38 protein-coding genes (1 of these 38 only partly in view) are annotated in these 57,671 nt (G+C 40.8%); 19 read left to right on the top strand and 19 right to left on the bottom strand.

The features are described from left to right. Positions 1 to 31: 31 nt before the first annotated feature. Complete coding sequence (locus I6J03_RS08405) at positions 32 to 1,108, bottom strand: DUF1573 domain-containing protein (RefSeq protein WP_157600515.1); 1,077 nt, start codon at positions 1,106 to 1,108, stop codon at positions 32 to 34. Positions 1,109 to 1,647: 539 nt separating this feature from the next. Here I6J03_RS08405 and I6J03_RS08400 point away from each other — a divergent pair. The 4 genes from I6J03_RS08400 to I6J03_RS08385 all read left to right on the top strand — a co-directional run bounded on the left by I6J03_RS08400 (position 1,648) and on the right by I6J03_RS08385 (position 7,427). Next, positions 1,648 to 4,440: a TonB-dependent receptor gene (locus tag I6J03_RS08400; RefSeq protein WP_201694304.1), complete on the top strand. Its 2,793-nt coding sequence runs from the start codon at positions 1,648 to 1,650 to the stop codon at positions 4,438 to 4,440. Between the two features lie 109 nt (positions 4,441 to 4,549). Beyond that, entirely contained in the window at positions 4,550 to 5,131 is a 582-nt protein-coding gene (locus I6J03_RS08395; RefSeq protein ID WP_039990227.1) for an LOG family protein, read from the top strand. 39 nt (positions 5,132 to 5,170) lie between these two features. Further along, positions 5,171 to 5,995, top strand: a complete 825-nt coding sequence (locus I6J03_RS08390; RefSeq protein WP_003009304.1) for an SMP-30/gluconolactonase/LRE family protein — start codon at positions 5,171 to 5,173, stop codon at positions 5,993 to 5,995. A 130-nt stretch (positions 5,996 to 6,125) separates the two neighbouring features. Continuing rightward, positions 6,126 to 7,427 carry a UDP-N-acetylmuramoyl-tripeptide--D-alanyl-D-alanine ligase gene (locus tag I6J03_RS08385; RefSeq protein ID WP_002998296.1) on the top strand — a complete coding sequence of 434 codons (1,302 nt, stop codon included), beginning with the start codon at positions 6,126 to 6,128 and terminating at the stop codon, positions 7,425 to 7,427. Between the two features lie 38 nt (positions 7,428 to 7,465). Here the strand turns inward: I6J03_RS08385 and I6J03_RS08380 are convergent, their stop codons facing one another. The 6 genes from I6J03_RS08380 to xseA form a co-directional block, all read right to left on the bottom strand. Further along, positions 7,466 to 9,856, bottom strand: a complete 2,391-nt coding sequence (locus tag I6J03_RS08380) for a TonB dependent receptor (protein ID WP_201694301.1) — start codon at positions 9,854 to 9,856, stop codon at positions 7,466 to 7,468. A 158-nt stretch (positions 9,857 to 10,014) separates the two neighbouring features. Then, positions 10,015 to 10,458, bottom strand: coding sequence for an RrF2 family transcriptional regulator (locus tag I6J03_RS08375; RefSeq protein WP_115170267.1), 444 nt, complete (start codon positions 10,456 to 10,458; stop codon positions 10,015 to 10,017). A gap of 63 nt (positions 10,459 to 10,521) precedes the next feature. Further along, positions 10,522 to 12,168: an alkaline phosphatase PafA gene (gene pafA / locus I6J03_RS08370; RefSeq protein WP_003009297.1), complete on the bottom strand. Its 1,647-nt coding sequence runs from the start codon at positions 12,166 to 12,168 to the stop codon at positions 10,522 to 10,524. Positions 12,169 to 12,175: 7 nt separating this feature from the next. Continuing rightward, positions 12,176 to 14,980: an excinuclease ABC subunit UvrA gene (gene uvrA / locus I6J03_RS08365; RefSeq protein ID WP_003009295.1), complete on the bottom strand. Its 2,805-nt coding sequence runs from the start codon at positions 14,978 to 14,980 to the stop codon at positions 12,176 to 12,178. Positions 14,981 to 15,125: 145 nt separating this feature from the next. Next, positions 15,126 to 15,353 (bottom strand): exodeoxyribonuclease VII small subunit, encoded by a 228-nt coding sequence (xseB, locus tag I6J03_RS08360; protein WP_003009294.1) that lies wholly within the window; start codon positions 15,351 to 15,353, stop codon positions 15,126 to 15,128. Continuing rightward, positions 15,343 to 16,617, bottom strand: coding sequence for an exodeoxyribonuclease VII large subunit (gene xseA, locus I6J03_RS08355; protein WP_003009292.1), 1,275 nt, complete (start codon positions 16,615 to 16,617; stop codon positions 15,343 to 15,345). Before xseA ends, xseB begins: the two co-directional genes overlap by 11 nt. 188 nt (positions 16,618 to 16,805) lie before the next feature. Here xseA and I6J03_RS08350 point away from each other — a divergent pair, with 188 nt between their 5' ends. Next, the gene (locus I6J03_RS08350; RefSeq protein ID WP_003009288.1) at positions 16,806 to 18,566 is read left to right on the top strand and encodes a serine hydrolase domain-containing protein; all 1,761 of its coding nucleotides are present in this window, start codon (positions 16,806 to 16,808) and stop codon (positions 18,564 to 18,566) included. A gap of 57 nt (positions 18,567 to 18,623) precedes the next feature. After that, positions 18,624 to 19,793 (top strand): dipeptidase, encoded by a 1,170-nt coding sequence (locus tag I6J03_RS08345; protein ID WP_003009286.1) that lies wholly within the window; start codon positions 18,624 to 18,626, stop codon positions 19,791 to 19,793. Here the strand turns inward: I6J03_RS08345 and I6J03_RS08340 are convergent. From I6J03_RS08340 to I6J03_RS08310, 7 genes are all read right to left on the bottom strand, one after another. After that, complete coding sequence (locus I6J03_RS08340) at positions 19,790 to 21,658, bottom strand: sodium:solute symporter family protein (protein WP_003009284.1); 1,869 nt, start codon at positions 21,656 to 21,658, stop codon at positions 19,790 to 19,792. The genes I6J03_RS08345 and I6J03_RS08340 overlap by 4 nt on opposite strands. A 255-nt stretch (positions 21,659 to 21,913) precedes the next feature. Further along, positions 21,914 to 23,119 carry a glycoside hydrolase family 130 protein gene (locus I6J03_RS08335; RefSeq protein WP_003009281.1) on the bottom strand — a complete coding sequence of 402 codons (1,206 nt, stop codon included), beginning with the start codon at positions 23,117 to 23,119 and terminating at the stop codon, positions 21,914 to 21,916. A 14-nt stretch (positions 23,120 to 23,133) separates the two neighbouring features. Then, positions 23,134 to 24,951, bottom strand: a complete 1,818-nt coding sequence (locus I6J03_RS08330; RefSeq protein WP_003009279.1) for an aryl-sulfate sulfotransferase — start codon at positions 24,949 to 24,951, stop codon at positions 23,134 to 23,136. Between the two features lie 77 nt (positions 24,952 to 25,028). Continuing rightward, complete coding sequence (locus tag I6J03_RS08325; RefSeq protein WP_003009277.1) at positions 25,029 to 26,654, bottom strand: RagB/SusD family nutrient uptake outer membrane protein; 1,626 nt, start codon at positions 26,652 to 26,654, stop codon at positions 25,029 to 25,031. Between the two features lie 17 nt (positions 26,655 to 26,671). Next, entirely contained in the window at positions 26,672 to 29,689 is a 3,018-nt protein-coding gene (locus I6J03_RS08320) for a SusC/RagA family TonB-linked outer membrane protein (protein ID WP_003009274.1), read from the bottom strand. A 431-nt stretch (positions 29,690 to 30,120) separates the two neighbouring features. Beyond that, positions 30,121 to 30,990: an AraC family transcriptional regulator gene (locus I6J03_RS08315; RefSeq protein ID WP_003009271.1), complete on the bottom strand. Its 870-nt coding sequence runs from the start codon at positions 30,988 to 30,990 to the stop codon at positions 30,121 to 30,123. 205 nt (positions 30,991 to 31,195) lie between these two features. After that, the gene (locus I6J03_RS08310) at positions 31,196 to 33,358 is read right to left on the bottom strand and encodes a peptidase domain-containing ABC transporter (protein WP_003009269.1); all 2,163 of its coding nucleotides are present in this window, start codon (positions 33,356 to 33,358) and stop codon (positions 31,196 to 31,198) included. A gap of 207 nt (positions 33,359 to 33,565) precedes the next feature. On the opposite strand from I6J03_RS08310, the gene I6J03_RS08305 reads away from it, so the two are divergent. Continuing rightward, positions 33,566 to 34,228 carry a rhomboid family intramembrane serine protease gene (locus I6J03_RS08305; RefSeq protein ID WP_003009267.1) on the top strand — a complete coding sequence of 221 codons (663 nt, stop codon included), beginning with the start codon at positions 33,566 to 33,568 and terminating at the stop codon, positions 34,226 to 34,228. A gap of 6 nt (positions 34,229 to 34,234) precedes the next feature. On the opposite strand, the gene I6J03_RS08300 is transcribed toward I6J03_RS08305, so the two are convergent. Further along, positions 34,235 to 34,384: a hypothetical protein gene (locus tag I6J03_RS08300; RefSeq protein WP_003009266.1), complete on the bottom strand. Its 150-nt coding sequence runs from the start codon at positions 34,382 to 34,384 to the stop codon at positions 34,235 to 34,237. 172 nt (positions 34,385 to 34,556) lie between these two features. On the opposite strand from I6J03_RS08300, the gene I6J03_RS08295 reads away from it, so the two are divergent. Both I6J03_RS08295 and radA read left to right on the top strand, forming a co-directional pair. Further along, complete coding sequence (locus I6J03_RS08295; RefSeq protein ID WP_003009263.1) at positions 34,557 to 34,847, top strand: helix-turn-helix domain-containing protein; 291 nt, start codon at positions 34,557 to 34,559, stop codon at positions 34,845 to 34,847. Between the two features lie 255 nt (positions 34,848 to 35,102). After that, the gene (radA, locus tag I6J03_RS08290; RefSeq protein ID WP_003009262.1) at positions 35,103 to 36,488 is read left to right on the top strand and encodes a DNA repair protein RadA; all 1,386 of its coding nucleotides are present in this window, start codon (positions 35,103 to 35,105) and stop codon (positions 36,486 to 36,488) included. Between the two features lie 137 nt (positions 36,489 to 36,625). Here the strand turns inward: radA and I6J03_RS08285 are convergent, their stop codons facing one another. After that, a complete protein-coding gene (locus I6J03_RS08285) occupies positions 36,626 to 37,318 on the bottom strand; it encodes a TlpA family protein disulfide reductase (RefSeq protein ID WP_003009260.1) in 693 nt (230 codons plus the stop codon). A gap of 194 nt (positions 37,319 to 37,512) precedes the next feature. On the opposite strand from I6J03_RS08285, the gene I6J03_RS08280 reads away from it, so the two are divergent. The 3 genes from I6J03_RS08280 (at position 37,513) to nagB (ending at position 43,302) form a co-directional block, all read left to right on the top strand. Then, positions 37,513 to 40,002, top strand: coding sequence for a DUF5686 and carboxypeptidase regulatory-like domain-containing protein (locus I6J03_RS08280; RefSeq protein WP_003009258.1), 2,490 nt, complete (start codon positions 37,513 to 37,515; stop codon positions 40,000 to 40,002). A gap of 74 nt (positions 40,003 to 40,076) precedes the next feature. After that, positions 40,077 to 41,228 (top strand): methionine aminotransferase, encoded by a 1,152-nt coding sequence (locus tag I6J03_RS08275; RefSeq protein ID WP_003009255.1) that lies wholly within the window; start codon positions 40,077 to 40,079, stop codon positions 41,226 to 41,228. 151 nt (positions 41,229 to 41,379) lie between these two features. Beyond that, complete coding sequence (gene nagB / locus I6J03_RS08270) at positions 41,380 to 43,302, top strand: glucosamine-6-phosphate deaminase (RefSeq protein WP_201694299.1); 1,923 nt, start codon at positions 41,380 to 41,382, stop codon at positions 43,300 to 43,302. 56 nt (positions 43,303 to 43,358) lie between these two features. On the opposite strand, the gene I6J03_RS08265 is transcribed toward nagB, so the two are convergent. Next, positions 43,359 to 44,252, bottom strand: coding sequence for a helix-turn-helix domain-containing protein (locus I6J03_RS08265; RefSeq protein WP_003009250.1), 894 nt, complete (start codon positions 44,250 to 44,252; stop codon positions 43,359 to 43,361). Positions 44,253 to 44,402: 150 nt separating this feature from the next. On the opposite strand from I6J03_RS08265, the gene I6J03_RS08260 reads away from it, so the two are divergent. From I6J03_RS08260 to I6J03_RS08250, 3 genes are all read left to right on the top strand, one after another. Beyond that, positions 44,403 to 47,456 (top strand): SusC/RagA family TonB-linked outer membrane protein, encoded by a 3,054-nt coding sequence (locus tag I6J03_RS08260; RefSeq protein ID WP_003009248.1) that lies wholly within the window; start codon positions 44,403 to 44,405, stop codon positions 47,454 to 47,456. 10 nt (positions 47,457 to 47,466) lie between these two features. Then, the gene (locus I6J03_RS08255) at positions 47,467 to 48,978 is read left to right on the top strand and encodes a SusD/RagB family nutrient-binding outer membrane lipoprotein (protein WP_003009245.1); all 1,512 of its coding nucleotides are present in this window, start codon (positions 47,467 to 47,469) and stop codon (positions 48,976 to 48,978) included. Positions 48,979 to 49,099: 121 nt separating this feature from the next. Further along, complete coding sequence (locus tag I6J03_RS08250; RefSeq protein WP_003009243.1) at positions 49,100 to 50,497, top strand: PepSY-associated TM helix domain-containing protein; 1,398 nt, start codon at positions 49,100 to 49,102, stop codon at positions 50,495 to 50,497. A gap of 80 nt (positions 50,498 to 50,577) precedes the next feature. Here I6J03_RS08250 and I6J03_RS08245 read toward each other — a convergent pair whose 3' ends face one another. Continuing rightward, a complete protein-coding gene (locus I6J03_RS08245) occupies positions 50,578 to 52,482 on the bottom strand; it encodes a heavy metal translocating P-type ATPase (RefSeq protein ID WP_003009241.1) in 1,905 nt (634 codons plus the stop codon). A 188-nt stretch (positions 52,483 to 52,670) separates the two neighbouring features. Further along, positions 52,671 to 53,024 carry a phage holin family protein gene (locus tag I6J03_RS08240; RefSeq protein ID WP_039990224.1) on the bottom strand — a complete coding sequence of 118 codons (354 nt, stop codon included), beginning with the start codon at positions 53,022 to 53,024 and terminating at the stop codon, positions 52,671 to 52,673. A 220-nt stretch (positions 53,025 to 53,244) separates the two neighbouring features. Here I6J03_RS08240 and I6J03_RS08235 point away from each other — a divergent pair, with 220 nt between their 5' ends. The 4 genes from I6J03_RS08235 to typA all read left to right on the top strand — a co-directional run. Beyond that, positions 53,245 to 53,673, top strand: a complete 429-nt coding sequence (locus tag I6J03_RS08235; protein WP_003009235.1) for a DUF2147 domain-containing protein — start codon at positions 53,245 to 53,247, stop codon at positions 53,671 to 53,673. A 137-nt stretch (positions 53,674 to 53,810) separates the two neighbouring features. Next, on the top strand, positions 53,811 to 55,058 hold the full coding sequence (locus I6J03_RS08230; RefSeq protein WP_003009232.1) for an ABC transporter permease: 1,248 nt from the start codon (positions 53,811 to 53,813) through the stop codon (positions 55,056 to 55,058). Between the two features lie 129 nt (positions 55,059 to 55,187). Further along, a complete protein-coding gene (gene kbl, locus I6J03_RS08225; protein WP_002998224.1) occupies positions 55,188 to 56,378 on the top strand; it encodes a glycine C-acetyltransferase in 1,191 nt (396 codons plus the stop codon). A 79-nt stretch (positions 56,379 to 56,457) separates the two neighbouring features. Further along, positions 56,458 to 57,671, top strand: the 5' portion of a protein-coding gene (gene typA, locus I6J03_RS08220; protein ID WP_003009230.1) for a translational GTPase TypA. Its footprint extends 592 nt past the window's final position; 1,214 of the gene's 1,806 nt are visible here — the first part of the coding sequence; the start codon lies at positions 56,458 to 56,460; the stop codon falls past the right edge of the window.

Raw genomic sequence — 57,671 nt, 5'->3', positions numbered from 1 at the left:
ATTTTTAAAATTTAAGATTAGTTATACTTTGTTAATTTACCATTCCGGTAATTGTGAACTCTTTCGGGGCATCCATTGCATTCGAGAAAATAAATACTTTATGTTCGAACCTTCCCTTGTTATCCAGGTAATATTTGGTTTCGATATTGGTTTCTTCACCCGGAGCAAGGTCTGTCTTTTTGTTCCATATCACGCGAAGACAGTTGCAGGATGGGGCGATATCTGTTAGTTGGAGCGTACTTTTTCCCACATTTCGGATTTGGATAGATACAGTCCCGGATTCTCCGCTTCTACGGGTTCCAAAGTCGATAGAATCCTTCCGTAGTGAAATCCCCGGAGCCATATAGACACGGTCAGGGTCTTCACGGGCAGCGATCTCTTTCTTTAGTGAGCTGTACAAAAACTGATCGATATTGTCATTATAGCTGTAGGTCAGATCATTCACATAGTTTTTATTGCCGGACAATCTGTACAGGAGATATGTATTGAAGAAGTAAGGATAGTTTTTGCTGTTGGTTTTTAATGTATTTATTAGCTTTTCGTTTGGCTTTTTCTTTTGTTGCAAAGTCAAATAAGAAATGATGAGGTTGTCCAGAAAATCCAGCTTGAGAGATTGGCTGTCGTCTCCGGCTATCGTATATGTATTCAAAAATGGAGATTCCGCATCGAAGTAATAGGTGCTTCCGTTAAAAGCTTTCTGAAATCCCTCTTTGATGTTGGGGATATTAGCACCCTTAATATAGGCTGTTAGTTTGTTTTCAGGCGTAAAGATTAAAGTAGTTGGAAATGAATAATCTCGTGTCAATTGACTTATCCATTTGTTGCTGGGTTTGTTGACATCAACAGATCTGAAAATTACATTAGGAGGTAATCCGGATGTTCGAGTTGTGATGTTTTTTATACTGAAGCACAACTGGCATTTTGGAACGGTGAGTATTAGGACCAAAAAATTTTTAGCTTTTGTGTTTTCAAGAAGAAGTTGTTCTATTTCGTGGTTGTCGTCAAATTCATATTTTTTAACTTTATTTTCCTTGCCATTTAAACATGCTGTCGCAAACAATAGAATTGTAGAAATAAAAACAAATATGGTGACTCTTGCGCTAGCCATTGGTAAATAATTTTCTCCAAACATAAATGAATTAACGACAATATTGTTGTTTAGATTTATTTTTTTACATTTGTGTGATATTTATTAATGTTGTAAAGGTTTAGTTGTTTATCAATAAATACTGTGCATTTTGACTATATGTGTCGACGCAAGCTATGGCTGAGAACGTCTAAAATCTGGTCTAAACAGCGTAAATGTATTTTATATGCTGTTTTAATCGCTTGTTTAATGAGTATGGTTGTTAGTATTCTGTTTGCGATGCAGAATATTTTTATCTGAATGTGAAATGTTTGTTTTTGTTTTTTGATATAAAAATTTGTTACTTTATTGAAATATGTTTGTTTTTTGAGAATGTTGTTGTTGTGATTGTATTTTACAAATCGTTTTTTTCATTCATGGGAAATATCAATATGTAGCACAGACGGTTTAAAAAGTCAAAATTTAATGTGAATTCTCCAGTCGCAGAACCACTTAAAAAGCAAATTTTGGACATATACAAATCTTCTGAAATATTGGTCTTTACTATTTAACTGAGGATCATGAGAAAAGATCCTATTCTTAATCTCTGTTTTTTTGTTTTGTTGCTGTTTTGCAGTATGTATACTGTTGAGGGGCAGACCAAAACGACGGCACTGCCTTTGAGAAATGTCTCCGGTCTGCTGCGGGACTCTTTGGATAAACCAATCGAAGGTGCAACTGTCAGTCTGGTCTCCGGCAAAGACAGCTTAATGACTGCTACCAATAAGTTTGGTTATTATGGATTTAAAGAGGTGAAATCTGCGGAATTTCTTTTGAGTATCCGGGCAACAGGGCATAAACCTTATAACAGAAAATATTTTAACAGTGATATAAAGCCACAACTTAATATTCCTCCTATACGACTGGGTATCAAAGAAGCGCAGCTGGAGGAAGTGACCATTTCCGGACTTCGGGGGCCTTTGCTAAAAGGGGATACCACAGAGTTTTGGGCCAAAGATTATATTGTACGGGACTATGCGCGACTGGAAGATCTGCTGCGCAGGATGGAAGGGATCACTATAGATCCGGATGGCAGCGTATATTATAACGGACAACGGGTTGTAAAAGCTTTGTTCAATAATCAGACATATTTTAAAGGCTCTGTTCAGGAAATCATGAAAGAGTTACCGGCCGATATCGTAGAGCGTATTCAGATAATTGACCGGGACGAATCGGGATTGACTTCCAAAATATTGAAGTCCGAACAAAGTGTTAAAGTGTTGAATGTCGTCACAAAAGCAGATAAGTCGGCCGGAAAAATGTATGATATAAGTCTCGAAGGGGGGACGCAGGACCACTATAAAGGACAAGCCAGTCTCAGGACGATAGATGGTAAAGATCAGCGAAGCTATAAGATGGGCTATTCACAAAGACCGATGGGTCTCAAATCCGATCCTGTTCCCGGGTCCATTTCGGGGATGACAACAAACGTTGTAGTCCGGGAAAGCAGACAAACCGAATCTTATGGCCGGTCAGCAAATGCATTTGCAGGAATAAGTCAAAGTCTGGCAATAGGTAAATTCAATCTGACACCAACTTACGACTTTAAGCTGGATAATATCAAAAAGGGGACAGAAAGGCGTAGTGAAACCTATTATGAACAAGGTAATATTGCTGTGGAGAATCTGCAATCCCAAAAACAACTCGATCAGAATCATGAACTGATGACCATGTTCAATACGAATAGCGGACAGGGCGTGTTGAATATGAGTGGCACGCTCAATTTCAGTTATACTATCTTCGACAGAAACAGTTTGGAACAAGGACTGCGCTCAGGTCTTGTAAAAGGACTTGAGTTACTGGAGAAAAACGAGAAGGGAAATACGTTAAAGTATAATCTCAACGTAATGAATGAGTCCCGGATGACAAAGAAGCTAATCTTACGGACGGGGCTTTACAGTTCTTTAAATACAGAAAGAAAGGATGAAACCAGTAAGAATGATATCTACAATAATCCGTCAGATCTGACTAAAGCGGATAGCTCGGTATATCAAACACGTCCGCAAAACAATAGTACCTGGTCTACCAACCTGAACAATTCGCTGATCTGGGAGAAAAGTGATCTGATCAAATATCAGTTTAATCTGGGGTTGCAACATAAATATGCGTTACGGAATATTCGGTCCTACTTGATTGATGATCAGAGTTCAGAAGTTTATAATCCAGAGTTGAGTAATTATCAGTCCGAAACCAATGTTGGATTACCCATTGCCATCGAACCGGAGATATCCTTAAAAAATGGTATTTTTCTGTCTCCTTCACTGGGCGGGTCAGTACAGTTACTTTCTGGAAAAATAACACAAAATGGCCAGACAATTAAACGCAGTGATTTACTTTTGACACCACGTTTCAAAATAGGTTTCAGAAATAATAAAACGGGGAGTCTGAGTCTGGGCCTCAGTAAAATTATGACACAACCTTCCATTTATATGCTCAATCCTACCGCATATTATCTGACTGCATATGATGTACAGATCGGTAATCCAAAACTGGAAAATACTATACGAAATGCTGCGGATATCAGATATGAGGTCTTTCTGCGAAAAATGAGATTAAGCATTTCCTTTTTGGGTATGTATACCAAAAATGAAAAAATCATAACGTCAAATCGCACAGCCCGGATTATACCCGACAAGAATATACTGATCACAGAAAGCAGTTATGTGAATATGGCTGGCGGAAACCAGCTTCAGAGTCATCTGACAATAACCAAATTTTTAAATAAACTCAATTCTACGCTGAAGCTGACAGGAAATGTTATGCAAAGTGATAATCCGTATATGGCAAATGGTAAGGTAGAGGGACGCAGATCGCTTAGCCAGACATATCATGCCTCCATTTTATACAATCCGGTAAAATGGTTAGATATCGCTCCTGAGATTAAATATCAGGGCCTGCGGGACAAAAACAGTCTGATCAGTTCAAACGGCAGCACGTACAGCAACAGTTTCTTCGCTAATGCAAAACTTGGGTTTTACCTGCCTAAAGACTGGGCGGTCAACTTTGATCTTTCACAGGCGGTATATAATACAACCAATCTGATGACTAACAAATCACCTTTTGTAATCAATGCAAATATAGAGAAGCGGCTGTTCCCTAAGAAAAATGGAATATTGAGTTTTGTTATAATGGATGCCACCCGCGAAAATGCAGTTACAAACTATGTCAGCAGTAATATGGGGTATAGTAATATGGTAACTAATACCAATAGCAGGTATTTCTTACTGCAATTTTCATATCGTCCGGAGTTATTCGGTAAGAGTAGATATGATAAGGGAAAGGGCAGAAAGGGAGACGGTAGTTTTATAGAGTAAAGTGTGGCTGTATGACCCTGTATTTTGCAATCTGATACTGAAGCGCACTTACGGTTTTTTTATAGATACAACTTCTGAATGTTTTACGATTATCATTAACTTTAAAACGATGAAAAGTGTAGCTATATTTTGTGCGTCAAGTCCGGGATTTGATGAGGATTATATGAACAGTGCTTATTTCGCAGGGCAAAAACTTGCGGATGAAGGTTTGCGTATTGTGTATGGAGGCGGTCATGTAGGATTAATGGGAGCTGTTGCAAATGGTGCTTTGGCTCAGGGAGGCGAAGTGATCGGTGTGATTCCTGATTTTCTCAATAGCAAAGAGATCGGGCATAAAGGAGTGACGCAGCTGCATGTCGTGGAAAGTATGCACGAACGTAAGCAGATGATGAACGACCTTAGTGATGGCGTGATTACGCTGCCCGGAGGCTTTGGAACAATGGAGGAACTCTTCGAGATGATTACCTGGGGACAGTTGGGCCTGCATTCCAAACCTATAGGATTGTTAAATGTTAATGGATTTTATGATCATCTTATTCTTTTTGTAAATCATATGGTAGAATCAGGTCTCTTATCTGCCGAAAATCGGGATATGTTATTGGTTAGTGATACTATCGAAGATCTGTTGGAAAAGATGAAAAACTATCAGGCCCCTCTACGACCGAAATGGCTGACGAAGGACGGTAATTAATTTTTTTTCGTATCTTTAAGATTATAAGCTCTTTATATTATGAAAAACACAATTCTAAGTCTTTCCCTTTCCTTTCTGTGCGTTACAATGGCGGAGGCACAACATCAATTAAAAGAAATCTGGCGTACCCAGGAAGAAATGCCTGTTCCGGAATCCGTGCTTTTTGTACCGGACAAACAATTGTATGTGTCATTGATAGACGGAGGCGGATCAGAAAGAGACGGAAAAGGAGGTGTTGCCCTATTACATACGGATGGGACAGTAAAAGATAAAGATTGGGCAACCGGAATGAACGCACCCAAAGGATTAGGACTGCATAATAACAAACTTTATGTAGCGGATATTGATCATGTGGTGGTATTGGATGCTAAAAGCGGTAAATTATTAGAAAAAATTCCAGTCCCTGATGCTACTTTTCTAAATGATATCGCAATTGATGCTAAAGGAACGGTATATGTTTCTGACACACGTTTAGGAAAAGTATTCAAACTGACGAACCACAAACCTGAGGTTTTTCTGGAGGTAGTACAAAGTGCAAACGGGCTTTTGGTTGTCGGGGACAACCTTTTGGTACTCGCCGGGCCGGAATTGTGGAGTGTAAATACACAGACTAAAGAAAAGCAGATTATCGCAGAAGGATTTGAGCATGGCGGGGACGGGATAGAAGCTGTAGGTAACGGGGATTATATTGTTACCTGTTGGCCGGGAGTGGTATATTATGTGAAGGCAGACGGAAATTTTGAGAAATTACTGGACGTAGAAGGAGAGTTTAATACAGCTGATCTGGGCTATGACGCCAGAAAAAAAATCGTGTATATCCCTACTTTTAATGGCAATAGCGTGATTGCCTATCAATTAGACTAATATTTTCCAAATCAGACGGATTATACAATTTGATTTTATAAGGAAGAATTATGCTCTTATTTGTTAACCGTTGACAGACTCTTGCATATAGTTACAAGTTTATCTAAGTTTGTGAAACAAATTCTTGATCATGACTATTGAAGCGCTATACGATTTATATTTACAACATCCATACGTATCTACAGATACCCGTAATATTTTGCCGGGCAGTCTGTTTTTTGCGCTTAAAGGAGCTAATTTCAATGGAAACAGCTTTGCCGATCAGGCCTTACAAACCGGAGCGAGTTATGTGATTATTGATGAGGCTTCATATGCCAAAGATGGCCGTTATATTTTGGTAGATAATGTTTTGGAAAGTCTCCAGAAGCTTGCTAATCATCATCGTAAGACGTTGAGTATTCCGGTTATAGGTGTGACAGGAACAAATGGTAAGACGACCACCAAAGAACTGTTGCATGCTACATTATCGCAGAAATTCAAGACGTATGCGACAAAAGGCAATCTGAATAACCATATCGGTGTTCCGCTGACTTTATTATCTGTTGATTCGACTATACAAATTGCAGTAATAGAGATGGGAGCAAATCACCTCAAAGAAATAGCTTTCTTATGTGATATTGCAGAGCCGACACATGGTCTGATCTCCAATGTAGGAAAAGCGCATCTGGAAGGTTTTGGCTCGTTTGAGGGGGTAAAGAAAACAAAAGGCGAATTGTATGACTATTTGCAGAACCATAATGGTACGTTGTTTCTGCAGGCAGATAACCCACATCTGAATGAGATGGCTGCGACGCGTAAAATAAGCGAAGTAGTGACTTATGGATTTGCCGAAACAAATGATGTAATCGGCAAATTGCTAAAAGCGGACCCGCTTCTGCAGATCGAATGGAAGGAAAAAGATAAGCCCGACTCTTATACTGTCCACACACAATTAACGGGATCCTATAATACAGAAAATTTTTTAGCAGCAATAGCTGTAGGACTATACTTTGGTGTCAGTGCGGAGCAAATCAATACCGGAATTGAGCGTTACACTCCTAAAAATAACCGTTCGCAGGTTACAAAGACAGAGCATAATACCATTATAGCAGATTATTATAATGCAAATGCCAGCAGTATGGCTGCAGCTCTGGATAATATTGAAGTGATTGATGCTTCCCGCAAAGTGATCATATTGGGAGATATGTTTGAGATGGGGGATGAGTCTGATGCAGAACATGAAAAGGTGGTGCAACGGGCAAAATCTATTGGAGCAGATCGTTTAATTTTTGTCGGAAAGGCATTCAAAAAACAAGCGTATCTTGAAGCGGAGTTTTATGAAACCTCCGAAGAGGCAAAGCAGGCGTTGATTGACCGGCCGGTAATCAATAGTACAATACTGTTAAAAGCGTCCAGAGGAATGGCATTTGAACATTTGATGGATGTATTATAAAACAAAAACGGCCGGAAATATTTCCGGCCGTTTTTGTTTTATCCTGCCCGACGCATTTCATCATCGTTTGCATTGGATCTGTTTATTTCCCGCTTTTTACCTTTTTTGAAATTATAGCGGACAGTCATGCTGACCTGCTGGCTATTGGAATACTTGTACCGTGTACGGCGAATATCATTCACGTAGGCATCATACTGGAAAGCTGCGGATTTGAACAGGTCATTCCCGTTGAGTGAAATCTGCAGGGTGTCTTTGACAGCCTGATACGTGATGCCTGCATGCTGTACAAATCTGGCTTTGGTCTCCAGTACACTGGCATTGCTGGGCGAGCTGTAAGATGAATTTAAAGTCAGCACCAGTTTGTTGTCTGGCAATACCTGAATCTGTTGGTACAGACCGGCAGTTACGTTAAAGCCGCTCGTATCATCGATCAATGCCAGATCCGAACCTCTTTTATGTGCCTGAAAAGCTAACTCCGGGGACATTTTCCATCTTTTCCAAAGATTAAAATCAGTACTTGCATACAGACTGAGAATATCCTGATTTACAAAATTATCTACTCTGCTTTCACGCTTTCCGGTTGTAGTATCGATTTTCATATATTCAGCATAGACATTGCGTGTAGAATAATAGCTGGCATAAAATGTCCACTTTTGCTTGAGTACATACATAAAGGTCAGGTCATTGCTGAAATAAGGTTGCAGAGAAGGGTTTCCGTGTGAATATTCGTATGCATTGGTATACCATGCAAACGGATTGACCCATGAAAACTCTGGCCGCTGGATCTTTTTACCATAGGACAGGTTGAACGTATTGTTCTCATCCTTATTGAATGATGCGCTGAAGGAGGGAAAGAATTTTGTATAATTCCTTTTTGTGATCTGTCCGTTAGCAAGGCTGCTACCTTCTGTCCGGGTAGCTTCCATGCGAAGTCCTCCCTGAAACTCCCACTTGCCAATAGTTTTATTTCCCTGAAAGTATAGCGCCTGAATACGTTCTTTATACTTGAAGTTGTCAAACTTATCTTTACTGGCATCCCAGTTGTTATTTACAAACTCATAAAACGAAGTCTCATTCTGATTTTTGTTGAAGATAAGCTTCCCTCCGACATTCATATTTACAATATTGTTAGGTAGATCCAGAGCAAGATTGGCTGTCTGAACAGCCACATTTTGATTGTTTCCGGAAAAGAAGCGTTGCATTTGTGTAGCGTTTCCATCTTTTATAACCGAATTTGTAAAATCCTGCTCCCTGTCAAACAGCGTAGATACCTGCGCATAATCAAATGTCAGTTTTCTGTTGCTCTTGCCGAATGTATGTACGTAATTCACATTATAGGAAAAGTTGCTGTAATCCTGAGGATTCGTTCCTATAGTTCGTAGGGTCGAATCCAGTATCTTCTTGACATTATAGATAAAGGACTGATTATATTCTTCTCCTGTCGAAGGGCCTTTATAATAAGAAAATGAGGCATTGATGGCGTTACTGGAATCGGGTACAAACTCGATTCCGGCAGTAGCGGACAGACTTTTTTGATGGGTTATCTGTTCATTTTTGTCCTGCCATAGTCCCGAAGTATAGAAAATGTCATTGGTGCCGTAAGTCCAGTTTTTTCCTTTATCTACTCCCATAGATCCCCAGGTCTGCCACTTTCCGGTTAACATATTAAAATTACCTCCTAATGAAGTGTTTGCATATTTGGACTTCGTCTGGGTCACATAGGTGGAGGCATTAATTCCCTTTTCTTTTAACTCTTTTAATACAATATTGATAACTCCTCCTTTGGCATCAGCATCGTATTCCGCCCCTGGATTGTGCACAATTTCAAGTTTTTCGAGCATATTAGCTGAAAGAGTGGCGAGATAAGAGGTCAGTTGTTCTCCGCTCATATGTATTTTTCTGCCGTTTATGCGAATTTCTGTTCCCGTTTTCCCAAGCAGATTGATCTGTTCTTCCTGTATCTGTACGGTAGGAGCAATCTTCATTATCTCCAGTACCGAACCCGTTTCAACTACGCTGGGGCTAAATTCTAATTTCCCGTTTCTGAAAACGACAGTTGGTTTGTACTTTCTGATCTCTACTTCAGCCAGCTCTTTAGATTTACCATCTTTTTCGACTGTGATCAGGCCCAGATCAAGTTGTTTTTCGACTGTTATTTCTTTTTGATAAAGAAGGTCTTGTAAAAAAGTAACTTTCAGCAAATAAGAACCCTTATCTGACGTAAGCTGGAATTCTCCATTTTCATCTGTGGCTCCTGCTGTGATCATTTTACCGGCACCTTTGCCTTGATACAACGTTACTACAGCCGATGAAACAGGAGAATCAGTGGAATTCCGGATTTTACCGGAAATATTAATCTGTGCAAATGTGTGTTGCGAAATGCCTATAATTAAGGGGATTATTAACAATAACCGGTAGAGATTTTTCATAATTAATCGGTTCAAATATGTACAGTAAAAATAAGTTATTGTTAATTAGCACGATGTTAAATAAGGTTAACGAATGTTAAAATAAAAAGGAAATACTACAAAAAAAGCACATTGCATTAACGCAATGTGCTTTTTTATATCTTGCTTTCCGGCAGAAATTATGGCCTGATATCCAGATTTAGTTCTTTTTCTTTATTGATAAGATGTGCTATACTGGTATCATTGAGGATCTGCAGCATTGCATTGCGGACATCGATAAATGTATCGCGTATACCACATACATGTTCTTCCGTACATTCGTCACAGGAGCGATAAAAGTTAAGACTCACACAGGGTAATAATGCAATAGGCCCATCAATAAGGCGCATGACCTGTGAAAGAAAAACATCTTCCGGAGCTTTGTTAAGGCTGTATCCGCCGCCAGCACCTTTTTTGCTGTATAGGATACCTGCATTTCGCATTTCTAATAAGATCTGTTCCAAAAATTTTTTCGGAATATTTTCTTCATCAGCTATTTTAACAATTTGCATAGGCTCTTTTCCGTAATTTCGTCCCAAAACCATCAAAGCCTTGATTGCGTATTTTGTTTTCTTAGAAAGCATAGTTTAACTCCATTGATAATCCACAAAAATAAGCAAATTAATTACGATTTTCATATGATGGTTTTATTGACCTAATACTTCAAGTATCGGTTTGCCAATATTACCATTTGGTTCTGTAATATGTAGTAAAGAAGAAATCGTCGGCGCAATATCTGTCATGTTGACCACTCTGTTTGAAGCTCCCGGTTTGATTCCCCATCCCATAAATATCAGTGGAATATGGGAGTCATACGGTGTCCATGTACCGTGTGTCGTACCGGTAGAGCGCGGAGATCCGTCATACCATTGTGGTTCCAGTACAATCTGGATCACTCCGCTTCTTTTCATGTTGTATCCGTTGATGATACGTTCACGAATAGGTTGCGGGATCGCCATATTGTCTCCTTTCTCTACATCTACCACATAAGCTATTCCTTCTTCTTTTTTCAATACTTTGATAATCTCTTCTTTTACCTTATCTACATCCAGGTTAGATTTTTCGATCAGTGGGTAATTCAGGTGAACCTGATAGTTCATCAGGCTTTTGACCAGCTTCGTAACGCCGAATTTTGCGTTCAATGCTGCATCCAGATCTTTCATTACCTGACGGGAAAAGAAGTAGCCTCCATTTCCTTTCATATCCATAAAATAGCGGGAGTTATAGGAAGCTCCATGATCTGCGGTCAGGAATAAAGTATAATTACCCTGTCCGACTGTTTTATCCAGATAGTTGAGAAAATCTTCCAGCTGTTGATCCAGACGCAGGTAAGTATCTTCAATCTCTATAGCAGATAAAGAATAACGGTGGCCGACATAATCTGTGGAGGAAAGGCTTACACAAAGAAAGTCTGTATTTTTTGTCGGATTATTTCCCATCTTCTCATTCTCAATAGCTGCTTTTGCCAGATCCAGAGTCAATTGGTTACCATATGGAGTAGTTTTGATCAGCTCATAACCTTCATCCTTCATCAGCTTGGAAGTAAGGTGAGGGAAGGTTGGTTTGTCCTCGCCGGCCCATTTTCCTTCATATACATTGTCATCAGCAATACTGGATGTATAGGTTGAAATATCATATAGCGTATTCCAGTCTTGTTTCAGGTATTTGTCGGCCAGTTTCTTACTGTTAAAATCCTGTACCCATTTTGGCAGTTGATCCATATAGAAATTACTGCTGATCCAGTTACCTGATTTGCTTTCAAACCAATAAGCGGCATTTGCAAAATGACCTGCAGGCAAAATTCCTCCTCTGTCTTTGAGAGCAATACCGATTACTTTTGATTTGAAATTAGATGCAAGGCGCAATTGATCTGTCACTGTAGATGTTAACAGGTTACGTGGAGATTGCTTTCCTTCTTTTTCAGTCGTTCCCACACCGGTTACGCTTGTATCCTGTGTACAGTACATAGATTCTCCGGTCTGTTCCATGATCCAGTCATTTCCTGCAATACCGTGAATAGAAGGTACACTTCCTGTGTATACCGAACTGTGTCCGATAGCAGTGTAGGTAGGTATATAATTAATGTAAGTGTTCTGGCAGGTAAAGCCGTCATCTAACAGTCGTTTGAAACCACCTTTGCCGTAGCGGTCAGCAAATCGGTAAAGGTAATCCCAGCGCATCTGGTCTACCATTAATCCGACAACGAGTTTTGGTCGTTCAGGTTGGTTTTGTGCCTGGGCAGTCAATCCCAGTATTCCGACAGTGGCTAATATTAGTACTTTTTTTAGCTTCATAGTAATATTAATTGTTGTTTAAATGATTCTTTAGGTATTGTCCTGTATAAGATTCCTTGCATTTGGCGAGTTCATCGGGAGTTCCTTCAAAAACCAGCTGACCGCCTTTATTTCCCCCCTCAGGACCGATGTCGATGACCCAGTCAGCAGATTTGATCATCTCCATATTGTGTTCGATCACCAGGATACTGTTACCTAAAGCGATCAAAGCATCGAAAGATTTCAGCAATTTCTTGATATCATGAAAATGCAGACCTGTAGTCGGTTCGTCAAAAATAAAAAGGGTCTTTTTGCTGTTGTTTCCCTTAATCAGAAAGGAGGCAAGTTTGATTCGTTGTGCTTCTCCTCCGGATAAGGTGCTGGAAGACTGTCCTAGTTTTACATAGCCCAAACCTACATCCTGCAGAGGTTGTAGTTTTGAGATGATTTTGGCCTGATCCTTGAAAAACTCAAGAGCCTCATCCACGCTCAGGCTCAATATATCGGATACATTTTTGTCCTTGAACTGTACATCCAGGACATGTGGTTTGAATCGTTTGCCTCCGCAAGCTTCACATGGCAATACAATATCGGCCATAAACTGCATTTCGATTTTTACTTCCCCTTCACCCTGGCAGACATCACAGCGCCCACCTTCTACGTTAAATGAGAATGCAGCAGGTTTTAAGCCTCCGGCTTTTGCAACCGGAAGATTGGCGTATAGCGCACGGATTTCATCCCATGCTTTTACATACGTCACCGGGTTGGATCGGGAGGAACGGCCTATCGGATTCTGATCGACCATTTCTACTTGCTCAATACTGTTGATATCTCCTTCAATTCCATCGAAGATACCTGTCTGTTCCCCGGAATAGTTACCTATCGCTTTTTGCAAAGCAGGGAACAAAATTCTTTTCACCAAAGAGGTTTTTCCTGAACCGGATACTCCGGAAACAACGGTAAATACATTTAACGGGAAGGCAACATCTATGCCTTTGAGGTTATTTTCGCGTGCACCTTTAATCTTGATGCTATCATGCCATTTTCTTCTTTTTGCAGGGATATCAATTTGTTGTGTTCCGCTCAGGTACTGGCCTGTAAGGCTTTTCTTATCCTTCAGAATCTGAGAGTAGGTACCTGCAAATACTAATTCTCCTCCGTTGATACCGGCTTCAGGACCAATATCAATAAGGTAATCCGCAGCTTCCATCATTTCCTGTTCATGTTCGACTACGATCACGGTATTCCCAATGTCCCGCAGTGATTTCAGCACCCCGATAAGGCGTTGTGTATCACGGGGATGTAATCCAATGGAAGGTTCATCCAGAACATAGATCGATCCGACTAATGAGCTTCCTAGTGAAGTAGCCAGATTGATACGCTGAGACTCTCCACCGGACAAAGAGTTAGATAAGCGGTTAAGAGTCAGATAACTCAATCCTACATCGCAGAGGAACTGGAGTCTGTTGTTAATCTCTGCCAATAAACGTTTCGCTACGATCTCTTCATTTTTTGTCAGTTTTATTTCCCGGAAAAAAGTAAGAGCCTGATCTAACGGCAAGAGTACAATATCAGTGATCGAACGATCAGCGACTTTTACATAAGTTGCATCTTTACGGAGGCGGGATCCTTTACAATCCGGACAATCTGTTTTACCCCGGTAGCGGGATAGCATGACACGGTACTGGATTTTGTAGGTTTGCTCTTCCAGTTCCTGAAAGAACTCATTCAGTCCGCGGAAATAAGAGTTCCCTGTCCATAACAATTCCTGTTGTTCAGGTGTCAGATCTCCATAAGCACGGTGTATCGGGAAATCAAATTTGAGTGCAGATTTGATAAGCACCTGCAGCCATTCGCCCATTTTTTCACCACGCCATGGTGCGATCGCACCGTCGTATACCGAACGGCTCTTATCAGGAATTACCAGATCCGGATCTATACCTATAATTTTTCCGTAACCTTCGCAACGGCGACAGGCACCGTATGGGTTATTGAAACTGAAAAAATTGGGAGTGGGTTCTTCAAATGTGATACCATCCAGTTCAAATTTATCAGAGAAAAAATGCTTAGCACCGTCTATATCGACAGTACAGACTCCTTTTCCTTCGAAAAAAGCAGTTTGCACAGAATCTGCCAGCCGACTGATCGTTTCTTCCTCCTGATCTAACCGGATACGGTCAATAACAATCTGTACTTCATCATCCTTGAAGGAGTTGTTAGCAACACCTTTATCATCGATAAGCTGCTCTATCTTTTGCATTTTGTCCTGATACCATACGCGGACAAAACCTTTTTGTAATAGTAACGAGAGCTCTTCCTTCAGTTTTCTGTTGTTCAGCGGAATTAAAGGAGCAAATATGGTAACGGTAGTATCGTCCTGTGCTTTCGAAATAAAATCTACAACACTGGATACGGTATCTTTCGTCACTTCCTTTCCTGAAACAGGAGAGAAAGTCTTGCCTATCCGGGCAAAAAGGAGTTTAAGATAATCATAGATCTCTGTAGATGTTCCTACTGTTGATCTGGGATTACTGGTAATGACACGTTGTTCAATAGCAATAGCCGGTGCTATGCCTTTTATATAATCTACTTCAGGCTTGTTCATCCTGCCCATAAACTGACGGGCATAGGAAGAAAGGCTTTCTACATAACGGCGTTGCCCCTCTGCATAGAGGGTGTCAAAGGCTAAAGAAGACTTGCCTGATCCGGACATTCCGGTAATGACCACAAGTTTGTTTTTAGGCAGACTGACATCAATATTTTTCAGGTTATTGACTCGTGCTCCTTTAATAAGTATATGGGTTTTAGGACTGTTTTTTTCAGAATCTTGCATGCAATGGTGACTTATCACGCTGTTTTTCAGTGAATTTTCGAAAGCAGCATGGCAAATTTAAGGAATTAAAATATCTTATGATACCCTGATTGACGGAAACTAATTAAACAACAATATCTTTACACTTAGGTTATATGCCTGTCAGTTACTCCTCTTCGGGGTTAACAGTCGCCTCAGCAGGGGCAAGATTCGCCAGGAGCTGGTTTACTTCTTCTTCAGTAGAAATGAGTTTGGTGCGACAGACTTTGATCAGGAGAGCTGCCCGCTTGATCTTTTCGGACAATTCATCAATATTCGTGCTTCCTGAAGAGATATCATTGACAATTTGTTGCAGTTCATTGAATGCATCTGTGTAGCTGTAGTTAGTCTCCATATTGTTGGGTATTAGTGGCATGTACTGTACTGGAGATTTCTCCGTCCTGCACGCGTGTGCTGATGTTGTCTCCCGGTTTGACCTGTGTCGTTGAAGTCAGTAATTGCCCGTTTATTTTTGTTATTGAAAATCCACGTTGCAGCAGATGTTCCGGATCGGCTAATTGCAGCAGTTTTTCTGTGTTTTCAAGAAATGAGAACTGTTCTTTTACCTGTTGCTGAAATCCGGCTTTAAGATCCTTTTCCAGGATATGAATATTGTTTTTGGCCATCTCGACCATATGTTGCGTAGTCCATCTGATATCTGTAGCAAAGACATTCAGTTTCTGAGCTTGTTGTTCAAATATCAGGCCGCTGTAATTTCGGATTGTTTCGGTGGCGCGATCCAGAGGAATAGCAAAATTATGAAATTTTTGAAGGAGAAAATCAGCTAATTCACTTGGCGTAATTGCGTTTTTATAAGCCACCATTTCACTTACCGTGAGGTTTGTAGAATGTCCGATGCCGGTGAGGACAGGCAACGGAAATATAGCTATAGCTCTTGCCAGAAGATAATTGTTATAGCTGGATAGTCCGACTTCTCCTCCTCCTCCCCGGATTATGGCGATCACATCATATTTATCCTGATGCTCGGCGACTATACTCAATTGTTGAATAATAGAAGGGACAGATTTATCCCCTTGCAACAGGGCCGGGTATAGTGTGCATTCGAACCGGTATCCCCAGGGATTCTGGTGGATAATTTTGTAAAAATCCGATAATCCCTTACTTGTTTCTACGGATATGATAGCAATACGTTTGGGAATTACAGGAAAGGGGAGAGACTTGTTCAGATCGTAAATGCCCTCTTCTTTAAGGCGTTGTATACTCTCCAGTTTCTCTTTTTCCAGTTCACCCAGGGAGAATGTCGGATCTATATCTACAATTTTGAGACTTAATCCGTACATGGGATCGTAGGAGATGCTGGCCTGAAAAAGCATGGTGATACCTTCACGCAGCGGCTCGCGTACCGTCTTCATAAAATTTGTATTGATCCGGTTGTAGTCGGCTTTCCAAAGGATAGAACGGATCTCGGCGACAATTTTACCGTCTTTTTTTTCAACCAGTTCGGGATAACAATGTCCGGAATGCGTGTAATGATTCAGCTTATTCATCTCCGCTTTAATCCAATACATACTCTTGTAACGATCCGCAATAGTCTTTTGAATACTTTTCGTTACTTCCAGTAAGGAGAAAATGGTTTTATTGTCGATAACCTCTGGCATTAAACAAACTTAGACAATCTTTCTTTGATAAAAAAGTGACGATTTTAGCAGGTTCTCTGTAATATTTTTACTGGATTGGGATAAAAACCATATTTGGTTGCGTGTTTGTGCATTTTTGAAATTTAAATTTACAGCAAAAAAGAATTTATTCATTACTTTTATCATCGTAAACCCTAAATTAAAGACATATGAAAATCCATAAATGGGTAATCGCAGCAACTGTTTGTAGTTTTTTAGGAACACTACCTCTGTATGCACAGTATAAATCCGCTGTTAAAAATGAGAGTGTGTTGCTCCTTAATCAGGAGGGAATCATTCCTCTGAAAAAGCTGGATGATTATAAAATTGTTATGGCCAGTCCTTCTTCAGATAAGTTTACAGATTTTATTGCTCAGGCCGGACGGTACACCGAATTTGAAACAAAAGGAGTGGAAAAGCTGGATGAGAGTATTAAATATGCCAATACCGTTATTATTCCACTACGGGATGCCGATATCACGGATCAATTAGTTTACCAACTGATTCAGGCCCGTAAAAACAATAAAAAGATTATTCTGGCTGTTTTTGGCAGCGGCAGCGGATTGTCGAAGTTGAACAATATCACTTTACCGGTTCTGTTTAATACAAATACAGATAGTCAGGCGCAGAAAAATGCGGCAATGACTATTTTTGGTGGTATGTCCAGTACCGCAAAGCTGGATAAGACCTATAGTTTTTATTTTCAAAAGGGAGCCGGTTTCAATACGAATCAAACCAGACTTCAGTATACAGATGGTCAGAGCAGCCCGCTTAATCTGAATAAGCTCACTAAAAAAATAGATGAGATTGCTGCAGAAGCCATCACAAAGCAAGCTACTCCCGGAGCGGTCGTGATGATCATTAAGGACGGACAGGTTATCTTTGAAAAGGGGTACGGATATCATACTTATGACAAAAAGACTCCCACGACTATAGGTAACATTTTTGATCTTGCATCTGTGAGCAAAATTGCAGGTACAACGCCTGTTATTATGCGTCTTACAGAACAACATGTGATCAATCTGGACAGTACCATAGGAGACTATCTGTATCAGGCACAGGCTACCAATAAAAAGAACATCTCCTTACGAAGTGTAATGTTGCATGAAGCAGGATTTACTCCCTTTATTCCATTTTACAGAAACCTGAAGCCCGGAGATCTGGAACGTCGTTTTTCGGCTAGTCACCAGGTGAAAGTGGCGGATAGCTGTTATCTGCTGAACAATTACTACAGAGATGTGATGTGGCCTGAAATGCTAAATTCTCCCGTCAGGCCGGTGGGCAATTATGTATACAGTGATATCAGTATGTATGTCATGAAAGAAGTAGCAGAGCATCAGACGGGTGTGCCTATGCAGGATTATGTACAGAAGAACTTTTATAAGCCGCTGGGGATGAAGACTGCAGGATATTTACCAAGAGACCGTTTCGCTAAAGAAAGTATTATTCCCACAGAAAACGATACTTCCTTTCGTAAAGTCTTATTACAAGGTTATGTACATGATCAGGGGGCTGCAATGGCAGGAGGAGTGGCGGGACATGCCGGGCTTTTTGCTACTGCAAATGACTTAGCCATATATGGCCAGTTACTTTTAAACAGAGGCGAGTATGGCGGAAACCGCTATTTTACAGGAGAGACGGTAGATCTGTTTACCAGCAAACAATCCGCAACGAGCAGACGCGGACTTGGATTTGACCGCTGGGATCCGAATCCTAAAAATGAATATCCCTCTAAGCTGGCAAATAGTTCGGTGTATGGACATACTGGTTACACAGGTACATGTATCTGGATAGATCCGTCCAATCAGCTTATCTATATTTTCTTATCCAACAGAGTTCACCCGCAGGTTTCATCCAAATTGCTGGATCTGAATATTCGCAGCCGGATTCAGGATGCCATATATGAGATACTGAATGAAGTAAAGAAATAACAGCATCCGGTCTGTCGATGGCCAGAGACCTTATTCTAATGACTAAAAGATACTCCAATGATTAAAACGGTCAAACATTTAACTTTCGGAATTGCACTTATGAGTGCTTTTTCTGCAGTATCCGCTCAGGATTACAAACAAATCCATAAGGATCTGATCGTGGTGGATGGTCATAACGATGTGATTTATGAATCCATTTTCAAAGGAAAGGATATTGCTAAGCGGCTGACTACAGGTCATACGGATCTGCCACGACTTAAAGAGGGTGGGGTGGATGTACAGGTCTTTGCTGTATGGTCGGATGATAAGAATTGGAAAAAAGGAGCTTTTAAACATGCGAATGATCAGATCGATGCGCTGGAAAAAATGATTTCGGGAAATTCGGATCAGATCGAACTGGCAAAAAGCTCCAAAGACATAGATGTTATTTTGAATAAAGGAAAGATAGCTGCCGTGATAGGTGTCGAAGGCGGGAATATGATTGAAAGCAAAATCGAGAATCTGGAAAAATTATATGACAGAGGAGTGCGTTACCTTACATTGACCTGGAATTATAATCTTCCATGGGTCACAGCTGCTGCTATTGAGGTCAAAACAAGCTCGGATAAAGGTAAAGGACTGACAGCGCATGGAAAGGACATTATTCGCCGGATGAATGAACTCGGGATGATGGTGGATCTTTCTCATGGAGGCGAAAAGACTTTTTATGATGTTATCGCCACATCTACCAAACCGATTCTGGTATCTCATAGTAACGCATATGCTTTAATGCCTCATTATCGCAATCTGAAAGATGAGCAGCTTGAAGCATTGAAAAAGAATGGTGGAGTAATCGGTGTAAACTTTTATTCCGGATTTTTGGACCCGACATATACAGAACGGGTAAAGAAGCTATACAGAAAGCATTTTGGGGATAAAGGGAACTATCAATTATCGCCGACCCGTCAATATGAAAAACTTCCGAAGAAATTGCAACAGGAAGCTAATGCCCCTATGTCCAGATTGTTGGAACATATCAATTATCTGGTTAAAAAAGTGGGTATAGATCATGTGGCCATAGGATCCGATTATGATGGAATCGAATCTCCTCCACGGGAGCTGGAAGATGTAAGCAAATTCCCGTTGTTTACAAAGGCACTTCTGGAGCAGGGATATTCCAAACAAGATGTAGGCAAAATTATGGGCGGTAATTTTTTACGCTTACTTCGTGAAAATGAAGCGCATTAAAAGTTTTTCTTCATAAATTCATTGTATTCTTTCTCCTCGATATTCATCTTATCATACCAGTTTTTCTTGAGGATAAGCGAGGTTATTCCTAAGATCAGCATACTGGTAAGCAGCGGAAAGCCTTGCTTGATTACAATATACATGGGTATGAGGGTCAGGCTGCATTGCCAGATAATACCGATAACAATATTGAACATATCACGCTTGAAGTTGGTATTTTGCTTAAGATCCGGGTATTGTGCCATTGCTTTTTGGATAACGGGCTTCCAGAATCCCCAGGGACGGACTTTGATATAAAAATCTATCAATACTTTTTCTTCTGTAGGTTTGGATAGCAGTGTTCCCGCTATACATCCGGTAACGGATATAAGCATGAGTATAGGGAAGTAATAGAGAGGAAGTATGTCCGGAAAGAACATTGGAGCAATAAGGGCTGCTATGATCCCTGAAAGCATCCCCCAGAAGAAACCATTGCCATTGAAGCGCCACCAATGCCATTTAAGCACATTGGCTGCAATATATCCGCCGTATAATGCGGATACAATCCACTGTAATACAGAGTTAATGTTGCTGACATACATGCCAATAATGGTACTGATAATCACGACAAGAGCAGATACAATATAACTCACTCTGATCTGCGTTACGGCCGAAGCTTTTTTATGTATATATTTCAGGAATACATCATTGACCAGATAAGCCTGTGCGGCATTGACTGTAGAGGCAAATGTAGACATGAATGCAGAAAGAAGTCCGGCAAGTAATAGACCGACCAGACCCACATGTGCAAACTCATTAATCGCTCGGGGTAAAATGGTCTCAAAATCTATATTACTACCCATATTGTTAAAATCTTCACTGAAAAATACAAGAGCAAGAACCGTGAATCCCATAATCATAAGATATCGCGGAATTAACAGGATAACGGATACAGAGCCACTCATGAGGGCTGCTTCTTTAGGGCTTTTGCAGGCTAATATCTTTTGCATATCATAATTGGCTGCCGGACCTGCCATGCTCATAAAAATTCCTTTGAAAAGCATCATCATCACAAAGATGGTAAACAAACTATACTGATCTTCGTTGATTTTGTCCATAATGGAGGGTATGAGGTTACTCCAGTCGAGGTCAAGTGTCCATCCAAAAGAAGGAGAATCCCAGCCGACAGGAGTGTGTGCCGCAAGCATTTCGGGGCTTACTTTGTTCATCGCGATTACGGCGATTATAATTCCGGAGATGGTCATGATACTGAACTGCACAACATCAGCCCATACAATGCTGTGCATGCCTCCTAACATCACATAGAAGGTGGCAATTCCTGTAAAAAAAATACCATAGACCTGTGCAACGGATGCTGTTTCAAGATGAAGCGGAATATATTGGGAAACAAATTCCCAGGGAAAGAATACTTCCATAAACTTGCCGATACCGATAAATCCATAGCTCAAAAATCCCAGTACACCCATCAGGGCGTAGAGTATCACAATAGTATGAGATAGATTAGCCCCCCGTCCATAGCCAAATCGTGTCCGTATCCATTCGGCTCCTGTAAGTACATTGGAACGTCGCAACCATACTGACAGATATATCATAAGAAAAACCTGATTAAATACGGGCCACAACCAGGGAATCCAGAGGCTCTTGAATCCATACACAAATGCAAGGTAAACCATCCACATCGTGCCTGAAATATCAAACATTCCCGAAGCATCGGAGAGACCCAATAGGTAAAAGGGAAGAGATTTGCCACCCAGAAAATAGGAATCAAGATTTTTAGATGCTTTCTTTTTCAGCAATAAACCGATGACAATCATTGTAATGAGATATACAACGATAATAAGAATGTCTATAAACTGGAGTTTCATTGGAAATCTGCTATCCTTTTGTATGTATCAACCGGAATATAATTTTTTATGGAGCGGCTAAAGGTACATTTTTTCTATTTCTTTACGAGTGTTAATATAATACTCACCAGTTAATGATCAAAAATTTTTCTGAAAACTGACTAGCCTCAGTAAGTTTACGGTATCAAATGTTTAATGTCTGTATGCTGTCCCATCCCTGTTAACGGATGGATGGTAAATAACAGTGCAACAAAGAAGCGGAATACACTAATCTTGTTATTCATTCTGTTGTTTGTATACATTGTTTTTGTCAATGAGTTCATTAATTTTTTTTATAGATTCTATTGTTCTTAATCCGTCTTGCGGTGTATGAAGACAATAATCCAGCAATTGATCTATAGTAGAAACGGCTACATGCATCCGTGTATCACTGGATGCGTAATAAATATATACTGTTCCGTTTTCATCTGCAATCCAGCCATTGGAAAACAGCACATTTGATACATCACCAATCCGCTCATCTTGCTCCGGAGCCATTAAATATCCTGCCGGCTCGGCGATCAGTATTTCCGGATTTGTCAGACTTGTGAGGTACAGATAGAGTACATAGCGGAGCCCGGCTGCGGTATGTCTTACACCGTGAGCCAGATGGAGCCAGCCTTTGGTCGTTTTAAGCGGAGAAGGTCCTTCTCCGTTTTTGACCTCTTTAATCGTATGATAATGACGTTTATTGATGATGATTTCGTTTTGTATTGCGGCATGACAAATGTCCTCTGTCAGTGCCCATCCTATTCCTCCTCCATTTTTGGCTAAGATAAAATCATCCTGAGGACGTGTATACAGCGCATATTTGCCATTTACAAATTCGGGATGCAAGACGACATTACGCTGCTGACTGTCAGCCTTGATATTGGGAAGTCTTTCCCAATGCACAAAATCTTTTGTACGGATAATGCCTGCCGAGGCGAGAGCAGAAGACAAATCCCCGGAAGAAGCCTTCGGATCATGTTTTTCGCTACAAAAGATGCCATAGATCCATCCGTCTTCATGTGCTGTAAGACGAATATCATAGACATTCGTCTCTTGTTCATCATTGTCAGGAAAAGATAAGGGCCGTTCCCAGAAGCGAAAATTATCAATACCATTGGGACTTTCTGCTATCGCAAAGAAGGATTTTCTGTCTACTCCTTCTACACGCACCAGCAGAAGATATCGCCCCTTCCATTTGATTGCTCCGGCATTTAAGGTCGAATTGACTGCAATCCGTTCTAAAAAATGTGGATTCGTTTCGGGATTAAGATCATATCGCCAGTTTAACGGAATATGATGTTTGCTGATGACCGGATATTGATAACGATTTATAATACCATTGAAATCTGATTGTGGTATATTGGTTCTTGTCAGTAATTCTTCGTGTCTGTCAAAAAGTAATGCTCTTCTCTGCTTAAAAAAGTCTCCCCTCATGTTGTTCTGCTGGCTCATGTGTAATCAATAGGTTATAGATTGTCCGGATATAAGGAAAGACGGGTTACCCTATGAAAAGCGGTATAGCTTGGGGAGCTGATCTCCAGTTCATAGATAACTTCCTTGGTTTTGCCATCTATTTCGATAATATGGCCTCCGCTCCCTTTGTTGGTCACTGTCCCCATTCCCGGACAGAATAATATATTTCCGGTTTGGGATAGGTATTGTACTCCTGAAAGCGCCTGTGAAAAGGTTCTTCTTCCTCTGTTTTGTCCATATGCCCATACTTGTTGTACAGTTTTTCTTACTTCATCGACCGCATATTCTACTACACGGCTGTAGCTTTGGTCGGAGCTTAGGTCATTGGGCTTGAAATGGCGGTTGTAGCCATTATCAAAAACAAGGATATTACCATTTGGCATTACTACAGGAGTATGTGGGCCCCATGGCCAGTCAAAATCAGGATGAGCGACCTCTCCGGAAATGACCTTAGGATCAGTAACCGGTTGTCCCTGCTTATCCAGAGGCTGTAACAGATAGGGCTGATAGGCTGCGCCCCATCCTTTGTGTGGCGAAATAATCCACTTCAGCTTATTGGACGGATTAAAACTGGTAATCCCCTGATAACGCAAGGTGGCCAGAAGATCATTACCACGCTCTGCAATAGAGTTGTTGTGGGCCCAGTTACTTGCTGTCTGGGCAAATTGCTGAGGCGTGTTAGCATCCGGCGTGTCATATCGTGCGCTGTCCAGCAAACTTACCAGATCCCATTCATGGACAAGACTTCCGGAGGTGGGATTAAGCTCTATAATATGATCATTGATTCTGGGTTTGCCATTATTCAGACGGGCACTGGATTTTGTCACTGTGATCAGGAAATTTCCGTTTTTGGCTTCCGATACTTCATGATGGAAGGTGTATCCTAGCTTTTTGAGATCCCACTGCCGGACAAGCTTTCCGAACAGATCCAGTTCGACAATTCGGTTTTGATACATATCTCCTGATAGAAAATTTCCGTTTTTAAGTCGTTTCAGACCAATAGAAGCTGCTAAGTATTGCAGTTCCGGGGACTTTTTGAGAAGCAATATCCACCGGATTTCTCCATCGGCGTCCAACATATAGGGACAGGAAGTGTCCAGTTCGCTCTCTCCCGGATAACTTACCAGATTCACCCCGGGTTCCATTCGGGCCGTTTGAGCAGTGATGATTTCAAAAGAGGGAAAAGAACTTATATCAAGAGGTTTTGTCCGGATCGATATAGAAGTGCGACCCCGTTCAAGACCATCTTTGTCAGTGAATACAAGTTCGACCTCATTATTATAATTGGCATATAGTCCCAGTACAGGTACCTGCTGTCTGGGCGTCTGTGTCTGCAGTAAGTGTGTAATGGTGCCTTGTTCTCCGGATTTGCCTTTCACGATGACTCTAATTCTTCCCGTTGCAGGCAATAGGACATCTACCATAGCTGCGAGAGGATTATATCCTGTAGGATCCAAGACGATATCTTTTACAATAAAGTCTAGCTTAGTTCCTTTTGACGGGATAGTCAGAGCTTGCTGATCTGTAAAGGTGATTTGTGTAGACCATAGTTCGGGAGTTTCTTTGACCTCTTTGATAACAGATGCCGGTACACTGACCTCTCCTGTTTCAAAATAAAAAACATAATATTCAGCACCCTTTAAATACTTTTGGAGAAGAGCTCCCTTGTCTATCATTGCTTCCAGAGCGGCATGAAAGGGAAGATCGGTACTTGTTGTGTCGGTCTTATCGTCCCTACAGCTTACTGAAAGCAAAAGGATAGTGAACAGCATCTGTATAGTGAATCTTCTCCTTAAAAATTGTCCAGACATAATGTTTTGTGATAAAAGACAGGGAACATTTTACTGCCCCCTGTCTGGTTTTATGATTGCATTAGTACTTGTTCTTATTATCTCCAGAGCGGATGTTGCTGGATCGCTGTATTTGTATTCATCTCTCCCTGTGGTATAGGAAGATAATAGTGTCTTGCCTGAAAATTCTCTGCCCCTTGTTTTTTGTTGGTTACAAGGATTTGCTTCATCTGGTCGTAAGAGTACCAACGTTTCAGGTCAAAAAAGCGGTGACCCTCAAAGAAGAATTCCAGTTCGTTCTGATGGATCATTTCTTTCCATAATTCATCAGCATTAGCCCAGGTCTTTGATGCCAGTCCTGCACGGTTTCGAATACGTGTAAGATCCGCTGCTGCGTCTCCCAGTTTACCCGTCTTGATACAGGCTTCCGCATGCATCAGCAGGACCTCGGCATAGCGCATTACACGAAGATTATTATTTTGGTTTTGTTGATTGTACATGCTGTTAGCATCGGCTTCATTTTTATAAAAGTTGGTAAACTTTTTAATCAAGAACCTGCCTTTTACAGCATTTATAGTTGGGAAATCCGGCTCTCCGCGAAGGCGTTTGGTTGCACATGCTTCCCATATTTTGTCAAATGACATATTCCCGAACCATGCACCATCCGGAACAGTCGATTCGAAGTCTGAATGCTTCCAGAAAAGACTGGTGTACATTCGTTTGTCAAATCGGGAGTTTGATCCCGCAGGGCGCTCTTCTGCTGTGAAGCTTTTGACAATGGAGGCGGTTGGCATCCACTTGAACCACCCTCCTGTTCCCTGCGGACCGACAAAGTTGGCAATCACAAAACCTTGCGTACTGGTCGATTCTTCAGATCCCCATGAACCGCTGCCGAAACTGCCGTCATAGATAAGCTCAAATATGGATTCTTTGTTGAGTTCCTTATATTCGGTAAAGTTGTCTTCGAAGTTTTCAACCAGATCGTAGTTGTACGGAGCTTTCATAATGGTTGCCAGCTCCGCTTCCGCTTCCGGATAACGCTTCATGAAAAGATAAGTCTTACCTAAGTAAGCGATAGCAGCACCTTTGGTCACACGCCCTGCTTCTGCAGCCGGCCTTGTAACAGGCAGATATTCTTTTGCGGTCTTGAAATCTTCTGCAACCTGTTTCCAGACTTCTTCCTCAGGGGAAGATTTTTTCATGATCTCATCAGAGCTCTCGCCTGCAGGGAGCAGGCGTATAGGCACATCCCCAAAGTTGCTGGCAAGTAGAAAATAAGCATAACCTCTCAGAAAACTGGCTTCTGCATACAGCTCATTTATCTTATTTTCACTCATTGGAACATTCCGTATATTTTTGAGTACGACATTTGCTCTGTTGATACAATTGTATAATCTTCCGAAATCGCTTTCGGCCGTATTGGCCGTATTGGTATAGGTAGCCGGTTCCCAGTTCAGGATTTCTTCGCCCAATATAAACCATACATCATCGGCCCTGTTCATGGTATGCCATCCGGTGTATCCGCCAAAATATCCGTACATCTGTCCCCGTATCGGCGAGTAAACCGTTGCTAAGGCAGCCTGTGCATTAGCTTCTGATGTCCAGAATGTTTCTTCAACAGCCTGATTTGGATTGACCAGATCTAAAAAGTCTGATTTGCAGCCCGATAGGGATAGTGCGACTATCGCAGCAAATGATATATTTTTTAATATAGTGGTTTTCATGTTTTACTTTTTAAGTGTTAGAAATTCGCTTGCAGACCGATCATAATTGTTCTGGCTAATGGGAATCGTCCATGATCTGTGCCTCTGGACATCGTACTTGAGCCTCCACCGTTCTGATCGTCATTCTGTCCGAGATCAGGTGTATATCCTTTGTATTTGGTCGACGTGAAAAGATTGTCAGCAGCAGCGAAGAGACGAAGATTTTTGAACTTCGCTTTGCTTACCCACTGCGTATTGAATGTATAACCGATTTCCAGTGTTTTGAGTCTGAAGAAAGAACCGCTTTCTAACCAACGGTCACTGACTCTCCTGCTATTTTTGTTTTTATCCTCCTGTGTGAAACGAGGTACATCCGTATCTCTGTTCTGTTCGGTCCATGCATTTTCTACATTGGAACCGAAATTGGTAAATTCATTCATAGACTCCATCCGTGCCCGGGTATAGTTATATATTTTATTTCCCGCCATCCCGTCGAAAAATATACCCAGATCAATTCCTTTATAGGAAACATTTCCTCTGATTCCATAGTTGAAATCCGGAAACGGACTTCCCGCATATTGCCGGTCATCATCTGTGATCTTGCCATCTCCGTTGAAATCTACAAAGCGGATATCTCCCGGTTTTGCATCCGGCTGAATAAGCTGACCATTCTGAGTTGTATGGGCTTTTACTTCTTCCTCAGATTGAAACAGGCCATTGGTTTTTATCAGATAGAAGGCACCAATTGGATCACCGACCTTTGCCCAGGTGATAGTGCCTTCTCCCTGAGGATTATAACCGCCAAACTCCTGAGTGGATCCGACAGTCACGGCCTTGACCTTGTTTTTTACGGTCGATGCATTCACGGCAATGTTGTAGTGTACTTCACCGACATTATTCTTGTGATTTAATAAAAGTTCAAATCCTTTATTCTGAATTACGCCCGCATTCATAGTGGGGCTTCCGTTCATACCTGCAGAGCTTGGCATAGCGATGCTCAGCAACACATCATTCGTCTCCTGGACATAATAATCCGCATTCAAGCCAAACTTGCCGTTCAGAATGCTTACATCCAATCCCACATTACTTGTTTTAGTCTCTTCCCATGTCAGGTTTTTAGGAGAAACCCATGTCACGCCGGTATTGCTTCCCATCCACCATGTTCCTCCCTGGATGTAATTGATGCCGCTGGAGCTGATATTCTGTGTTGCATAATTTCCGATTTCCTGATTCCCCAGAATTCCGTAGCTGGCCCGTAGTTTCAGTTCGCTGATTTTGTTCTTAGCCTGAGCAAAGAAACTTTCGTTCATGATGTTCCAGCCGACTGATACCGAGGGAAATATTCCATATCTGTGGCCGTCTGCAAATCTTGAAGAACCATCTCTTCGTACAGATGCAGTCAACATATAGCGTGAATCATAGCTATACATTGCTCTGGCAAACTGAGACAGCAAGGCATATTCCTGAAGCTGACCTGAAGTGGTTTGCTGTGTTGTAGAGCCTGCACCTATGGAGTTGGTTCCGAACGGAATATCACTACGTCCGGCACCAAATCCGCGATTCGAATTTTTCTGGGAAGAATAACCCAATAGTGCAGATACGGTATGTTTTTCAAAGGTATTGTCGTAATGCAGGGTATGTTCCAGCAACCATTGATTTTCAAAAAATGCCGATTCGTTTAACTTTGACTGAACTGCTCCGGAACCAAAATCGTATGGCGCATTATAAGCATAGTTGCGTCCATTGTCTTTGTTATAACCAAAGTTGAGTTTGTATTTCAATCCCTTCAGCCACAGATCCACCTCTGCATAAGCATTGAACAATATTTCTGTGCTATGTACTTCATTGTCAAACAGACGTGAGGCACCTACAGGATTGTCCATGTTTTTCATCCATGGTGAAATACCTGCGTATCCGCCAAGCTGATCTGCATCATAGACAGGCATCAGAGGGTTTTGACGAAGTGCATCTGTAATCGTTAATCTGTTGATATCTTTATTAGATGTTTTCAGCAATAGGGTATTGCCTAATCTGAAGTTGTCATTAAAAAAGGAAAAGGTGTTTTTAGACCGGATATTGAACGCATCGTAACCAGAGTTGATCAGAATCCCTTTCTGATTGATATATCCGGCAGATAAGCTGTAAGTAGCCTGTTGTGATCCGCCAGTAATACCAACATTGGCTTTAGTTACGGGAGCTGTTCTGTATACTTCATCCTGCCAGTTGGTTCCGGTACCCTGATAGTCTACTGCCTCCTGAGGAAGATAGCCTGATTGTTTCATTATCGTTTTCCACTGTTGTGCATCCAGCACGCCCAGTTTTTTGGTAATATGCTGAACGCCCGAATAGAAGTTTACATTGATCGTGGGAGCCATTTCCTTTTTGCCGCTTTTGGTGGTGATGAGCACTACACCATTTGCGGCTCTTGAACCGTAAATAGCAGCCGCAGAAGCATCTTTGAGTACTTCCAGAGACGCAATATCAGCAGGATCTACCATGTTGATATTCCCGTATACACCATCGATGACATATAGAGGGGTGTTGGCTCCTAAGGAACTAAGTCCCCGGACATTGATGCTCATACCAGAGCCGGGCTGACCTCCTGTATTAGATACGGTGACACCGGCGATCCTGCCTTGCAAAGCTCCGCTGGCACTTTTTGCAACATCAGCCTGAAGATCTTTGCCTGTCACGGAAGCTACGGCGCCGGTCAGGTCTCGTCTTTTGACTGTTCCGTACCCGACGACAACGACTTCGTCCAGCTGATTATCTTCTTCTAAAGTAATCTGTAAAAAGGATGCGTCTGAGACGGTAAGTTCAGATTTTTGCTTACCTACATACGAAAACTGGAGTATTTTGCCTTGCGGGATGCTGATCGTGAAATTTCCGTCAACATCTGTTTTTGTACCTTCGGAACTGCCTTTTACGGCAACTGTTGCTCCGATTACAGGCTTGTTTTCTTTGTCTCTGACTGTCCCTTTGACAGTGATAGCCTGCTGCGCCCAAGCATATAGACTACAGACTCCAAGCAAGAGTATTAAAATAATTCTTCTCATACGGTTTATAATTTTCTGGGTTGATGGTTGTGTTTTCCTAAACAACCGGAGGATGTACTGACTTCATGATCTGTGTGTATTAGTCTATCCGGAGTGTTTTTGGAATTTGTCCGGAGCTAAACTACAGGAAAACATATTCCGTAAATTGAACTATTGCTTCAATCGGATTGAACTTTTTAATCTTTATTTGATGGGGAAATGTTAAAAGAGAGAGCAGGAGTTCTTATCTCTGCAAAAAATTAGTTCTTATGCAGACAAGTTTTTGTCGTATTTGAAAGACTTGGATTTCTTTTAAGATTCTGATAAATAGTGTTTTAAACTTCATTTGTGTGATTATAATTGTACAATTAGCTCAATTTTATTGAACTATTTACTCTTATGGGAAGGTTGTTTTGTACGAATGCAAAAATATAGCGGAGGTTTAGCAGCATTTAAATAATCAACTGCTGATTTTTGCTGTTGTCTCTGAATTCGGCAGGTGTAATGCCTTTTGCTTTTTTAAAGACCCGATAGAAATAAGAAATACTGTTAAAACCACAAAGACTGACAACCTCGGATATAGGTGCTGCATCCTTTAGTTTGCGTGTTGCCATATTTATTCTGAAATCCAGAAGGTAATCTGTAAAATTCATTGCCGTATTGCATTTGATAAAACGGGCAAAAGTGGATCGGCTCATGTTCAATGCGTCTGCAGCTTCGGGAAGCCGGATTACTTCTGCAATATTAGAAGATACGTAGTTTTGAAGTTTGTGTAGCAAAATCTCATTTTTTGTCATTTCTATAGTGGTTTCACTGGAGAGTTCGCGCAGGTCGTCCCCTTTTGACAATTCATAAAGAAGAATAAACAACTTCATTACGGCATAAAATCCGTCCTTTTCCATTGTAATGATCCGAAGTAAAGGGAGGACTTTTTCTATTGTTGCAGCACCAAAATGAACCCCTTTCGACGCACGGGCAAACAATTGCTGAATACTCTGAAATTGTTTCTTATCCAGACATTGTTCGATTAAGGAGGGATGAAACTGGATGGTAATCTCATGAATATTGGTGGATGTGCAGTCTCCGTCTTTCCAGGCATGTTTGAGCTCCGGATTGGCAATCAGTACCAGATCTTTCTCTCCGATATTCTCTATGGAATCTCCGATAATACGCAATGCTCCTGATGCCCCTTCCACATAGTTAATCTCATATTCCGGATGGATATGTACAGGAAATGTGAACGAGGATTTTCTGCGGTCAAATACGACAAAACAATCTTGCTCGGACAATGGCGATTTTTCTCTATAAATATCGGAAAGCATAACCTCAGTATTATTTTGGTTGATCAATTCCAAATCTAATGATTTTGGTTTTTGTTTTGATTGTTTTTTTCTTAATCTGGTTTTTTTGGAAACAAGAATATTTGTTCATCTTATCAACGGTTTCAAAGCTGATTTTTTTAGGCTTAAACAATCTGATTCGCAGGTGAGTAGAGTTATTTGGCAGCACGGTGATTATGCATATTCTTTAATTCTGAATGAACAGGCTTTGTTTCTGCCACATTGAACGGTATGTGCTATCTTGCTGGAGTAACTGCTGATGATTTCCTTCTTCGATCAGTTTGCCGTCTTTGAGCACCATGATTGTATCTGCATGGGCAATTGTACTGAGACGGTGTGCGATGACTATCATAGTCTTGCCCAGTGCTTTGAATTGCGTAAGAGTCTGTTGTATCAGCAGTTCGGATTCCGTATCCAGTGAAGATGTAGCCTCATCCAGAATAAGGATTTCAGGATCTTTGTAAAGTGCCCGCGCTATAGCGATCCGTTGTTTTTGGCCGCCGGATAATACAGCTCCGTTTTCGCCCAGATGTGTTTCAAAACCCTCAGGTAATTTTTCGATAAAAGGCAGGATACCCAGTGATGTCGTAATATCAACAATGCGGCTAAGGTCCGGAGAATCTTCTCCGAGTGCTATATTTTCAATAACATTTCCGGAAAAGAGATCTACTTGTTGTGGAACTATAGAAATGAGATTTCGGAGTGAATGCCTGCTGATTTGGCTGATATTGCTGGAACCAATGGATATTTTTCCGTTGTTGATCGGATAGATATGCTGTATCAGTGCTGCTAAAGTCGTTTTTCCGGAGCCGCTTTCTCCTACAACAGCTGTTGTCTGTCCTTTTTTGAATGTGCATGAAAAATCCTTGAAAACAGGCGCGCGAGATCCATAGCTAAAGGATACTTCTTCTAATTTAATATCTCCTATAGAATCTGCGGACAAGTCCGTTTTGCCTGTTAACTCTTCCCGTTCCAGATCCATGATCTCGAATAATCTGTCTGCAGCAATGAGCGCATTCTGTATGGCCTTGTTTGTGCCGATAAGTTGCGATACAGGCCCTGTAAAGTAACCAATCAAAGCATAGAATGATAACAATTCTCCGGGTGTGATGGAACGATCTATTACATATCGCGTACCTATCCACAGGAGTATAATGGTAAATAGTTTAGATAAAAACTCTGAAGCATTTGTAGAGAACAGGGTATTCATCACAGAGTTGTAGATGGTGCCGAGTAGTTTACTGAAGTTACTGTCGGTTTTCTTATTGGCATAATTCTCTACTCCAAACTGTTTGATTGTGCTGATGGCGTGTAAGGATTCTACCATATGAGATTCCAGATCAGCTGCATCTTCCATCATTCTTCGCTCTACCTTCTTATTGAGTTTATTGGAAATCCAGTAAATAAACAGGTATAAAGGAATAACCAACATGATAATAAGGGCCAGCTTCCAGTAATAGGTAAACATCAGTGTAAACGAAAAAAGGATAATAAATACGTTCACAACAATCTGAATGGAGACATCGTTGATAAAAGTTCTTATTTTGACCGCATCATTCACCCGGGAAATAATTTCGCCGACTTTCATGGTATCAAAAAAACGCTGAGGCAACTGCAGCAAATGCTTGTAATACCCCAGAATCAGATAACGGTCTATACGCTGGCCGGTCTTTAGTACCATGATGCTTTTCATGGAACCTATAAAGAGCTGAAATAACAGGATCACAATCATGATTAAGGAGAGCAGGTTGAGTAAACGGAGGTTTCCGTCAACAAGCACCTCATCTGTTATTTTCTGTATATAAATGGACATGGAAAGACCAAGTATAGTATATACCAGTGCGCCAAGCAGCGCTGGTATGGCCATTGTCTTATGTGGTTTGATCAGGTTCCAGAACCGGGAATAATTACTGATCTTCTCCTTCTTTTGCCGGAAAAATTCATTCGGCTCCATCATAATAAGGACTCCTGTCCATATTTCTGCAAATTCCTGAATGCTGAACCGTTCCATTTTTCCATGAGCAGGATTCATGACAGAGACCTTGTCTTTAGTCACCTCATAAATGACGACATAATGATGGAGTTTGTTTTTTAGAATAAGATGTGCAATAGCAGGAAGAGGTATTCCGGAAAGAGACCGGACTGTTGCCTTGACTCCTTTGGCATCGAATCCCATGCTCTGTAGCCCCTGTATTATGCCCAGAACATTGGTGCCCTTACTATCGGTATGACAGATTTGCCGGATCCTTGCCAGAGGAACCTCCAATCCAAAATGAGTACCTACAGATGCCAGACATGCAGCACCGCAGTCTTTGATATCATGTTGTTTTATCAGGCAGTTTTTTTTCATCGGTGATTCTGTAGCAGATATATAGTAATGGGCTTAAGCTTTAGATCGCGGTCGTGTAAGATAAATCAAACTCACACATATTATCTCTTATTTGATAATTGTTGTAAGTTAGTGATTTTCAGAATTGTATATAAAAAATAAAATTTTGTTCAACGGGCAGTGATTATATCTTGAAAAAAATAATACATTCGCTTATACATTCTACATATGCCCGCAATATTTGATATATTACCTACTCCTGCAGAGTCACCATGGTCATATACTCTGGTACCTGTGATTATTATCTGTAGCATTATCGGGTTTTACTATAAACCGTTTTTTTATAAACTGCTCCTGCACCCGTATGAAATATGCCGGGGCAAAAGGTGGCATACCTTATTTACCTCGGCATTAGTGCACAGAAGCTGGATACACCTTCTTGTCAATGTGGTATTGATCTATGCCCTTTTATATGACCTGTTTGGGTTGATAAAGCAAGAATACGGGACGAATGCAGCATATTTACTTTCTATTTTGATTATCATATGCTTAGTTGTTATCCCAAATCTTTTTCAAACCTATATCAAAAAAGATGACTTTACATATACAGCTGTAGGTGCTTCCGGATTAACTTTTGGCTTATACGGGTTCAGCTTTTTGTACTTTCCTCTTCAAAAAATGAGTAGTTTCTGGATAGAAGCAATCAAAGTAAGCGCACAATTTTGGTTAGCGGTACTTATTGTTATTCTACTGCTGAGCTTTGTCCCTAAAAGTAAAGTTAATAAGGGGCTACATATTTTTGCTTTTTTGTTAGGATCAGTATTGGCATTTTGTGTCAGGCCACCGGCTTTTTTAGAATTTATAAATTCATTTAAATCTGTTTTTCAATAGGTTATCCTATTGAAAAAGCCATTTTGAAATGATATCCCACAAATCTTCTTGTTTAGGATCATTTCTGGATCCGCCATTGATATTGATTTGTTCCTCTAGTGTTAATTCTTTTAATTCAGCCTGAGATTCTGTTGTTTTTTTTTCTAAATTATTCATAGCATTTTGGGTTATTTAAATATTTAAACCAAAGCTAGATCTAGATCAGAGGAGCTACCACAACCCTGAGTTGTATGTTATAACTTAGCGTTGTAACTGAAGTTTTTCTTATAACCGTAGGTTATAATTTTTTATATTATTATATTTATGGCAGAATTAATTGGTAACGGATATGGAAATTGGAGAATACATTCGTATCAAGAGAGAAAACTTAAAAGTATCTCAGGAAGCTGTGGCATTTAAATTAGATATGTCCCAGGCAGCTTATTCTAAAATTGAAAGAGGGGAGACCAAAGTAAAAGTCGATCAGGTTTATAAAATCGCCCACCTTTTCGGTATTAGTGTGTATGAGCTGTTGCCGCCATCCCTCGCAAGTGATGTTACAAGAGAGAACACATTTGGTTTGATTTGGTATGCAATCAAATGGTCCTTTTACAAAATTAAAGGGCTGGTAAAAGGTTGATTTTCTTTATTTAATTTCCATTTTTGAACTAATTGTCCATATTCATGCAGATCTGATTCCCTGATGTGGATGATTCGGCTATTCGTTTATTTTATACAGCTGTATAACTACCCAACCGGATACTGATTAGGTAGAATAGCTTCTGATGGCGTATTTATTTTATATTTCCCTTCCACCTTATTCAGCTATTATTTTCTTTCCTGCTGTTTGATAATCCCTGCACATGCCCTGATTATTTTTTAGTAATTTCGTATAATGGCTAAAAGTAAATCAGCATATTTCTGTCAAAACTGTGGGTATGAATCCCCGAAATGGTTAGGTCAATGTCCGTCCTGTAAACAATGGAACTCATTTGTAGAAGAAGTGGTCGAAAAGGGTAATTCCAAAGTGCCCGAATGGCGGAGTACGACCACGGCTTCTGTATCCAAACGGGCGAATAAAGCTGCAATTATACACGAAATTGTTTATCAGGATGAGTCCCGGATATTGACCCCTGATCAGGAGTTCAACAGAGTACTGGGTGGAGGAATCGTACCCGGATCATTAGTGCTGATAGGAGGAGAGCCGGGTATAGGAAAATCTACATTGATGTTGCAGCTGGCACTTTCCATTCCTCAGGTGAAAACCCTTTATATTTCGGGTGAGGAGAGTGAACAGCAGATCAAAATGCGGGCAGAGCGCCTTTCCCAGTCTTCAAAGGCCAATTGTTATATACTGACAGAGACATCTACACAAAATATATTTAAACAGATAGAAGCTGTACAGCCGGATGTTATTGTGATAGATTCCATTCAGACCTTACATTCTTCACAGATTGAATCTGCTCCGGGATCTGTATCTCAGGTAAGAGAATGTACGGCTGAACTTCTTCGGTTTGCAAAAGAGACCAGTACTCCTGTATTTATCGTCGGTCATATCACTAAAGACGGATCTATTGCAGGCCCAAAGGTATTGGAGCATATGGTTGATACTGTTCTGCAGTTTGAAGGAGATCGTCATCATGTCTACAGAATTCTTCGGGCGGTAAAGAATCGGTTCGGATCTGCATCTGAACTTGGTATCTATGAGATGCAGGGTTCGGGTTTGAGAGAAGTTTCTAACCCGTCTGAGATTATGATTTCTCAGCGGGATGCACCTGTGAGCGGTGTTTCTATTGCTGCGATGCTTGAAGGGATGCGCCCGATGATGATAGAGGTGCAGGCTTTGGTGAGCAATTCGGCATTCGGTACCGCACAGCGATCTTCTACAGGATACGATACGAAGCGGTTAAATATGCTGCTGGCTGTTCTTGAAAAACGCTTTGGCTTTCGTCTGAGTGCACAGGATGTCTTCCTGAATATTGCCGGCGGTTTACGTGTAGAAGATCCCGCTATCGATCTTGCTGTGATTGTTGCGATTATCTCTTCACAACAGGATATGCCGATAAAAACAACGATTGCTTTTGCCGGAGAAGTAGGACTGTCCGGAGAAATACGGGCAGTAAACCGAATTGAGCAACGCATAGCTGAAGCAGAAAAACTGGGTTTTGAAGGAATTTTTATATCCAAATTCAATATAAAAGGTCTTGACCCGAAAAAGTATAATATTGCAATCCGGCCTATGGCCACATTAGAGGATATTTTCCGGGCCTTATTTGGTTAACGGAAAGTAGAGTCTTAGCAGACGTAGTCATGCTGATCCCAAATCAACTGCAGAGTATATCCCTGTATAATACAATAGCCCCTGAATCAAATTTCAGGGGCTATTGTATTTTATTGTTTCAAAGTTCTTGTATCTGTCTATTTAAGTACTTCTGCCAGTTTCCTGTCCAGCGCTTCTTTATGCAGATTCCGGGCTATTATTTTGCCGTTCGGATCGATAAGGACATTCTGCGGAATAGCTTTTACGCCATATAATGTTCCTACATCATTTTGCCAGCGCTTCAGATCTGATACATGTCTCCAGTGTCTTTTATCCGCATGTATAGCTTTGGTCCATGCTGCTTTATCTTTGTCAAATGAGATTCCCAGGATTTCGAACTTATCGCTCTTGAATTTTTCATAGGTAGCGACCAGATCAGGACTTTCTACACGACAATCCGGACACCATGATGCCCAGAAATCTAACAAGACATATTTACCTCTGAAATCTTTTAGTTTAACGGGATTGCCGGTCGTGTCATTTTGAGTAAATTCAGGAGCTTGTTTTCCGACTGCAACCGTAGATAACACCCGTAAATAGTCCTGAAATTCTTTTCCTTCTTTAGATTTCTTTACGTTTTTACTCAGTCCGTTGTAGAGTTCCTGCATCTCCTTATAATCCGGATCATATCCACCCACTCTCCTCAAAGAGATCAGACTGGATACGGAGTCCGGATAGGCTTTGACCAGATCTATATATTCCTGCTTGGTAAGTTCCTTCTTTTGTGATCCCTGCTGTCCGAAAGCGAGTATCGGAAGTGCAAGAAGAAGGTATAGGCATATTTTTTTCATGTGCTGATTTGTTTTCTACAAATATAAAGTAATCTATTAAACTAGTCGAGTAATATTATTGTCATATAATGATTTTAGAATTCAACTGAAGATTATTTATTCTTAACAATCTTTAACAGAATAATAAGATTTGCACAATTATATTTGCTTTTTAACCTAATAATCAATACAACTTGTCGACCAATACTTTACGGATGAAAAATATTCTCTCTTTTTTATGTTTAATGCTTCTCTCTTTCTCCTTGTCAGCTCAGATTAAAGGTGTAGTAACCGATCAGACAGGAAGGCCGCTTCCTTCCGTATCCGTGTTTGTACAAAACAGTACCTCCGGAACATCGACCAATATGTTGGGACAATACGAGCTGAAAGTGTCCAAAGATGAGAAGAATCGTACCCTTGTTTTTCAAAATCTCGGTTATAAGACACAGATCGTGTCGGTGCAGATAAACGAGCAGCCCCATATTATGAATGTGCGATTGGAAGCAGAGGAGAGGCAGATCGGGGAAGTCGTCGTGACTATGAAAGGAGAGGATCCTGCGGTGCGGATTATACGGCAGGCAATTGCAGAACGTCAGGTTAATGCAGAAAAAAATGATAAATATACAGCGGACTTCTATTCAAAGGGACTGCTTAGAGTAAAGAAGCTACCCAAAAAAATACTTGGACAAAAGATTGACGATGATGAGCTGGCATTAGATACATCCCGTACAGGTGTTGTATACCTTTCTGAAACGGTGTCTGAGATTAGTTTTCAGAAACCAGACAAGATAAAAGAACATATTATCGCATCCAAAGTGAGTGGGGATGATAAAGGATTCAGCTTCAATACGGCTTACGGAACAAATTTCGATTTCTATGCAAACAATGTGACACTGGGATCAAGTATTGTATCTCCATTGGCTAATGCAGCATTCTCCTATTATAAATTTAAAAGGGAAAATGTTATTGATGTGGAACCGAAGATGCGGGTTCATAAGATAAAAGTAACTCCTGTGCGTGAATCCGAACCGGTCGTCAAAGGTTATATTTATATTGTGGACGGAAGCTGGGAAATATATGGGGTAGATTTTATTATTAAAGGTTCACAGATGAATCAGCCAATTATTGATACGTTGCATCTGATACAGCAGTATGCCTATAATGCCCGGGATCAAAAGTGGTCGAAGATGCTGCAAACCATAGAGTTCCAGATCAGTATATTGGGGATCGCATTCGACGGGCGGTACATACATAATTTTTCGAATTACAATTACGTCAATGCTTTTGAAAAGAAGACATTTACCAATGTCATAGCTAAGATAGATCCGTTGGCAAATAAAAAAGGAAATGATTACTGGGAAAAGTACAGACCTGTACCGCTGACAGCTGAGGAGTCCGCTGATTATAGTAAGAAAGACAGTATTCAGCAGGTCAGAAATTCACCCCGGTATATCGATTCTCTGGATAGAAAAAATAATCAGTTTAAACCTCTGGATTTGTTGATCGGTTATACCTATCGGCAAACACCGGATCATTTTGTATTCCGGTACCGCGGTTTATCCAACCTCTTGTCTACGAGTTTCAATACCGTGCAGGGATGGAACTTTAATGCAGGATTTTCAGCAGCAAAAGGGGAGGTTGATAAAGGTAAATACAGTATGGGTGAGATCTCTTTCAACTATGGACTCGCTGATGAGCAGCTGCGTGTGAAAGGGAAGCTTTTACATCGTTTTAATACACAGACTTACGATATTCTGACACTGGAAGGCGGTCGGTCTGTAGAGCAGTTTAATCATTCGGAGCCGATTGATCCGGTTTTTAATATGGCCTATTCCTTGTTTTCAAGGAGGAATTACATGAAGATTTATCAAAAAGATTTTGCTAAAATCTCCTATTCCCGAAATCTGATAGATCAGATCGCTGGATCTGTATCTCTGGAGTATGCGGATAGAAGATCCTTGTTTAACAATACAGATTATTCTTTTGCCGGAAGAGAACATGAGTATACATCCAACAACCCTTTATTGCCGGGGGATAATACTGTTCCGGTGTTTGATCCCCATCATTTATTTAAATATAATATTACGGCACGTATACGACCGGGTGTAAAGATTATTGAACGACCGGATGAACGACTGTCGATTCAGGATCCTACTTTTCCTACCCTTTTAATAGGTTGGGAACAGGCTTTTGGGGCTTCCGAGCAGAAGTATGAATATCAGCTTATAAAGGGCAGACTGACACAGGATTTTGATTTTAACAATAAAGGACTTTTCGGTATCGCACTGAATGCAGGTAAATTCTTTAATGCTTCGGGGATTGGATTTGCCGATTTCAGGCATTTCAATGGTAATGAGACAAATGTAGAGCGGGCTTCGCGGTATCTTAATAATTTTCTGATGTTGCCTTACTATACGCGCAGTACCAATGATGCCTATTTTGAGATACATGCGGAACATAATTTTAAGGGCTACGTCATGAATAAGGTGCCTGTATTAAATATGTTGAAGTGGAATCTGATTTTAGGTTATCATCAACTTGCTGTTCCGAGATTCAAACCATATCATGAATTTACGGCAGGATTTGACAATGTTGGATTTGGTAAGTACAGAATTTTTCGGGTAGACTATGTCCGCAAGTTGCAGGGAGCATCTGCTGAAAACGGATTTATGATCAGTATCAAATTGTTGAATATGCTTAAATAAAAAGGCTCCTTTCTTTTGATCGGATAATTCTGGAATAATCTACTATATTAGTGGATATTTATCAGTCTTTTCATATGTCCATTGATATATCATCTAAACTACCGAATGTAGGAACCACCATTTTTACAAGAATGTCTGCTTTGGCACAGCAATACGGTGCATTGAATCTTTCTCAGGGATTTCCGGATTATGCTCCGGATCCTCAGTTGCTGGCGCTGGTCGAGCAGGCCATGCAGGATGGCCATCATCAATATGCTTTGATGACCGGAGTTCCGCTGTTAAGGGAGCGAATTGCTTTTAAAGTTGAACAACTCTATCAGGTTAACGTTGATCCCGCAGAAGAAATTACAGTGACAGCAGGTGGCACACAAGCGATATTTACCGCTATAGCGTCTGCGATAAGCCCGGGAGATGAAGTCATCATATTTGAACCGGCATACGACTGTTATAAACCTACAATAGAACTCTTTGGTGGTAAAGTCCGTGCGGTACGTTTGTTCGCTCCGGATTTTCAGATAGATTGGCAGTATGTGAAAGAACTGGTGACGGATAAGACTAAAATGATCATTATCAATAATCCTAACAATCCAACCGGAAGAGTCCTTCAGCCTGCAGATCTTACAGCCCTTTGTCATATAGTCGAGGGGACAGATATCCTCATCATCAGTGATGAGGTGTATGAGCATATAGTATATGATGGAGGAGCTATCCATTCCCTTCTGGAATATGAGCAATTGCGGAGACGAAGTTTTATCATTGCTTCTTTTGGCAAATTGTTGCATACTACAGGTTGGAAAGTCGGATATTGCATCGCTCCTGAGGGGATGACAAAAGAATTTCGTAAGGTACATCAGTTTAATGTATTCAGTGTAAATACGCCGATGCAGTATGCTATTGCAAAATATCTGGAGGATCCGCAGACGTATTTGTCCTTACCTTCATTCTTTCAGCAAAAAAGAGATTTTATGGCTGAAGGGCTGAAAGACACGGGTTTTGATGTGATTCCTTCTCAGGGTACTTATTTTTTAAATGTTTGTTACAGCAGAATCTCAGAACTCCCGGAAGAGGAGTTTGCGGTTCAGTTGACGAAAGATAACGGAATAGCCATGATTCCTGTATCCGCTTTCTATTCTGCTCCGGTCAATCAGCAAGTATTACGTATATGCTTTGCCAAGAAAACGGAAACATTATCCAAAGCCCTTGATTTACTGAGGAATATTCGCTAATTTTTAATTTAAATATGTTGCTCAAACGATTGTTTAAGGGCAAAAAACGACATAACCGACAAAATCTTGCAAAAAAGCGCAAACATGCTGTGGTTAAACCGTAGAAATTATTAAATTTGCTATTCACCTTATCTAATACTCTATATCTAAAATGGCTAGATTAAATTTGTTGGAAGAGACACGCTTCGAAAAAGTTCCAGTAAGTGTGTACCCTGACCAGGATACGGCATCAAAAGTTGTTGCCAAACGTATCGCTGATATTATCCGGGCTAAGCAAGAGAATGGCGAACAGGCTGTTCTTGGACTGGCAACAGGTGCTACTCCTGTAAAAGTGTATGCGGAATTGATCCGTCTGCATAAGGAGGAGGGATTGAGTTTCAAAAATGTAGTAACGTTTAACTTGGACGAATACTACCCGATGCAACCAGATGCTGCGCAGAGCTATGTGACATTTATGAATAATAAATTATTTGATCATGTAGACATCGACAAAGCAAACATCAATATACCTGATGGTACGCTGGATGCAAAAGATGTACAGGCATTCTGTGCAGCTTACGAGCAAAAAATTACGGATTGCGGAGGTCTTGATATTCAGATTCTGGGTATTGGGCGTACAGGTCACATTGGTTTCAATGAGCCTGGTTCAGCTCCGAATTCGGGAACACGTCTGGTTACATTGGATGATCTGACACGCCGCGATGCGTCAAGAGATTTTGGTGGTAAAGATAATGTGCCCCGCAAAGCGATCACCATGGGTGTAGGTACGATCTTCAAAGCCAGAGAGATTATTCTGATGGCATGGAGCGGAAATAAAGCTGAAATCATTAAAAAGGCTGTTGAAGGTGAAATTTCTTCAGAAATTCCGGCTACTTACCTGCAGTTATCTGATAATGTAGAGTTTATTCTGGATACAGATGCTGCTTCATTACTGACTCGTTTTGACAGACCCTGGTTAGCAGAAGATGTAGAGTGGACACCCGAACTGACTAAGAAAGCAGTTGTTTGGCTGGCTTTAGAAGTGAAAAAACCAATCTTAAAACTTCAGGAAGAAGATTATAACAGTCACGGAATGGCTAAGCTGGTAACAGAAGAAGGTCCTGCTTATACCATCAATATCCGTATTTTTAATGAACTGCAGCACACCATTACCGGATGGCCGGGTGGTAAACCTAATGTAGATGATTCTCAACGTCCGGAGCGTGCTAATCCGGCAAAGAAAACATCTATTGTATTCTCTCCGCACCCGGATGATGATGTTATCTCTATGGGAGGAACATTTATCCGTCTTGCGGATCAGGGACATGATGTGCATGTAGCTTATCAGACCAGTGGTAACACGGCTGTATGGGATGATGATGTCGTGAGATACCTGGAATTTGCAGAGGATTTTGCAAATGAAATGGGTATTGATGCAAGTAAAATCAAAGCTTTATATGATGAAAGCCGTGATATCTTCGCCAGTAAAAAACCAAATCAGATTGATACAGACATTGTTCGTAAGATAAAAGCATTAATCCGTAAGGGTGAGGCAATCGCTGGAGCTCGTTTTGTTGGTCTTCCGGCATCAAATATTCATTTTCAGGATCTTCCGTTTTACGACAGACAGAAATTTTCTAAGAATGTATCTTTTGAAGATGATATCGTTCAGACGATGGAACTGTTACGTAAGGTAAAACCTCATCAGATTTTTGCTGCGGGTGACTTTGCCGATCCGCATGGTACACACCGGATTTGTTTTGACATTATTCTGGAAGCCGTAAAAAGATTACGTCAGACTGATGAGTGGACGAAAGATTGCTGGTTGTGGCTATACCGTGGAGCATGGCACGAATTTCCGATCCATGAGATCGAAATGGCTGTTCCGCTATCTCCGCAGGAAGTATACCGCAAACGACTGGCTATATTCAAACACCAGTCGCAGAAAGATCTTCCGGTTTTCCCGGGTGATGATCCGCGTGAATTCTGGGTGCGTGCAGAAGATCGTACAAGTGAAACGGCTTCACTTTATGACCAGTTAGGTCTTGCAGATTACGAGGCGATTGAAGCTTTTGTAAGATGGAAATTCGATTAATCGATTTATAAGTATACTAAATAACGGCTCCTTTTGCAAAAAGGGAGCCGTTTTCATTATACAAGGCCAAGTTCCGTGATGGCTATTATTTCATTATAGAAAAGAATAAGGGAATACCGGATAGTATTCGGGACGTAGCCGAAGAATTTTTTGAAAGCATTTGTAAAATGACTGGCATGCTTGTATCCCAGTTGATGACTGATAAAGCTGATGGTCAGTTCCCGTTCTTTCAGCAGGTGCTGCGCCTTTTGCATCTTACATTCAGAAATAAAACTAAAGATGGTCTTGCCATAGTACTGTTTGAAATGCTGCTTAAGGTATTGAACATTCGTGCCAACTTCTCTTGCTAAATGTTGAATAGTAAAATTCTTATTCAGGTTAGTTTCAATAATATACTTTACTTTTTTGATCTTTTCAATATCAGTCTCCCGTAATTCAGCCGGTTTTGACAATACCATGCGCTGGATACCATCCATCAGTGAAGATAGGATATAAAGGGATTTGGATTTATAGAACGCTGGTAAAAGAGTATGAGTAGCCTGTACCCGGATAAGATCGACAGCTTTAATATAAGTTCTGGAAGCGACTTCGGTTTCCGTTTTTTCAACTTTGCGGATTCCCGCATCTATATGGAGAATATTTTGGTCTGTGATGTCCATATGTTTCAGGTAAGAAGGCTTGTATAATAAGGTAAGGCATTGTGCATCCGGATGCCTGGAACTTACTTTTATATGCGTATTGTCGAGCCGAATGATCGTGCTGTCTCTTTCTTTCAGGATCAGTTTGTGATTTCCGGCGGATAATGAACATCCTTCTTTTATAGCTATCACCACCAGATAACCCTCGTGCTCAGGAACAAGCTCATATGTAGTATACGGGTTGATCAATCTGATACCGTAATCCGGGTGATCATAATTAAGTGTACGTTTTTTCGTATTAAGCAATTTCATCTTTAAAGAAATTTCCGATGTTATAAGTCTTATTTCCTATTGCGTTATTCGGTGATTTAGATTAACTCTATCTTCGTGCATTATTTATTTAGACTGAATCTAAATCAAATATAGAAAATTTTATACTTATTCAATTTAAAATATTAAGATATGTTAAAAAAATACTTTTCAATCTTATTACTTGTATGGGTGTCGATGTACGCGACTGAGTCATCTGCGCAGACACATATTACATTGGAAGGGCGTATTCTGGATCAGAAAAGTGATGAACCTATCAGTGGTGTATCGGTTTCAGTGAAGGAAAATCCGCGTTCAGGAAGTGTAATTACAGGTTCTCAGGGTTCCTTCCGGATCCGGGCACATCGCGGACAGACATTAGTTATTTCTCATATTGGTTACATGGCTGCAGAGGCTGTGGTTAACACGAGTCAGTCTGATCTTATATTTCGTTTAACGGAAGATCCGCATGTGCTTAGCGAGGTCCTTGTAACAGGAGCTTTAGGTATTAAAAGACAATCCAGAGAACTGGGAACATCTGCACAATCGGTCAGCAATGAAGAGCTTAATCTAGGTAAAGTGGTTAATCCTTTACTGGCTCTATCAAGTAAGGTTGCAGGATTGAGAGTGAATGCTACGGATCTCACAACAGGTAAAACAGATCCGGGTATTCAGATCCGATTGAGAGGAACACGCTCGCTGAACAGATCTAAAAATGATCCGTTATATGTTGTGGATGGTGTTCCTTTGCCGGATATTACCCGTATTAATCCAAATGATATACAGGATATCACGGTGCTTAAGGGCGCAAATGCCGCTGCTTTGTACGGATCTGAAGGTGTCAACGGTGCTATTATGATCACGACGAAATCAGGGCGATCGGAGAGAGGGCAGATCAATTTCAGTAACAGTACCACGTTTTCAAATGTGTTTTTATTGCCTCCGGCGCAGACTGTATTCGGACAGGGACAGAATGGTGTATACAGCCCTGTCGCCAACGAGTCATGGGGAGATAAATTTAATGGTGAAACGAGAGACTTCGGTTTACCGATCAACGGAGTGCAGCCAACAAAAGTGTATTCTGCTCCGTCAAAAGATAACCGCTTAGGTTTCTTTGATACCGGGATTACTGCTCAGAATGATTTGTCCTTTTCCGGCGGAGACGAAAAGGGTTCATATTTTGTGTCTTTACAGGATGTGCGTATAAAAGGAGTAATTCCGGGAGATAAATCCAGCCGTACAGGTGCCAGATTTAACGGATCCCGTCGTTTTAACAAGCTGAATACTTCATTTAATATGAATTATGTATTCTTTAAGAACAATACAACAAGTGACGGTCCCTGGTTATCGGTCTATACACAGCCTGCCAATATCGATTATAAAGAAGCAAGAAACTGGGAAGACCCGGCTTCTCCCAATCATCCGCTGAACTGGTATAATCCGGTAGCAAGTACAAGAAATCCGATTTTTATGGCGGATAATAATAGAAATATGTATGATCAGCATACTTTAAATTCAAAACTGGAATTCAATTACGAGTTTACAGACTGGTTTGATGCGACGTACAGAACAGGTCTCTATTTCCAGTCTGAGCCGGGAAGGGTCACTAACCGCAAGTTAGTATCAAATGTTGCTACACGAAATATCAATGGTTCGGTAAATGATACACATCGCGGATTCACAAGGTTCAATAATGACCTGATTTTGAATTTTCACAAAAACTTCGGGGATTTTTCTACTAAATTATTAGTAGGACAGAATGTACGCATGGATGATTCCAAGCAGATCAACGTAAGCGCGGCAAATTTATTGTTTGAAGATATATTCAACCAGGGCTCAAGAACAGGAGAGCTGACCGGCGGATCTACTATAACGAAATATCGTTCACTGGCAACTTACGGTGAGTTTACAGCGGGATACAGAAATTATTTGTTTTTGACTTTAACAGGTAGAAATGATCAGGTATCCGTATTGGATCCGAATAATAACAGCTACTTCTCTCCGGGGATCAGTTCATCATTTGTGTTTACAGATGCGATAGAAAGCCTTAAGAATAGCAGCATACTAAGTTATGGCCGGATTTATACCTCTTATAACAAGACCGGTAATGTTACCTTAGATCCTTACAGATTAAACCTGACGTACAGTCAGACCGGTGGGTTTCCATTTGGTAGCCTGGTGGGATTTACTCCCTCCTTATCGGAACCGAATTTATTAATCAAACCTGAATTTGTAAAATCATTTGAGGTGGGAACCCAACTCGCATTCTTTAATGACAGATTACGTACGGATATAGCCTATGCGTATTCGGATTCTGACGGACAGATTTTCAATGCCGGGATATCGAGTGCTACAGGATTCAATTCTACTATTGTCAATGCCGGGCAGATAATTAATAAGACACTTGAGGTCATGATTAATGGTACTGCTATTAAAAATAGAGATGTAAGATTGGAGTTCGGAGTTAATTTCAGTTATACGGATACCAAAGCGAAAAATCTATATGCAGGTAATGAGTTTAATATTTTCAGACAGGCATATGCTATTAAAGGAGAGCAATACCCGACCCTTCGTATGACCGATTTTATGAAGGAGAACGGAAAGATTGTACTGGATAAAGACGGGAATGTTATTCCATCCAAAGATGAGAAAATATTAGGCACAATGGTGCCTCCTTATCTGTTTGGATTTAATACCAAATTCAGTTATAAATCTCTGACAGTAGGATTTCAGATCGATTCGAGGTTAGGCAGCTGGATGTATTCTGAAGTTGTACCTCGTATGTATGCTGCCGGTACCCATCCGGAGACAGTGAAATATGACAGACAGCCGTTTATTATGCCAAACTCTATGGTTAGGCTGGCGGACGGATCTATTGTTGAGAATACGAATGTATACTCTAAAGGAGATAAGGCCTGGTGGACTGCTTATGGAAATATTCAGACAACCACTGCAGCAAAAGGTGATTATTTAAAGCTAAGAGAGCTTTATATCGGATATGACTTGCCTGAAAAATGGTTGACAGGGCAGAAGCTGATTAAAAAGGCTAGCATTGGATTTGTCGGAAATAACCTGTTTATCATCAGACATTCTTCCAATACAATCGGTGATCCTGAAGCACTGTATAATCAAACAGACGGATACAACAGTTTCAGACAGATTCCTTCAGCAAGATCAATGGGCTTTAATGTTAACATGACTTTTTAATAACACGAAGATGAAATACAATATTATAAAAATAGGTTTGCTGGCATTCGTTTCAATTACACTAACAGCATGTAGTGATTTTCTGGATGTAAATGTGAATCCGAACTCCCCAATAAAGGAAAATTTAAGTTTAAATGCCAAATTGCCTGCTGCATTGGTTACAACAGCAGTGAATGAGGCCATTCAGTTAAACCAGATCGGAGGATTATGGGGCGGCTATTGGGGAACATCCAATGAGGGGGTTAGTTCATTTACATCGCTGAAAACGTATAATGGGCCGGCTATCCGGGATACCCGTGACGGAGTTCCGGTTTGGGAATCCAACTACAATAATCTTTTGTATTACAAGGAAATATTAGATCAGGCAAATACGGAAGATGCAAAATTTTATTCAGGTATTGCCAAAATTATGATGGCTTATCACTTCTTTATTCTTGTAGATTTCTATAATAATGTGCCATTTGATGAGGCATTAAAGGGGTCTGCTGTTCTGCACCCATCATATGAACCGGGTAAAGATGTGTATACCAAATCTATCAATCTTATCACAGAGGGTATTCAGGAAATCAAAGTTGCATCCCTGTTGCCGACAAATGATGATGTCCTGTTTAAAGGGGATAAGGTTAAGTGGGCAAAGTTTGGAAATACATTAAAATTGAGAGCCCTTTTAAGACAATCTGAAGTTTCTGCACAGGCAACTTATATTACACAGGAGATTGCGAAAATTGTACAGGAAGGATCAGGTTTTCTGTTAGAAAATGCAAGCGTCAATCCGGGGTATCTGAATACAGCAACCAAGATGAATCCCTTCTATGAGACATTCTATCGTAATAATGCAGGTGTGGCAGTTGCTAATTATGCAAATATACGCCCCACTCAATACCTGATCAGTAAATATAAGGAATTTAATGATCCCCGTCTGGCACAGAATTATACGAGTGTTGCAGGAGATTATAAAGGAGTGATTTTCGGAAACAATACCATTGCCAATGAATTTGCTGCGGCAACTACTTCAGCGTTCAAAGGTCCGACTGAAAACGCTAATCAACCTGCCGGGATTGTAAAATCATTTAATCAGGTCAGTATGATCATTTCCCTGGCGGAAGCTAACTTTCTGCAAGCGGAGGCCATGGAAAGAGGCTGGATAAGCGGAGTGGCAAGTCAGCTGTATCAAAGCGGCATACAGGCTTCATTCAACTATTTGTTTAATGTCAACAATTACAATATACAGTCCTATATCAATCAGAACAATGTCAGTTATGCTACGGCTACAAATAAGATGGAACGGATTATAACTCAGAAGTGGCTGGCATTGAACAGTATTAATAATATTCAGGCGTGGAATGATTTCAGACGTCTGGGCTTTCCAAACTTCCCGAATTCTGTATCTTCACCTACGCCGGGTGCATATCCGTTGCGGTTTATGTATCCGGAAACAGAAATCAATACAAATGGTGATAATGTAGTCGCTCAGGGAGAAATTGGAATCCTGTCTTCCAAAGTGTGGTGGGATGCTAATTAAATTTATGCTGTCTGAATCCTTTCAGATGAATAAATAAGAGTATAAAGTAATTATGTCAGGTAATGCTGTAAAGCAGCATTGCCTGATTTTTATTTGATGAATCATTAAAAAGAGAGAGAAAATGAATAAATCAAAACAAACAACAACGGATTCGAAATGGCCGAAAATCCGTAAGTTTTTCAACGACCTTCACCTTTGGTTTGGTTTGATCAGTGGTATCGTTGTCTTGATTGTATGCCTTACAGGTACAATCTATGTGTACAATACGGAAATTCGTGAAGCAGCAGCTCCGCATCTGTATAAAGTGGAAAAGCCTGCTCAGGAAGCAATGACTGCGGATGATCTTCTTATCGCTGCGAAAAAACAAATTAAAGGTAAAATTTCCGGGATCCGGATTAACCATGATCCGGAGAGAGCCTATGCCATCCTGTATAGCAAACCTAAAAAAGAGGAAGGAAAAGCGGATGGAAAAGATCAGTCTGTGAAGAGTGCGGAAAAGGCTGAGGCTAAAAAAGATGTCAAAGAAGGTATTGCTGCAAACGGGGAAGGAAAAAATAAAAAAGAAGGGCAGCAAAAAGAGAAAAAGTCTGGTCCTCCGGCTGGCGGGCGTCAAAGAGCCAATCAGATGATGATCAACCCTTATACCGGTGAATTATTGGGTGATCCGCAGGAAAAGGAAACAAAGACAGCCGCTTTTATGCAAAAGATGTTTAGTTTGCACCGTTGGCTCATGCTGAATGAAATCGAAAAACCCCTTATTGAAGGAGTGGAAAACAGAAAGCTGGGAAGCTGGATCACAGGGACAGCGACTTTGCTCTTTACATTAGGTGTAATCAGCGGAATCGTTATCTGGTTTCCACAACGTCTCAGAGGATGGAAGAACGGGTTAAAGATCAAATGGTCTGCAAAGTGGAAACGTATAAATCATGACCTGCATAATACATTGGGTTTTTACAGCTGCATTATTTTATTTCTGATGGGTGTAACAGGCCCTTTCTGGTCATTCGACTGGTATCGGACAGGCTGGCAGAAGACCTGGGGAACCTATAAGGAGGCTCCGAAAGAAGGAGGCGTACCTCCCAAAGAAGAAAAGAAAGAAGAATCCATATATCCTGGTCCGGAACACGCTCCATTAGCCGTGAATCAGTTATTGTCATTAGCAGATAAGGAACTTGATTATCCGGGCGATTATATGCTTTCTCTGCCTTCCGATTCTGTGGCCACAGTATCTATATCCAAATATAGAAAAGGATTCTTCGCTCCGGCAACAGCGGACAGATTAATATTAGATCAGTATTCCGGAAAAATTCTGAAAAAGGAAATTTTTGCAGAAAAACCTTTGAATGAACGCATATCCTCTTCTGTAAAGAGTCTGCATGTCGGAGATGTATATGGTCCGTTTACCAAGCTGCTGTATTTTATATCCTGCCTCATAGCCACCTCACTTCCGGTGACGGGAGTCATGATCTGGTTGAATAAGATGAAGAAAACAAAAAAGAAAAAACCGGGAATGGCTTAAGCAGCGTTTTTAAACGATCTGTAATACCATTCTATAAGGGCTGTTGCAAATTATGCAACAGCCCTTATTAATGCCAAATGCTAGACTTTCATTCGCTGTACACGAACAGCGTTGAGAATGGCAGCCAGTGCAACACCTACATCTGCAATAACAGCCTCCCAGAGTGTCGCCACTCCGCCGGCGCCCAGAATCAGAACAATGATTTTTACACTTAGTGCTAATATGATATTCTGCCAAACAATATTTCTTGTCAGTTTTCCTACACGTATCGCTGCCAGTATTTTACGAGGTTCATCATTTTGTATAACCACATCGGCAGTTTCTACTGTAGCATCTGCTCCCAATCCGCCCATAGCGATTCCTACTGTTGCTAATGCTACGACAGGAGCATCGTTTACACCATCCCCTGCAAAGGCAACTTTTCGGTTCTGATCCAGTAATGCTTGTACATGCTTTACCTTATCTTCGGGTAACAGATTGCCGTATGCCTCGTCTATTCCTAACTTTTGAGCAACGTCATTGACAACAGATGCCTTGTCTCCGGATAACATTACGGTGTGCAAACCGCTGTCTTTCATTTTACGTATCACTTCGGCTGCATCATCCTTTACCTGATCAGCAACAGTAATATAGCCTCCATATTGTTGATTAATAGCCAGTATAACAATAGAATCTACGATATTCTTAATTTTAGCGGGATAGGAGATGCCAAATTTATCGAGCAACTTCGCATTACCGGCGAGAATCTCGCAGCCATTGACTATTCCTTTCAACCCATGTCCGGCAATCTCCTCCACGTGTTCTGCCGGTAGAACAGGTTCCTCATTATGATCATGCCGCATTACGGCTTTGGCAATAGGATGCGTAGACTGAGATTCAATCGCTTTGGCATAACGGAGCAATTCGGAAGGTGTAATATCCTGAGCGGATTTAACTTCCCTGACTTCAAAAACACCTTTCGTCAATGTGCCGGTTTTGTCCATCACAATGCTGTCTACTGTCGTAATCGCATCCAGAAAATTGCCTCCTTTAAAGAGTATTCCGTTGCGGGAAGCAAGTCCGATACCTCCGAAATACCCTAATGGAATGGAGACTACCAATGCGCAGGGACAACTGATCACCAGAAAGACAAGTGAACGATAAAACCACTCTCTGAATATATATTCATCTACAAAAAGTGCAGGAAGCAGACAGACTGCGACTGCAAGCCCAAATACAATAGGGACATATACTTTCGAAAATTTACTGATAAAGAGCTGAGTCTGTGATTTTCGGGCGGTAGCATCCTGTACCATTTCCAGAATACGGCTAAGTTTACTGTCCCTAAAAGCAGCCTTAACCTGCACCATACTCACTTTTTCCAGATTGATCATCCCGGCCAGGACCTCTTCATTTTTGTACTTTGTGTCCGGCTTGCTTTCTCCGGTAAGCGCCGCGGTATTAAATGATGCTGAATCGGAAGATAAGATCCCGTCGAGAGCTACCTTTTCCCCGGCCTTAATACGGATGATTTCATCTATAATTACCTGATTCGGATGTACAGCAAGTTCCTTTCCGTCTCTCATTACGGTGACTTCATCTGGTCTGACATCCAATAAAGCTTTGATATTTCTTTTGGCTTTGTCTACGGCACTATCCTGAAACCATTCTCCGATCTGGTAAAATACCATTACTGCAACTCCTTCTTCATATTCGCCGATCATAAAAGCTCCTATTGTTGCGATCGTCATAAGTACAAATTCATTGAAAAAATCACCTCTTGAAGCCTTTCTTACAGCCAGATCAATGACAGGCCATCCAGCCAGAAAATATGCAACCGAACTGAAAATGAGTTGTAAATAGGAAGGAATAGTAATCCGGAAAGCATATTCCAGCAGGAGAAGGGTTAGTAAGATGATAAGTGCAATAAGCAGGTTTTTCTGTTCGATCCACCAGGGTTTTTCTTTGATCTCCGTATGATTATGGTCATGATGATGTTCGCACATATCTTGAATTTAAAGGTCACTGTTCTGTTTTTTCTAAATTAGCAGATTAATATCAGGAAAGCGAAGATATCAGATCATAAAATCAATAAAAAGGCAGTAAAGGCGCAGGCATAAAAATATGGATGTCTGGAAATAAAAACGGGATCCGATTAATACCGGATCCCGTATGTATTGTAATCTGAGAAAGATCAATTTTCTTTTGAAGATCCCAGAATTGCTGATAATATCATTTCTACAATAGCGACGACGATTGCAAATAATGCTGCGGTCCAGAATCCGGATACATCAAATTTAGCGCCCATAATTTTATCACTTAACAATACCATCAGTACAGTAATAATAAAAGATACCAATCCCAAAGTCAACCAATTCAAGGGGAAGGTAAACAAGCGAAGAATACTTCCTACAGTCGCATTTACAAATCCGATAACCAATCCGGTTACAATCGCCCACCCGAAACCTGCAACATAAACTCCCGGAATGATCCAGGCTGATACAGCTACTACAACGCCGGTCAATAATAAACTAATAATAAATTTCATAGCAAAATGGTTTAAAAGTTCCGGATAAAAACGTTCAAAATAAGTGCCAAAAACCATTTTAAACTCTAAAAAAGAAGATTTTCAATTACTTTCTAAACTTTTAGTTATCTGATCTTGCTCTGTCATGATACGGTAATGTGATAAAAAAAAATAAAAAATGCTATGCTTGCATAATTATTTTTTCGTATATTCACTCTTGCAATTATAAACAGTAACGATCATGAAGAAATTAATGCTATCATTAATGGTGCTATTCGTAACAGTAGCTCTATTTGCTCAAACAGATCCTGTAATCGGTAAATGGCAGAATCCAAGCGGAGAAGCAAGAGTCGAGATCTATAAAAAGGGCGATAAGTTTTACGGAAAGATTTATTGGCTTAAAACTCCAAACGATGAATCCGGTCATCCTAAAAAAGATGTTAAAAATCCGGATGATAAGCTCAAGAGCAGACCTGTAATTGGCATGGAAAATCTGACAAACTTTGAAAAAGTAAAAGACAATATCTATGAAAACGGAAAAGTATATGATCCTAAATCCGGAAAAACATATAGCTGCAAGATGACGCTTAAAGGAGATAAACTGGATATCAGAGGATATGTAGGTGTAAGTCTCATAGGTCGTACCGATACTTTTACAAGAGTAAAATAAGTCGGTTTCTAATATAAAAAACTTAGTAAATTAGATTTCATAAGGTGGTTTTTGGTTGAAAAGGCCTTGATATTTTATCAAGGCCTTTGTTTTTTGATTTTTAATCGATTAATTTGATATAAATAATACAATCGTATATGTCTGTTAATATGTCCTACCGCGAAAATGTCAAGCTGGCGCTGCAATCTATTGTAAGCAACAAGCTGAGGACATTTCTGACAGCTCTGATCATAGCGATTGGTATTACGGCTTTGATCGGTGTCCTTACTTCTATCGATGCGATTCAGAGCTCTCTGACAAATTCCTTCTCTTCCATGGGCTCCAATTCCTTTAATATTCGTAACCGGGGGCTTAATGTGCGTATCGGCGATCAGGGAAGTCAGCCCAAAGTATATCCTGCGATTACGTATAAACAAGCGCTGGAATTTAAAGACCGGTTCAATACAGATGCTATTGTGTCTATCAATGCAAATGTAACCTGGGCTTCTACCATCAAATTTAAAAGCGAGAAAACTAACCCTAATATCGGGGTAATAGGCGGGGATGATAATTATCTGCAGACTTCGGGCTATAAAATTGCTGACGGCAGGAATTTTACAAAACAAGATGTGGAATTAGGAAGTGCTGTGGTGATTATCGGAAAAGAGATAACGACGAAACTTTTTAAAAATAATACAAATCCGCTGGGGCAGTATATTACTGTAGGAGATGATCGCTTTCTGGTGATTGGTGTGCTGGAAAGCAAGGGCTCGAGTGCTGGATTCGGAGCGGATAAGGCTTGTTTTGTGCCCATCTCTAAAGCGAGGATGATGATGGAAAATGCTAATCCTTCATACGTTATCACGGTTATGTCTCCGGATCCGCTCCGAATGGATGCAGCAGAAGGAGAGGCAATTCTTACTTTTCGTAAGATACGCGGGCTGAATGCCAGACAAACATCTAATTTTGAAATAATAAAATCAGATGCTGTGGCACAGATGCTGATGCAAAATCTGAATTATGTGACCTATGGTGCCATTGCCATTGCTGCTATTACATTATTAGGCGCTTCTATAGGTCTCATGAATATTATGCTCGTCTCGGTTACCGAACGTACCCGTGAGATCGGGGTGCGAAAAGCCATCGGTGCCACTCCGGGAGTAATACGCAAACAGTTTCTTATGGAAGCAATTGTCATTTGTATTCTGGGAGGATTAGCCGGGATTATTCTGGGGATTTCGATCGGAAATCTTTTGGCTGTAGCGCTCGGCGCGAGCTTTATTATTCCGTGGAAATGGATGTTCCTGGGGATGGCGGTCTGTATCTTCGTTGGTGTAGTTTCAGGGTATTATCCTGCATCTAAAGCTTCCGGACTCGATCCTGTGGAAGCACTGCGCTATGAATAGTGAAAAATTAAACAATCGTTTCCACAGTCTTCTTTTTGTGTAATTTGGGTTAAATTTTCTTTAAACCCGCCTTCTGCATCCCTTTCTTCAGAGATAAAACTGTATTTTTACGTGCTAAAATAGACTATTATGTATAAGACACTTCAACCTGCATTGCAGAAAGAGATCGCAGCCATTAAAGAAGCTGGTTTGTATAAAGAAGAACGTATTATCGTGACTCCACAGGGAGCCGATATTAAAGTAAGCACAGGTGCCGAAGTTATCAATTTCTGTGCAAACAATTATCTGGGGCTTTCTTCTCATCCCAAAGTGATTGAAGCGGCTAAGCAGGCTATCGATTCACATGGATACGGTATGTCGTCTGTACGTTTTATCTGTGGTACGCAGGATATTCATAAGGAATTAGAATCTAAACTTTCGACTTTTCTGGGAACAGAAGATACGATCTTATATGCAGCGGCATTTGATGCCAATGGCGGAGTATTTGAGCCTCTATTTGGTGCGGAAGATGCTATCATCTCTGATGAACTGAATCATGCTTCTATCATTGATGGAGTAAGATTGTGTAAAGCACAGCGTTTCCGTTATAAAAATGCGGATATGGCTGATCTGGAAGCACAGTTGCAGGCTGCTTCAGGAGCCCGTCACAAAATTATTGTGACTGACGGCGCGTTCTCTATGGACGGATCCGTAGCACCATTAGACCAGATCTGTGATCTTGCCGATAAATATGAAGCACTGGTGATGATTGATGAGTCGCATTGTACAGGTTTTATCGGTAAAAACGGCAGAGGTACACATGAATTATATAACGTGATTGACCGTGTGGATATCATTACCGGAACACTTGGAAAAGCATTGGGAGGAGCCAGCGGAGGCTTTACTTCCGGTAAAAAAGAAATCATAGATATGTTACGTCAGCGTTCCCGTCCGTATTTATTTTCAAATACACTGGCGCCGGCCATTGCAGGTGCTTCGGTGGCTGTACTGGACATGTTGAGCCAGACGACAGAGCTTCGTGACAAACTAGAGAATAACACCAAATATTTCCGTGAACAGATGACAGCTGCGGGCTTTGACATTAAGCCGGGATTTCATCCGATCGTGCCTGTAATGCTGTATGACGCTAAATTAGCACAGGAATTTGCAACAAAAATGCTGGAAGAGGGTATTTATGTGATCGGCTTTTATTATCCGGTTGTTCCTCAGGGAAAAGCCCGGATCAGAGTACAGATATCGGCCGGACATGATCGTCACCACCTGGACAAAGCTATTGCTGCGTTTACTAAAGTCGGTCAGGAATTGGGGGTTATAAAATAAAAATTAGTGATGATGTAAAAATTGTGGTGTAAAATCGTTAGCTTTGCACCCTCAAATTTTATATACAAACATTTGCTAGATGCAGAATATCAGAAACATAGCGATCATCGCACACGTTGACCACGGTAAAACCACATTGGTTGACAAAATCTTACACTTTACCAATCTTTTCAGAGATTCGGAAAACAAAGGCGACTTAATTTTGGATAACAATGATCTGGAGCGCGAACGCGGTATCACCATTGTCTCTAAAAACGTTTCTGTTACCTATCAGGGTGTAAAAATCAATGTTATTGACACTCCTGGTCACGCCGATTTCGGAGGTGAAGTAGAGCGTGTACTTAAAATGGCTGACGGGGTTATCCTTTTGGTGGATGCGTTCGAAGGTCCGATGCCGCAAACACGTTTCGTGACGCAAAAGGCATTGGGATTAGGACTGAAACCAATTGTTGTTGTCAACAAAGTGGATAAAGAAAACTGTCGTCCGGATGAAGTATATGAAAATGTTTTTGACCTTTTCTTCAGTCTTGATGCAAATGAAGAGCAATTAGATTTCCCTGTACTTTACGGTTCATCTAAACAAGGATGGATGTCAACAGACTGGAAAGAACCTAAAGAAGATTTTACTGATCTTCTGGATGCTATTCTGAAACATATCCCGTCTGCTCCTGTAGTAGAAGGTACTTTACAAATGCAGATTACGTCTCTTGATTATTCTACTTTCGTAGGACGTATCGCAGTAGGACGTGTAGCGCGTGGTATGATCAAAGAAGGACAACCGGTATCGCTTGTGAAACGTGACGGTAAAATCGTAAAATCCCGTGTGAAAGAGTTGTATGTGTTTGAAGGATTAGGCAAAGCGAGAGTTACAGAAGTAAAATCAGGTGATATATGTGCTGTAGTTGGTATCGAAGGATTTGATATCGGTGATACTATCGCAGATTTTGAAAACCCGGAACAACTGGAGGTTATGCATATCGATGAGCCTACCATGAATATGTTGTTCACGATCAATAACTCTCCTTTCTTCGGTAAAGAAGGTAAATATGTGACTTCACGTCACATCCATGACCGTCTGCAGAAAGAATTGGAGAAAAATCTTGCACTACGTGTTGTTCCTACAGAATCTCCTGATGCCTGGTTAGTATATGGTCGTGGTATTCTTCACTTATCTGTATTGATCGAGACAATGCGTCGCGAAGGATACGAGCTTCAGGTAGGTCAGCCACAGGTTATCGTTAAAGAAATTGACGGTGTGAAGTGTGAGCCTATTGAAGTAATGGTTGTAGATGT

Source organism: Sphingobacterium spiritivorum (assembly GCF_016724845.1).
Taxonomy (GTDB): Bacteria; Bacteroidota; Bacteroidia; order Sphingobacteriales; family Sphingobacteriaceae; genus Sphingobacterium; species Sphingobacterium spiritivorum_A.
The sequence above is the reverse complement of the archived record's forward strand: the minus strand, read 5'-3'. Positions and strand labels throughout refer to the sequence as shown.

What these genes read in the sequence shown, in the direction of transcription:
- I6J03_RS08405 (WP_157600515.1), bottom strand. Translation starts at nt 1,108, where the DNA reads ATGGCTAGCGCAAGAGTCACCATATTTGTTTTTATTTCTACAATTCTA.
- I6J03_RS08400 (WP_201694304.1), top strand. Translation starts at nt 1,648, where the DNA reads ATGAGAAAAGATCCTATTCTTAATCTCTGTTTTTTTGTTTTGTTGCTG.
- I6J03_RS08395 (WP_039990227.1), top strand. Translation starts at nt 4,550, where the DNA reads ATGAAAAGTGTAGCTATATTTTGTGCGTCAAGTCCGGGATTTGATGAG.
- I6J03_RS08390 (WP_003009304.1), top strand. Translation starts at nt 5,171, where the DNA reads ATGAAAAACACAATTCTAAGTCTTTCCCTTTCCTTTCTGTGCGTTACA.
- I6J03_RS08385 (WP_002998296.1), top strand. Translation starts at nt 6,126, where the DNA reads ATGACTATTGAAGCGCTATACGATTTATATTTACAACATCCATACGTA.
- I6J03_RS08380 (WP_201694301.1), bottom strand. Translation starts at nt 9,856, where the DNA reads ATGAAAAATCTCTACCGGTTATTGTTAATAATCCCCTTAATTATAGGC.
- I6J03_RS08375 (WP_115170267.1), bottom strand. Translation starts at nt 10,458, where the DNA reads ATGCTTTCTAAGAAAACAAAATACGCAATCAAGGCTTTGATGGTTTTG.
- pafA (WP_003009297.1), bottom strand. Translation starts at nt 12,168, where the DNA reads ATGAAGCTAAAAAAAGTACTAATATTAGCCACTGTCGGAATACTGGGA.
- uvrA (WP_003009295.1), bottom strand. Translation starts at nt 14,980, where the DNA reads ATGCAAGATTCTGAAAAAAACAGTCCTAAAACCCATATACTTATTAAA.
- xseB (WP_003009294.1), bottom strand. Translation starts at nt 15,353, where the DNA reads ATGGAGACTAACTACAGCTACACAGATGCATTCAATGAACTGCAACAA.
- xseA (WP_003009292.1), bottom strand. Translation starts at nt 16,617, where the DNA reads ATGCCAGAGGTTATCGACAATAAAACCATTTTCTCCTTACTGGAAGTA.
- I6J03_RS08350 (WP_003009288.1), top strand. Translation starts at nt 16,806, where the DNA reads ATGAAAATCCATAAATGGGTAATCGCAGCAACTGTTTGTAGTTTTTTA.
- I6J03_RS08345 (WP_003009286.1), top strand. Translation starts at nt 18,624, where the DNA reads ATGATTAAAACGGTCAAACATTTAACTTTCGGAATTGCACTTATGAGT.
- I6J03_RS08340 (WP_003009284.1), bottom strand. Translation starts at nt 21,658, where the DNA reads ATGAAACTCCAGTTTATAGACATTCTTATTATCGTTGTATATCTCATT.
- I6J03_RS08335 (WP_003009281.1), bottom strand. Translation starts at nt 23,119, where the DNA reads ATGAGCCAGCAGAACAACATGAGGGGAGACTTTTTTAAGCAGAGAAGA.
- I6J03_RS08330 (WP_003009279.1), bottom strand. Translation starts at nt 24,951, where the DNA reads ATGTCTGGACAATTTTTAAGGAGAAGATTCACTATACAGATGCTGTTC.
- I6J03_RS08325 (WP_003009277.1), bottom strand. Translation starts at nt 26,654, where the DNA reads ATGAAAACCACTATATTAAAAAATATATCATTTGCTGCGATAGTCGCA.
- I6J03_RS08320 (WP_003009274.1), bottom strand. Translation starts at nt 29,689, where the DNA reads ATGAGAAGAATTATTTTAATACTCTTGCTTGGAGTCTGTAGTCTATAT.
- I6J03_RS08315 (WP_003009271.1), bottom strand. Translation starts at nt 30,990, where the DNA reads ATGCTTTCCGATATTTATAGAGAAAAATCGCCATTGTCCGAGCAAGAT.
- I6J03_RS08310 (WP_003009269.1), bottom strand. Translation starts at nt 33,358, where the DNA reads ATGAAAAAAAACTGCCTGATAAAACAACATGATATCAAAGACTGCGGT.
- I6J03_RS08305 (WP_003009267.1), top strand. Translation starts at nt 33,566, where the DNA reads ATGCCCGCAATATTTGATATATTACCTACTCCTGCAGAGTCACCATGG.
- I6J03_RS08300 (WP_003009266.1), bottom strand. Translation starts at nt 34,384, where the DNA reads ATGAATAATTTAGAAAAAAAAACAACAGAATCTCAGGCTGAATTAAAA.
- I6J03_RS08295 (WP_003009263.1), top strand. Translation starts at nt 34,557, where the DNA reads ATGGAAATTGGAGAATACATTCGTATCAAGAGAGAAAACTTAAAAGTA.
- radA (WP_003009262.1), top strand. Translation starts at nt 35,103, where the DNA reads ATGGCTAAAAGTAAATCAGCATATTTCTGTCAAAACTGTGGGTATGAA.
- I6J03_RS08285 (WP_003009260.1), bottom strand. Translation starts at nt 37,318, where the DNA reads ATGAAAAAAATATGCCTATACCTTCTTCTTGCACTTCCGATACTCGCT.
- I6J03_RS08280 (WP_003009258.1), top strand. Translation starts at nt 37,513, where the DNA reads ATGAAAAATATTCTCTCTTTTTTATGTTTAATGCTTCTCTCTTTCTCC.
- I6J03_RS08275 (WP_003009255.1), top strand. Translation starts at nt 40,077, where the DNA reads ATGTCCATTGATATATCATCTAAACTACCGAATGTAGGAACCACCATT.
- nagB (WP_201694299.1), top strand. Translation starts at nt 41,380, where the DNA reads ATGGCTAGATTAAATTTGTTGGAAGAGACACGCTTCGAAAAAGTTCCA.
- I6J03_RS08265 (WP_003009250.1), bottom strand. Translation starts at nt 44,252, where the DNA reads ATGAAATTGCTTAATACGAAAAAACGTACACTTAATTATGATCACCCG.
- I6J03_RS08260 (WP_003009248.1), top strand. Translation starts at nt 44,403, where the DNA reads ATGTTAAAAAAATACTTTTCAATCTTATTACTTGTATGGGTGTCGATG.
- I6J03_RS08255 (WP_003009245.1), top strand. Translation starts at nt 47,467, where the DNA reads ATGAAATACAATATTATAAAAATAGGTTTGCTGGCATTCGTTTCAATT.
- I6J03_RS08250 (WP_003009243.1), top strand. Translation starts at nt 49,100, where the DNA reads ATGAATAAATCAAAACAAACAACAACGGATTCGAAATGGCCGAAAATC.
- I6J03_RS08245 (WP_003009241.1), bottom strand. Translation starts at nt 52,482, where the DNA reads ATGTGCGAACATCATCATGACCATAATCATACGGAGATCAAAGAAAAA.
- I6J03_RS08240 (WP_039990224.1), bottom strand. Translation starts at nt 53,024, where the DNA reads ATGAAATTTATTATTAGTTTATTATTGACCGGCGTTGTAGTAGCTGTA.
- I6J03_RS08235 (WP_003009235.1), top strand. Translation starts at nt 53,245, where the DNA reads ATGAAGAAATTAATGCTATCATTAATGGTGCTATTCGTAACAGTAGCT.
- I6J03_RS08230 (WP_003009232.1), top strand. Translation starts at nt 53,811, where the DNA reads ATGTCTGTTAATATGTCCTACCGCGAAAATGTCAAGCTGGCGCTGCAA.
- kbl (WP_002998224.1), top strand. Translation starts at nt 55,188, where the DNA reads ATGTATAAGACACTTCAACCTGCATTGCAGAAAGAGATCGCAGCCATT.